Here is a 57671-nt window from a genome sequence, read left to right as displayed (position 1 = left end):
GCCTTAGTTTAGGCGAGCATGGAGTCCTTGTAAATCATAGACTTCCAGGTCCTTCAGATAACGCAACCCTTCAACAGCAGCACGCGCGCCCGACATCGTCGTGTAGTACGTGACCTTCTGCGCCTGCGCGCTCATGCGGATCGAACGCGAATCGGCGATGGCGGCACGCGTTTCATCGACCGTCGTGAAGACGAGTGCGATCTCGCCGTTCTTGATCATGTCGACGATGTGCGGACGGCCGTCCTTCACCTTGTTCACGACCTTCACCGGAACGCCGGCTGCTTCGATCGCCGCCGCCGTGCCCTTCGTCGCCACGAGCGGGTAACCCAACTCATGCAGCATACGCGCGACTTCGACAGCCTTCGGCTTGTCGGCGTCCATCACCGTCAGCAGCACCGTGCCCGATTCCGGCAGACGCGAACCCGCTGCCAGCTGCGACTTGAAGAGCGCCTCGCCGAACGTCTGGCCCACACCCATCACTTCGCCCGTCGAACGCATTTCAGGTCCGAGCACCGGGTCGACAGCCGGGAACTTGACGAACGGGAACACCGCTTCCTTCACGCTGAAATACGGCGGAATCACTTCCTTCGTCACGCCCTGCTGTGCGAGCTTCTGGCCGACCATCGCGCGCGCCGCGATTTTCGCGAGCGGCAGGCTGGTTGCCTTCGACACGTACGGCACCGTACGCGATGCGCGCGGGTTCACTTCGAGCACGTAGATGATGTCCTGCTTCGATCCGTCGGCTTGCGGCACCTGCTGGATCGCAAACTGCACGTTCATCAGGCCGACCACATTCAGCGCCTTCGCCATCGCGCCCGTCTGACGCTTGAGTTCAGCAACGGTTTCCTGCGACAGCGAGTACGGCGGCAGCGAGCAGGCCGAGTCGCCCGAGTGGACGCCTGCCTGTTCGATGTGCTCCATCACGCCGCCGATGAACACCGTGTCGCCGTCCGAGATGCAATCCACATCGCATTCGATCGCATCGTTCAGGAAGCGGTCGAGTAGCACCGGCGAATCGTTCGACACCTTCACGGCCTCGCGCATATAGCGCTCGAGGTCGCGCGGCTCGTGGACGATTTCCATTGCGCGGCCGCCCAGCACGTACGACGGACGCACGACGAGCGGATAGCCGATTTCGTCAGCGAGCTTCAGCGCTTCGTCTTCGGCGCGTGCGGTGCGGTTCGGCGGCTGGCGCAGACCGAGGTCTTGCAGCAGCTTCTGGAAACGCTCGCGGTCTTCCGCCGCGTCGATCATGTCCGGCGACGTGCCGACGATAGGCACACCGTTCGCTTCGAGATCGAGCGCGAGCTTCAGCGGCGTCTGGCCGCCGTACTGGACGATCACGCCGAGCGGCTTTTCCTTGTCGACGATTTCGAGCACGTCTTCGAGCGTCAGCGGCTCGAAGTACAGACGGTCCGACGTGTCGTAGTCGGTCGAAACGGTTTCAGGGTTGCAGTTGACCATGATCGTTTCGTAGCCGTCTTCGCGCATCGCGAGCGCGGCGTGCACGCAGCAGTAGTCGAACTCGATGCCCTGGCCGATCCGGTTCGGGCCGCCGCCCAGCACCATGATCTTCTTGTTGGTCGTCGGGTTGGCTTCGCACTCTTCCTCGTAGGTCGAGTACATGTAAGCCGTCTTGGTCGCGAATTCGGCGGCGCAGGTATCGACGCGCTTGTACACCGGGCGCACGTTCAGTTCGATACGGCGCTTGCGCACGTCCGGCCCCGTCACGCCGAGCAGCTTGCCCAAACGACGATCCGAGAAACCGCTCTGCTTCAGATACTTGATTTCTTCCTTCGTCAGACTCGCGAGCGTGCGGCCTTCCAGCGCCTTTTCCTTGCGGATGATCTCTTCGATCTGCGCGAGGAACCACGGGTCGATTGCCGTTTCTTCGAAGATTTCCTGCTGCGTCAGACCCAGACGGAATGCATCGCCGACGTACCAGATACGGTCCGGGCCGGCTTCGCCGATCTCGCGGATCACTTCGTCGCGGCTCGTGGTTTTTTCATCCAGACCGTCGACGCCGACTTCCAGACCGCGCAGCGCCTTCTGGAACGATTCCTGGAACGTACGGCCGATTGCCATCACTTCACCGACCGACTTCATCTGCGTGGTCAGACGCGGATCGGCTTCGCGGAACTTCTCGAATGCGAAACGCGGAATCTTCGTGACGACGTAGTCGATGGTCGGTTCGAACGAAGCCGGCGTCTGACCGCCCGTGATTTCGTTCTTCAGTTCGTCCAGCGTGTAGCCGACGGCGAGCTTCGCCGCGACCTTGGCGATCGGGAAGCCGGTTGCCTTCGAAGCCAGTGCCGACGAGCGCGACACACGCGGGTTCATTTCGATCACGATCATCCGGCCGTCGACGGGATTGATCGAGAACTGGACGTTCGAGCCGCCCGTGTCCACACCGATCTCGCGCAGCACGGCCAGCGATGCGTTACGCAGGATCTGATATTCCTTGTCCGTGAGCGTCTGTGCAGGCGCGACGGTGATCGAGTCGCCCGTGTGAATGCCCATCGGGTCGAGGTTTTCGATCGAGCACACGATGATGCAGTTGTCCTTTTTATCGCGGACCACTTCCATCTCGTACTCTTTCCAGCCGAGCAGCGATTCTTCGATCAGCAGTTCGCGCGTCGGCGACAGATCGAGACCGCGCTTGCAGATCTCTTCGAATTCTTCGCGGTTATACGCAATGCCGCCGCCCGAACCGCCGAGCGTGAACGACGGACGGATCACGATCGGGTAGCCGCTGCCGCCCGTGAAGGCCGCGATTTCCGCGTGCACGGCCATCGCTTCTTCCATCGAATGCGCAATGCCCGACTTCGCCGAGCCAAGGCCGATCTTCGTCATCGCGTCCTTGAACTTCTGACGGTCTTCGGCTTTGTCGATCGCTTCCGGCGATGCGCCGATCAGTTCGACCTTGTACTTTTCCAGCACGCCGTGGTGATGCAGATCGAGTGCGCAGTTCAGCGCGGTCTGGCCGCCCATGGTCGGCAGGATCGCGTCCGGGCGCTCCTTCGCGATGATGCGTTCGACCACTTCCCACGTGATCGGCTCGATGTAGGTGACGTCGGCCGTGTTCGGGTCGGTCATGATCGTCGCGGGATTGCTGTTGACGAGAATGACCTTGTAGCCTTCCTCACGCAGCGCCTTGCACGCCTGCGCGCCCGAGTAATCGAACTCGCACGCCTGGCCGATGATGATCGGACCCGCGCCGATAATGAGAATGCTCTTGATGTCTGTCCGCTTGGGCATAACGCTCTCGCTAATGTATTCCTGAGTTCTTACTGTTGGCGCGCTGGCGGTGTGCCGTTCAACCCGTCCGTTTGGACCGTGATCGAACGGCGTCGCGGGGCGCGCCTTTTCCGTCGCTGCTTTACGAGCGTCTGCTTATGCCGCTGCCGACTTGTTGCCCTTCGCCGTATCCATCAACGCGGTGAAACGGTCGAACAGATAAGCGATGTCGTGCGGACCGGGCGACGCTTCCGGGTGACCCTGGAAGCAGAATGCCGGCTTGTCCGTCAGCGCGAAGCCCTGCAGCGTGCCGTCGAACAGCGACACGTGCGTGACCTTCGCGTTCGCGGGCAGCGTGTCAGCGTCGACTGCGAAGCCGTGGTTCTGCGACGTGATGACGACGCGGCCGTCGTCGAGGTCCTTCACCGGATGGTTCGCACCGTGGTGGCCCGTTTTCATCTTCATCGTCTTCGCGCCGACGGCGAGACCCATGATCTGATGGCCGAGACAGATGCCGAACGTCGGAATGCCGCGCTCGATGAATTCACGCGTCGCCGCGATCGCGTAATCGCACGGTTCCGGGTCGCCCGGGCCGTTCGACAGGAACACGCCATCCGGGTTGAGCGCGAGCGCGTCAGCGGCCGTGGCTTGCGCCGGCAGCACCGTCACCTGACAGCCGCGCTCGGCCAGCATGCGCAGAATGTTGTACTTCACGCCGAAGTCGAATGCGACCACGCGGTAGCGCGGCGTGTTCTGCATGCCGTAACCGCTGCCCAGACGCCATTCGGTCTGCTTCCATTCGTACGGCTTTTGCGTCGACACGACCTTCGCGAGGTCCATGCCCGCGAGACCGGGGAACGAACGCGCCAGCTCGATTGCCTTCGCTTCGTCATCCGAGCCTGCGAGAATCGCGCCGTTTTGCGCGCCCTTGTCGCGCAGTACGCGCGTGAGCATACGGGTGTCGATACCGGCGATCGCGACGACGCCTTCCGCCTTCAGGTAATCCGGGAGCGTGCGCTCCATGCGGAAGTTGGACGCGAGAACAGGCAGATCACGGATGATCAGGCCGGCGGCATGGACTTTCGTGGCTTCGACATCTTCGGCATTCACGCCGACGTTGCCGATATGCGGATACGTCAGGGTGACGATCTGGCGCGCGTAGCTGGGGTCGGTCAGGATTTCCTGATAGCCGGTGATAGCCGTATTGAAGACGACTTCACCGATCGTATGACCGGGCGCGCCGATCGAGTAACCACGAAAGACCGTGCCGTCGGCGAGCGCGAGCAGAGCGGGAGAAAATGACGGCAACACGGGAGACTCCTTGGGGAACACCCTGTTGCCGACCTGTCTATCCGTGCGGGCCGCGTCAGGCGCATCAATGATGCGCGCGCAGGCTCGCTCGCGTTGTCGCTGTTAGCGGGAAGTCGCATCTGGCGCCGCGGATCTGGCAGTTGGCCCATCGTGTAGGCGAACTGGCGGGTTGCGGGCCGGGCGACGGTAGCCGGGAGATTTCACGCATGAAAAACAACCGGGACTACAACGAAACGCGGCGGATGAACGGTGTGGGAGAGGTAGGCGCTAGGGTGCGGGTTGATAAGCTCAAACCTTGAAATTATAGCCTGAAATGGCCCCTCTCTCCAAATGCGAGATGGGCGTACATGAGGCGAACGGGGCGCGATCGGACGCTCCGGGTGCGCGCAGCCTGCCTCGCGACGAGCCTCCACGACCATTTCACCCAATTTCAGGATGCGCCCGGCGGCTTACGGCTGATGCTCGGCGTGAGCGTGCGCCGGACTTTTGGACAGTACTCGGCTCGGTAGGACGTACCACACGGCGCTCGCGACTTGCAGCGCGACGAGAATGCTCCACGCAGCCAGATGCGCGGCCGGCGGATAGTGTCCGTCGACGGGCGTCCAGAGTGAGAGCACGGCACCCACGCCAATCTGGAAGCCGAAGATCAGCAGAAAAATGATCAGCGTCAGCGTGGTATTTGCCCGGCCGATCAGATGCGGCGGAAAATGGCGCGCGAGCACCGCGTAGCTCAGGATGCCGACGCCGCCAAAAATCCCGTAAGCCGCCCACAGCAGTCCCGCGGGCAGCGGCGCCCGCAACATGATCAGCAGTTGCGTGATGACGAACAGCACCATGCCGACGCCGCAAAACGCATACAACGACAACCCGCGCCGCTCCATGCTGCGTGCCGCCGCGCCGAAACCGACGCAGCCGGCCATCATCGCGAACCCTAGCACCGAGACGAGCGCCGCTGCTTCGTGCGACTGGAAGCCTGATACGTCGCGCAGCCACGCGCCGACCCATAGCGACTGCATCGCGTAAAACACGCCTTGCGTCACCACCGAGAACGACGCGATTTTCCAGAACGCCGCGCTGCGCAGGATGTGCCACGTCCCCTTGAACTGGCTGACGAGGCTGGCCTGATGGTGTGTCTCTTTCTTTTCTGGAGCAAACGCCCACAGCATCGCGGCAACGAACAAAGTGAGCACCACGAGCCCGAGGCAGATCGTGCGCCAGCTGGCGAAGGTCAGCATCCAGGTCAACGGCGAACCGACCACGACGCCACCCAGCCCGCCGACAGCCATCACGAGTCCGTTGATCAGCGGCAGGCGCGCCGCCGGAAAATGCTGCGCGAGCGCCTTGAACGCGCCGCCCAGGCACACCGATACGCCGACGCCGATCAGCAGCCGCCCCGCCATCATCGCGCCGACGCCATGCGCCGTGCCGAACACGCCAATGCCAAGAGCCGCGAATAGCAGCATGCCCGCCGTCACGCGGCGCGCGCCGTAGTGATCGAGCAGCACGCCGGCAGGCAGTTGCGCTCCCGCGAAGCCGAGAAAGTAGAGGCTTGTCAGCAGACCGAGATCGGCGGCCGTCAGCCCCAGTTCATGCGTGATCAGCGGCGCGAAACCGAGATTCACGCCACGAAACACGTACGAGACGAAGTAACCGGCGGAGAACAGCAGGAAGACACGAAGCGGCGTCGGGAACATGAGACGGTGGGAAAACGGCCGGGCGGGCCTGAGGGTGAACGATAGCCCAATCGCGTCCATTGCGGTGCAAGACCGCGCACGCGATGCGGGAACCGTCAGCAGAATGAAAAACGCCGTCACCTCAGGTGACGGCGTCAATGAAAACGAGGAGAGATCGGAGCGCACTTCACGCGCTGCCCCCGCAGCGCATGTTCGGTCATCCTCGAGAAGGCCGCTGTTGTTTACTTGCCCTTCTTCGCGTTGGCCGAGACTTTATGGCGGCTACCAGAATCGGCCTTCGACGCCTTGCTGGCCGCATCCGTCGAAACCTTCGTCACCTTGCCCTTCGTGGCGGCGGGTTTGCTGACGGGATCCGACACCTTCACCACGCCAGTGTGGCCGCGGCCTCGTTTCTTATCGTAGCGCGATTCGGAACGCGTGTCTGCGACCTGCGCGCTCGCCTTCTCGACGCCACCGCCGACGGGCACCGTCGCGAGTTTTTGCGGGCCCGGCTCGCTCGGCATCGCCTTGCCGACGGGCACGTGCAGCACGACCACCTGACCCGGCATCACCATGTCGCGCTTCGTGCGGTTCCAGGCCTTCAACTGCCCAATCGACACGTCGTAGCGGTCCGCGATCATTGCCATCGACTGCTTGCGGCGAACGCGGATCAGCATCTTGCGTGTGTCGGGCACGTCCGGCTCCATCGCGAGCACGGCGCTTTCGGCGACGTCGGCGCTGATATCTTCGTCGTCATCATCGGCGCGCGGCACGACGATCGTCGAGCCCGGCTTCAGACGCATGCCGGCCGGAATCTTGTTGACGGCCATCAGCGTGTCGGGATCGACACCGATCTTTTCGGCGATCGCCGCCGGGCGCGAGCGTTCTGTGACCGTGTAGGTCGTCCATGACGACAGCGAACCGGAGTACGACTTCAGATTGCGTTCGAACGCACTGGCGTTGTCGAACGGCAGCAGGATCTGCGGCTGCGTCGCGCCGAGAATCACCGGCTTCTTGAACGACGGGTTGAGCGAGCGGAACTCGTCAGGCGTCATGTTCGCGAGCTTCGCCGCCGTGTCGACGTCGATATCATGCGACGTGGTGACCGTCACGAAATACGGGTGGTTCGGAATGGACGGCAGCGTGAGCCCGAAGACCTGCGGATTCATCACGATGTTCTTGACGGCCTGGAGCTTCGGCACGTAATTGCGCGTTTCCATCGGCATGCGCAGACTCTGATAGTCCGTCGGCAGCCCGGCCGCCTCGTTGCGCGCGATCGCACGCTGCACGTTGCCCTCGCCCCAGTTGTATGCGGCGAGCGCCAGATACCAGTCGCCGAACATATCGTGCAGACGCGACAGATAGTCGAGCGCGGCACTGGTGGATGCGAGCACGTCGCGGCGCTCGTCCTGCCACATGTTCTGCTTGAGGTTGTACGTGCGGCCTGTGCCCGGCACGAACTGCCACATGCCCGCCGCCTTCGCGACAGACAAAGCCTGCGGGTTATACGCGGACTCGATGAACGGCAGCAGCGCCAGTTCCGTCGGCATATGACGCGCTTCGAGTTCCTCGACGATGTGGTAGAGGTACTTCTGCGACCGTTCGGTCATGCGCTGGACGTAGTCCGGGCGCTGGGCATACCAGTTCGCCTGCATGTCGACGAGGTCGCTCTGCAGGTCGGGCATCTGAAAACCACGGCGGATACGGCCCCAGAGATCGCTGTCTGCGCTGGTCAACTGGTCGACCGAACCCTGGTCAACGTTGATGGTTTCTTTAGCGGTGGCAGTCTTGCGAAGGGCGTCGGCTACGGCTTGCTGGCTAGCAGGATTGGAAGCGTTGGAAAGGCTATTCGTTGCTGGTCCCTGGCTCGCGCAAGCGGCGAGCGTCAGGACCAACAACGCGCAAAAGATGAATCTCATGAACGTCTCGGCTTCCAAAGGGGCTGGAATTTGCAGCCGATAGTACGAAAGTGCGCCCCTTACGTCAATCAGAAAAATGTGAAAAACGTAGCCAAATCTGAGGCTTGGCGTTTGTTTCTACGATTGGGATGAGCATACCCCCATGTTTCGCCTGGTCAGCGGAACCTGTTCTTCCATTCACGCATCAACGCGAAAGCGGTCAAGCGATCCGGCACTGATTCGTGCAACTGCTCGGCGAGCGTTGCCTGAACGGCCGGTTCGCCTGCGCGCAGGAACGGGTTGACGGCGCGCTCGTGAGCGATCGTGGTGGGCAGCGTGGGCACATGCCGCGCGCGCAGATCGGACGCTTCGTCGCGCCACGCCTGCAGTTCCCGGTTACCCGGTTCGCACGCGAGCGCGAAGCGGATATTCGACAGCGTGTACTCGTGCGCGCAATGCACTTCCGTTTCGCCCGGCAGCGCGGCGAGCGCATCGAGCGACCTCAGCATCTGCGCGGGCGTGCCTTCGAACAGCCGGCCGCAGCCGCAAGCGAACAGCGTGTCGCCACAGAAGACGTGTGGAGTGCCGCGCGGATCGGCCGCCTGGAAATACGCAATATGACCACTCGTATGACCGGGCACGTCGAGGATCGTGAAATCGAGCGCGGGTGCCGCGATGTGAACCTCATCGCCTTGCCTGAGGCGGTGCGTGAGGTGCGCAATCGCTTCTCCGGCGGGCCCGTAGACGGGCACAACCTGGCCATCCAGCAGATCGGCCACTCCGCCGACGTGGTCGGCGTGATGGTGCGTGAGTAAAATAGCGCTCAGCCGCCATCCCCGTTTTGACAGATAAGCCTTTACCGGGGCGGCGTCGCCCGGATCGACGACGACGGCATGCTGGCCGTCGGACACGACCCAGATGTAATTGTCATCAAATGCCGGGACAGGTACGTACTCGAGCGAATTCATAGGCGACGCATTCTTCAACATGTCTGACCGATCGATTATAGACTGGCCTGCCTGGACTACCTCCCCGCCCGGACGCTATGTGCTGGAGTGGGAGCAGGCGCAGCTCGACCGCGTCGTGTCCGACGTATTCGGCTATCACGCGCTGCAACTGGGCCTGCCGCAACTCGACGCGCTGCGCGAAAACCGCATGCCCTGCCGTGGCCTCGTGCTAGACGCCGAGAGCGGCGCGAGCGCGCCGTACACATTTCCACGCGGCGTCGCGGGCGGCATGCCCGAACGTCACGCGCCAGCGGGACGCAGCGCCGTCTGGTGCGACCTGCTCGACCTGCCGTTCGAAGCGCAAAGCGTCGACCTGATCGTGATGCCGCACACGCTGGAGTTCACGCGCGATCCGCACCGCTTGCTGCGCGAAGCCGAGCGAGTGCTGATGCCCGAAGGGCAGCTGATCATCCTCGGCTTCAATTCGTTGTCGCTGTGGGGCGCCCGGCAATCTTTCGGCAAGGTGGCAAACCGTCCGTTCGTGCCCGCGGCACACGACCTGATCGCGTTCACGCGCCTGAAGGACTGGATCAAGCTGCTCGGATTCGACCTTGAACGCGGGCGCTTCGGCTGCTATCGTCCGCCCCTCGTCGGCGAAAAATGGCTGTCGCGCTATCAGTTCATGGAAGCCGCCGGCGACCGCTGGTGGCCGATTTTCGGTGCCGTCTACATGGTCACGGCGATCAAGCGCGTGCGGGGCATGCGTCTCGTCGGTCCGCTGAAAGTCAAAAAGCCCGTGCTGGCCGCCGGCCTCGCGCCCGCCGCCACGCCCAACACCCGCAACAAGACAAAATGAGTTCTGATCTGATCGAAATCTTCACCGACGGCGCCTGCAAGGGCAATCCCGGCCCCGGCGGCTGGGGCGCGCTGCTGCGCTACGGTACGCAGGAAAAGGAATTGTTCGGCGGCGAAGCGAACACGACCAACAACCGCATGGAACTGATGGCCGTGATCGCCGCACTCGAGGCATTGAAGCGCCCGTGCAGGGCGGTCGTGCACACCGACTCGCAATACGTGCAGAAAGGCATCAGCGAGTGGATTCACGGCTGGAAGAAAAAAGGCTGGGTGACGGCCGCCAAGGCGCCCGTCAAGAACGCGGATCTCTGGAAGCGGCTCGACGCGCTCACGCAGCAACATGAGCTCGAGTGGCGCTGGGTCAAGGGCCATGCGGGCCATCCGGAGAACGAACGCGCGGATGCGCTTGCCAATCGCGGCGTCGCATCGCTGGCCGAGCTTTGAGTTTTATAACTTCGCCTCACCGCCCCATTCTTTTCACGCACCAACACAGACAGGCAATACCGACATGCGTCAAATCATCCTCGATACGGAAACGACAGGACTGAACGCGAGAACGGGCGACCGCATCATCGAAATCGGCTGTGTCGAGCTGGTGAACCGCCGGCTGACGGGTAACAACCTGCACTTCTACGTCAATCCGGAACGCGATAGCGATCCGGGCGCACTCGCCGTCCACGGTTTGACGACGGAATTCCTGAGCGACAAGCCGAAGTTCGCTGAGATCGCCAACGAATTGCGCGACTTCGTGCAGGACGCGGAACTGATCATCCACAACGCGCCCTTCGATATCGGCTTTCTCAATGCCGAGTTCTCGTTGCTCGGCCTGCCGCCTTTCTCCGAACACTGCGGCGAAGTGATCGATACGCTCGTGCGCGCGAAGTCGATGTTCCCCGGCAAACGCAATTCACTCGACGCGCTGTGCGATCGCTTTGGCATTAGCAACGCCCACCGCACGCTGCACGGCGCACTGCTCGACTCGGAACTGCTCGCCGAGGTCTACCTCGCGATGACACGTGGCCAGGAAAGCCTCGTGATCGACATGATCGGCGATGCAGATGAGGGCGATGCCGGCGGCGGGAAGCGCGTGAAACTCGATACGCTCGAACTCGTGGTGCTGACGGCTGCGCCGGACGAACTCGCCGCGCACGAAGCACTGCTCGACGGACTGGACAAATCGGTGAAGGGAACGAGCGTGTGGCGCACGCAACCGGCTGTGGAAAATGCATCCGCAACAGCCGATGTGCAAATTGCTTAAAAAAGTACTTGCCGAAGTCCGAAAGGACTGACATAATCTGCCTCTCTTCGGGTGGTTAGCTCAGCGGTAGAGCACTGCCTTCACACGGCAGGGGTCACTGGTTCGATCCCAGTACTACCCACCAGATTCATGGGTACGTTGAACCCGAAGAACAAAGGCCCTCTGGCGAAAGCCGAGGGCCTTTTTCATTTTCTGCCTCTTTCCTGCGGTCCGTCAGCACGGGCCAAAGCAAAAGCACGACGCCCTACGCACTCGCACCGATACCGCGCGCAATCCCCGACGCGCACGGGAAAGATCGGGCGTCTCTCCATTACTGAGCGCGACGCGCCAGCGGATCAGCGTCATCATCGGCGCGATTTCAAACGCGAGGATCAGCACGAGTGCCGCCATCTTCAGGTGAAAGAGCGGCTCGTGCAGATAGTACTCAGCGCCCTTCTCGAAACCACCGAAAACGCGCACGAGCCCCGTAACGATCAGGACAACGGCCGTGACGCCCCAGGCATTGTCCGCGATGAATACGCGCTGCAACCCTTCCGGCCCGGTCAGGCGCCGCAGCCCACGCGTGCGCCCAATGATCGCGGCAAGCGCGAAGCCGTAACCGAGCAGATGAATAGCGGCGAGCAGCCAGCGGATCAGCATGGACACCTCCACGATCGATGCAAAGCGGCTAGCACTTCACAACAACGTCGGAAATGCCTGAGCGCACACACGGCGCCCAGCGGAAAAACTCACGCCTGGCGCAGATTCGCGTCGAGTGCGCGCGCGGCGACACGGTCGCCCTCTGTGGTGAGCGCCGTCCTGAACACCGTTTGACGGTTGTGGCCGGCGGCAGCGGGCGAATCCCACATCAGCTCAACTTTTGGACGACGCAGAAGACCGCCGACACCCGCACGCTCGAGCGTCGCGTGCCCATTCGAAATGGGCGGCACGGTCGCGGCCTGCGCGCCCGACAGATCGACAGCGTGCGCCGCGCGCGCCAACCCGGCCGTGCGCTGTGTCCCGTCGTGCCAGCGCACCGACAGTTCTCGCGCGTCGTACTGCCCCAGCTTGCGGCTCTCGGCCCACACGATGGCCGTGCGTGTGACGGCATCGATCGAAATGGCATAGCGGCCAATCGCGAAGCGGCGTGCGGCGATATTCGTGCGCCAAAGCGCCCGCGGCCGGCAAATCCACAGAACCACGGCGTACAACGTCGGCGCGGCAATCAGCCAGCCATTGGTCGCTGCGACCGCGTTGAATGCGCGCCGCCAGCCGGCCGCCCAGACGAACGCACCGACCGACCACACGGCGAACAGCAGACCAAGGAACGCGAACAGCCGCAGCGCCTGACGCAGCCATTGCGGCAGCGGATGGAACGGCCGCTCGGCGCGCGCCTTTGCGCCCGGCAGGAAAATCAGCAGAAACAGGAAGACGAGATTGATGCAAGCCCAAGGCGACGAGGCCATGGCCTGCAAGGCGGTGAGCGGGTCCATCTCGCCCATCGAGAAGAGCCAGCGCGCGAGTATCACGAGACCGATGGCGCGCAGCGCGAACATCGTGCCGGCGCCGGGCGCCGCGCTCGCACGCGTCTGTTTCGTTCTCGCCAAAGCAATCTCCTCATATCGACCGGCAGCGCCGGATTTGCGGCACGGCCATTATAGGGATATTACCGATTCGTCTCACGGTTGCAGGAGCGCGAACGCCTGTTTTTCGTGCGATTCGGCGCGCGTCCTGCACCGGCGTGCAGCGCAAATGCAACAACGCCCCGCATGTTCGACACATGCGGGGCGTTGCTAAGGCATCAGAAGCGACGCGCGAGAACCAGAACGCGCCCTTCTAAACCTGAATCAGCCTGCGTTGACTTCGCGCAGCACCGAGCGGCGCTTTGCGTGCAGCAGTTCTTCGTACGTCTTGACGTAGTTCTGCGCCATCACCTTCGACGAGAAACGGTCTTCGAAAGCCTTGCGCACCTTCGCGCGCGGCAACTGGTCGAGACGCTTGAGGGCAGCGACCGCGCTGATTTCGTCTTCGACGACGAAGCCCGACACGCCGTTTTCGATCACTTCCGGCACCGAGCCGCGCTTGAACGCGATCACGGGCGTGCCGCAAGCCATCGCCTCGATCATGACCAGACCGAAGGGCTCCGGCCAGTCGATCGGGAACACCAGCGCATGCGCGTTGCCGAGGAACTCACGCTTTTCGGCCTCACCGATTTCGCCGATATACTCGACGTGCGGCAGCGCCATCAGCGGCTTGATGACTTCTTCGTAGTAAGCGCGATCGGCCTTGTCGATCTTCGCCGCAACCTTGAGTTTCATGCCTGCCTGGCCGGCGATACGGATCGCGCGGTCGAGACCCTTCTCCGGCGAGACGCGGCCGAGGAATGCGAGGTAGCCCGGCTCGACGTTCGGGATCGGCGTGAGCACGTTTTCCGGCAGACCGTGATACACGGTGGACAGCCAGTGTGCCTGCGGCAGCGGCTGGCGCTGGTTGTCCGAGATCGACACGACGGGCACGTCATTGAACGCATTGAAAATGGGCTGCAGTTCGGGCAGATCGAGACGGCCGTGCATGGTCGTCAGGAATGGCACCGGCTGACGCGCGAACAACGAGAACGGGTAGTAGTCGATGTGGAAATGCAGCACGTCGAACTCGTCCGCGCGGCGGCGCACTTCTTCGAGCAGCAGCATGTGCGGCGCCATCACGTCGCGGATCGTCGGGTCGAGGCGCAGCGCCTGCGGCCAGAAAGCTTCGAGCTTCGCGGAGGTTTGCGAATCGCCACTCGCAAAAAGCGTCACGTCATGTCCCAGCTCGACCAGTGCTTCCGTCAGGTTCGACACGACACGTTCCGTGCCGCCATAGAGCTTGGGAGGAACCGCCTCGTGCAAGGGAGCGATTTGAGCGATTCGCATATGGAGAACTCCTCGTAAAAAATCAGGCAAAAAGACTGCAGTTTGGAAAAAGCGACTTCGCTTGCTCGCCAGGGCGCCCGGTTCGGCATGCAGCCCTACGCTGCACCAGACACGAGCCTGATTCTTTCGAGAAATTCCTGCGATGGATCGCTTGGTAAGACGCCAGCTTGGTCAGTGTCAAAGTCTGTGCTCAAAGCCGTAAACGCGGCTATCGAACGAACGTTGACAAACTGTCAGATATTTCCTGAACCGACCGAGCATGCATTATCGATGCCTACCTGGTGGACCGGCTCCAACATTTCAAAGTCTTTACGTTGTTACAAACGCGAAACACTCTGCAAACCCTTGTTTTCTCAAGGCGTTTTACATTGGATGCCCTGCATCGGCGCTGGCGCCGCAAGCCGATCGACGACGTCTTCGATGAAGCGTCTACCACTGCAAGCCCCGAAAGAGGCCGCAGCTTTGCCGGCTCGTATGCAATCTGTAATTATATCTTGAAAATGCACGCCGCTGGCGTGAACCACTTGGCCGCATGCGGGTCAAGCGTGGGAAACCTTACCGGTACGTTGTCGCGAAAATAATCGCGCCCCCTTTGGCCGTACCGCCATGCGAAATGGCTTTTGCATGTTTACAATGCGAGGCCTACGCTGGTGTTACGGGCCGTTCCCAGGCACAACCGTTGCACGACCTGAACCCGATTCAGACCCGTCACAAACCGACCGATCAAACGAACAATTGGAACATCTGACAATCGCCCAGCGAAATGCCCATAACGCAAAGCTCGCGAGCTATGCGAACCGGCCGCTCGCGTTCCTCTTCCGCTTTATTCGCCGCCACCCGGTCGCGCATCTGATCGTGCTGGGCAGCGTATTTGCGGCCGTGGGCTGTGCACTCGCCTCGCAGTACGCGATCAAGCACCTGATCGACGTGCTCGGCGAAGGCCGTCATCATCCGGGGCCGCTGTGGGGCGCATTCGCGATCCTCGTCGGCCTGATCGCAGCCGACAATCTTTTGTGGCGCGTCGGCGGCTGGGTTGCCGCGCATACGTTCGTGGCCGTCACGGGCGATCTGCGCAAGGACCTCTTCCAGTACCTGACGGGCCATTCGCCGACCTACTACGCCGAGAAGCAGCCGGGCACGCTGGCCAGCCGGATCACGGCGACGTCGAACGCCGTCTACACGGCTGAGAACACCACCGCGTGGAACGTGTTGCCGCCCTGCATCGCCGTGGCGGGCGCGATCGTGATGATCGTCACCGTCAATCCGCTGATGGCGCTTGGCCTGCTGACCTGCTCGGCGATTCTCTCCGTCGTGCTGTTCAAGCTCGCAGGACGCGGCTCGGCGCGGCACCACACCTTTGCGACCAAGGCGGCCGCCGTCGACGGCGAACTCGTCGACGTGATCGGCAACATGGGGCTCGTACGCGCGTTCGGCATGACCTTTCGCGAGCAGAAGCGTTTCAGTGCGACGGTGAAGTCGGAAATGGTCGCGCGCCAGCAGAGCCTGCTGTATCTGGAAAAGCTGCGCCTGCTGCACGCGGTCATCACCGCTCTGCTGTCGGCTGGGCTCCTCGGCTGGGCGCTGTGGCTGTGGGATCAGGGCAAGGCAACCTCGGGCGATATCGTGCTGGTCAGCTCGCTCGGCTTCACGATCCTGCACGGCACGCGTGACCTCGCCGTCGCGCTGGTCGATGTGACGCAGCACGTCGCGCGCCTGGCGGAAGCCGTGAAGACGCTGCTCGAGCCGCACGGCATGCCCGATCACAACGACGCCGTCGAACTCGTGCCGCAAGGCGGCCGCGTGACCTTCGACAAGGTAACGTTCGCGTATCCGAAGCGCCGTCCGATTCTCGATCACTTCGATCTCGACATTCCTGCAGGCCAGCGCGTCGGCCTGATCGGCAAGTCGGGCGCCGGCAAGTCGACGGTGCTCGCGCTGCTGCAACGTTTCTATGAAACACAGGGCGGACAGATCCTCATCGACGGTCAGGAGATTTCGGCGATCTCGCAGGACAGCCTGCGCCATTCGATCGCACTGGTGCCGCAGGATATTTCGCTGTTCCATCGCTCGGTCTACGAAAACATCGCGTACGGCCGTCCCGAAGCGACGCGCGATGAAGTGCTCGCCGCCGCGCGCGAAGCGCGCTGTTCGGACTTCATCGAGGCGATGCCGGAAGGCTTCGATACGATCGTTGGCGACCGCGGCGTGAAGCTGTCGGGCGGCCAGCGGCAGCGTATCGCGATCGCGCGCGCGATCCTCAAGAATGCGCCGATCCTGCTGCTCGACGAAGCGACCTCCGCGCTCGACAGCGCGTCCGAAGAAGCGATCCAGAAGGCGCTCGACCGTCTGATGGTCGGCCGTACGGTGATCGCTATCGCACACCGTCTGTCGACGCTGCACAATTTCGACCGCATCATCGTGATGAGCGCGGGCAAGGTGATCGACGACGGCAGTCCCGAAGAACTGCGCAATCGTCCGGGTCTCTATCGCGATCTGCTGTCGAAGCAGTTCGGCAAGCATTCGACGCTGCATGTCGGCGGCAAGAAGTTCGACGAGCAGCATGTCGCGTGATGCGCGTCTGAACTGACCCGACGGATAAAGAAAAAGCCGCTTTCAAGCGGCTTTTTCTATTTGTGCACGATAGAAAGCGTCAGCTCCCGGCGGCTTCGCTCTCCACCTGGGCCCGCGCGTGCGGCAACTGCTGCAAATCGCTCATGAAGTTGTCGCGCCACACGGACACGTTGTTCTCGCGCAGTTGCACCATCATGTCGTTATAGCGCGCCTTGCGTTCGGCGAGCGGCATCGACAGCGCCGTGCCGAGCGCATCGGCCATGCCGTCGATATCGACGGGATTGACAATCAGCGCGCCGGTCAACTCCTGCGCCGCGCCCGCGAAGCGCGACAACACCAGCACGCCCGGATCTTCCGGGTCCTGCGCCGACACGTATTCCTTCGCGACCAGGTTCATGCCGTCGCGCAGCGGCGTCACATAGCCGACATGCGCGGTACGAAACAGCGCAGCGAGCACAGGCCGCTCGTATTGCCGGTGGATATAACGGATCGGTGTCCAGTCCAGTTCGGCGAAGCGGCCGTTGATGCGCCCCGATTCGCCTTCGAGCTGCAGACGGATTTCCTGATACGCGTGCAGATCGGAACGCGTCGGCGGCGCGATCTGGAGGAACGACACCTTGTCGCGATACGCGGGCGAATGTTCGAGCAGGCGCTCGAACGCGCGGAAGCGCTCGACCAGTCCCTTCGAGTAATCGAGCCGGTCGACGCTCATGATCAGCTTGCGCGCATGCAGCGTCGCTTCGATCGTGCGCACGGGCTTGTCGCCCTCACCTGCTTTCGCAAGCTCGGCAATCTCGTCGGGATAGACACCGATCGGATACGCAGCCGCGCGCAGCGTACGACCGAACGCGCTGACGACAGTCGGACCTTGCGCCGATGCATCGACCTTTCCGTCCGCCTCGTTGACGATGTAATCGCAGAACGCACGCAGATCGGACTTGGTCTGGAAGCCGAGCAGATCGAACGAACACAGCGCCTCGACGAGCGCGCGATGCGGCGGCACGGCGAGCAGCACCTGTGCAGCCGGAAACGGAATGTGCAGGAAGAAGCCGATCCGGTTCTTCACGCCCGCCGCGCGTAGCGCCTGTGCGAACGGAATCAGATGGTAGTCGTGCACCCAGATGACATCGTCTTCGCGCAACAATGGCACGAGCTGTTGCGCGAGCCACGTATTGACACGGCAATAGCCTTCGAAATCATGCCGGTCGAACTGCAGCAGATCGGGACGATAGTGGAACGCGGGCCACAGCGTCGCGTTCGAAAAGCCGCGGTAGTACTGGTCGTAATCGCGCCGCACGAGGCCGATGGTCGCGAACGTGACGGGGCCGCGCTCTTCGAGCTTGATCTGTGGCTGGCCCGAGCCGAGCACGTCGCCGCTCCAGCCGAACCACATGCCACCCGTTTCCTTCAACGCGTCGTACACGCCGACAGCGAGGCCGCCCGCCGCGGGGCCGCCTTCCGAAATCGGCGCGACGCGGTTCGATACGATGATCAGTCGGCTCATGACGCGAGGCTTCCTTGCTGAATGCGAGCAGGACGCGGATAAACAGACGTCATCATGCGTTGCGCGCCGCTGCGACGATTTCCGACAGCCATGCGAGCAGCGCGCTCACCGAGCCGATGCGCGAGCGCGCGATCGTGTCGCCGCCGCCGACCTTGATCGACAAACCGCCTTTCTCGTTGACGACGGCAAAACCTTTTTCGTCCGTCAGATCGTCGCCGGCAAAGATGGGCGTGCGGCCCGTGAACGGCGGTTCATCGAGAAACGCGCGCAGCGCACGGCCCTTATCGACGTCTTTCGGCTTGATTTCGTAGACCATTTTGCCGGGCTGCAGCACGTAGGCGCCCGGGTAATCGGCGACCAGTTTGCTCGTCGCTTCGCGCGCCACCGGCTCGCGGTCGGGCGCATTGCGATAGTGCAGCGCGAGCGCCGCGCCCTTGATTTCCAGCAGCATGCCGGGATTCGCGTTGACGACCTCGGCAAGCACCTGCTCCATACGCAGCAGCCGCTCGTCGTTAAAACCGATGCGCTGCGTATCGCCGTTCGAATCGCGCCGCTCGGCGCCATGCAGGCCGGCAATGGGCATATCGGGCATGCCCAGAAACTGGTCGATGCTGTCGATGCCGCGCCCCGACACGATCGCCACGGCGCCGTTCGTCAGACGCCGCAGTTCAGCGAGCAAGGCGATTGCCTCGGGCTGAACCAGCACGCCGTCGGGCGTCGGTGCCAGATCGACGAGCGTGCCGTCGAAATCGAAGAAAAATGCGGTCTCCGTCGGAGACAGAAAAGCGGGAAGTGCTTGCATCGGTGTACGTTGCCTCTCAGCCGCTTGCAGCCGGAAAAGTGTGCGCATCTTACCGCGCATCGGTCGTTTTTTCGAGAAAGTAAGTTTTCGTGCCGCACGGACGGGCGTTCTGGCGCGTGTGCGAAGGAATGGACTACAAACTCCGCACGATCCGCCTACAACGCCTCTCGGCGCGCTGCGGCATAGTGACTCGCTATCCGCCTCATAGGGCGACGGTACAACGACGCGCCTTAAATTGCGATAGAGTCGCAACGGCGTCCGCCATCGAATCACACCTTGCGTCACCGCGGTCATGCTGTTGCGGCGAGCAAGTCGCGTTCCGGTTTGCGTCCCTCTTTTTAATCGAGTCATCGAAACAGCCTTTGTTCCCGAAAGCACTGGTCTCTCACTTACGATCGCCTGCCCTGCGCGCTTCCACGCGCCGGCGTCTCGCTGCATTGACTGCTGCGTTATGCGCGGCGTTCGTCGGCGCGGGATGTTCGCATCGCGGAGAGCCGTGGCAATTGACGGACGTGAGCGGTCATCTGCCTGATCTCGATTTCACGCTGACGGGCGATGACGGCCAGGCGGTTGCGGCGGACTCACTGAAGGGACGCACGTCGCTTGTTTACTTCGGCTATACGCATTGCCCGGACGTCTGCCCGGAAACGATGGGACGGCTGATGCAGGTGATCGGCAAGCTCGGACCGGACGCGCAGAAGATGCGCATCCTGTTCGTCACCGTCGATCCCGCGCGCGACACGCCCAGCGCCTTGCACGACTATGTGGACGCATTCGATGCGCAGCATGCCCGCGGACTCACCGGCACCGATGCGCAGATCGAGGACATGGCACGGCATTACCGCGTCGCGTATCAGATGGAAAAGCGCGACCCGAACGGCAACTACGAGGTGACGCACAGCTCGGCCGTCTACATCTTCGACGCGCGCAATCGCGCGCGTCTGCTCGCCACGGACCACGACTCGCCCGACGTCATCGCCGCCGACGTGCGCCGTATCATCAAAGACCAATCCTGATTTCACACGGGTTCGATATGACACAACAAATCAAAACGCTCTCACGGATTCACACGCTGGTTTGCGCAGCCGCTTTCGCATTCGTTGCCACGGGCAGCATCGGCGCGCATGCCGCCGATAGCAAGCAGGCCATCGGCGTGCAGAACGCATGGGTGCGCTGGCTGCCGAACAACCTGCCGGCCGCCGCGTATGTGACGCTGACCAACTCGAGCGACAAGCCGATCGATCTCGTCGACATATCGAGCGCCGACTACGGCATGGCGATGCTGCATCAGACAGTGTCGAATGGCTCGACGCAAAAGATGGTGATGGTCGACAAGCTGACGGTGCCGGCGCACGGCCAGGCATCGATTGCGCCGGGCGGCTATCACGTGATGCTTGAAGAGGCAAAGCGCAAGATCGCGCCAGGTGACACGGTGCATCTGAAGCTGCAGTTCTCCGACGGCGAAACGGTCGATGCGCCGTTTGCCGTGAAGCCGCCTTCGCAGACGAAGTAACGCAACGCGATGAGCCTGCTTCGCTGCCCGCGATGAACCTGCTCCCGTGTCCGCGATGAACCTGCTCTACTGGCTCGAGCCCTGGGAGCCATCGCCGACCGTCGTGATCGCGATGCTCATCGCCGCGCTGCTGTTCGTGCGCGGCGTGCGCAAGGCGAAGGTGTCGGTCGCGCGGCAGATTTCGTTCTGGTTCGGGCTAAGCGCTCTCTACATCGCACTGCACACGCGGCTCGATTATTTCTTCGAGCATGAGTTCTTCATGCATCGCGCGCAGCATCTGGTGCTGCATCACCTCGGACCGTTCTTCATTGCGCTGTCGTATCCGGGCGCGGCGCTGCGCGCGGGCATTCCCTTCGCGTGGCGGCAATGCTTCGTGCGACCCGCGCTGCACACACGCTGGATACGCGCGACGCTCGACGTGCTCTTTCACCCCGTCGTCGCGGTCGTTCTGTTCGTTGGGCTGATCTATTTCTGGCTGCTCTCGCCGATTCACTTCATCGCGATGCTCGACTGGCGTCTGTATCGCGTGATGAACTGGAGCATGGTGATCGACGGGCTGCTGTTCTGGTGGCTAGTGCTCGATTCGCGGCCCGCGCCGCCCGCACGGTTGTCGCCGGGCAAACGCGTGCTGGTGGTCATTGCGGCGATCCCGCCGCAGATCGTACTCGGCGCTTTCATCTTCTTTTCGCCGCGCGAGCTGTATCCCGTTTATTCGATCTGCGGACGCGCGTTCACGTGGCTCAGCCCGATGCGCGATCAGCAGATTGGCGGGCTGTTGCTATGGATTCCGGGTTCGATGATGAGCGTGATCGGCGCGGTGCTCGCGCTGCGTCACTGGATGCGACTGTCGGCACGGGCGCGCCTGCGCGATGAGCGGGAAGCTCGCGTACAGACGTCTGCTGGAACGCAACTCGTCGCGCACGCTGATCGTTGATCGGTTTCTGAAGCGCGGGAAGCGTCAGGCAGCACGCATCCAGATGTGCGGGATGCCATCCTCTTCGTGCACGTCCGAAACCGGCTCGAAGCCGAATGCACCATAGAAGGCCTGCAAATGCGCCTGCGCATGCAAACGTATCGGCGTATCCGGCCATTGCGCGCGGATATGGGCGAGTGTCTTCTCGAGCATGGCGTTGCCCAGACCCTGACCACGGAAATCGGCTGTCGTCAGCACACGGCCGATGCGGATGTCCGCATCCTCCGCATCGGGCAACAGCACGCGCAGATAGCCCGCCAGCTTCGCTCGCGCGTCAGACGATCGGGGAGCGCCATACGCAAACAGATGCCATGCGTCGAGATCGAGTCCATCGATATCGCCATACAGACAGTTCTGCTCGATCACGAACACGGCCGCACGCGCGGCGAGCATGTCGTAGACCTCGATGCTGGTCAGATCGTCGAAAGCCTTCCAGCGCCAGTCGATAGAAGAAGTCTCTTTGCTTTGCATACGTGCCGCCCGGTCATGAACGTTGCGCTGGCGCAAACCATGCGCGGAAAAAAGAAAAGCCCCGACTTAGCGGGGCTTTTCTTTGCTTCTGGAGGCGCGAACCGGAGTCGAACCGGTCTAAACGGCTTTGCAGGCCGCTGCATAACCGCTTTGCTATCGCGCCACAAGCGGACTGCTGAACCGTAACTCTGTTGCGTTTGCAACGGCTCGCAGATTTTGTGCGATGACCTGAACAACATCACTTCAGGATCACCTTTGCTCAACGCTTCTTACGAAGCATCAAACAAAAAGGGAAGCTTGGCTTCCCCCTGTGTTTGGAGCGGGAGACGAGTCTCGAACTCGCGACCTCAACCTTGGCAAGGTTGCGCTCTACCAACTGAGCTACTCCCGCATAAACCTGCGCTTTACTACTTCACAACGTCCTGCTTGCTACTTACAAAACGCTGCTTCAAGAATCTGGAGCGGGAGACGAGTCTCGAACTCGCGACCTCAACCTTGGCAAGGTTGCGCTCTACCAACTGAGCTACTCCCGCGTTTTGCTTCTACTGCTCTCCAGTGTTTCGCGCTGTTTGTTAGTGCGTGCAGTGGAGAAGCGAGATTATGTCGAAGCCTATGAATCGTGTCAACTCTTTTTGTACGAGAGATTGAAAATTTTAGTCATGCCTTTCTCTCAACGTATTTTCTTCACGCCATGCCGCCCCGTTCACGAATCTGCGGCCACGCGAGCTTCATGTAGTACAGCATCGACCAGATCGTGAGGAACGCAGCGAGATAGATGAGCCACAGGCCCCACACGCGCGTATCGATGGAGACCACGCCGAGCGAAAGCTGGCCGTAGAACAGCAGCATCGGAATCGCCGTCATCTGGCACGCCGTCTTGAACTTGCCGAGCGAATTCACCGCGACGCTCTTCGATGCGCCGATCTGCGCCATCCATTCGCGCAGCGCCGAGATCGCAATCTCGCGACCGACGATCACCAGCGCGATCGCCGAGTCGAGGCGCGACAGTTGCACGAGCACCAGCAGCGCGGCCGTCACCATCAGCTTGTCGGCGACGGGATCGAGGAACGCGCCGAACGCGGACGTCTGATTCCATTTACGCGCGAGAAAGCCGTCGAACCAGTCGGTCAGCGCGGCGAGAATGAAAATCGTCGCGGCGGCGAGGTTGCGGTGCGCCGGGCTCATCATCATGTCCGGCAGATAGAACACGCCCACGACGAGCGGAATCAACACGATCCGCAGCCACGTCAGGAAAATCGGAAAGTTAAACGGCATGGGGCAGGCGCTACGTTCTGAGATAAGAGATGCAATTGTGCCGGTTCACCGGGCGAGCCACAAGCAACGGCCCGGCGGGCCGCCGCTCGCCGGTCTCGCGCCTCAATGCAACTGACGATAAATCTGCTCAGCGAGCGCCCGCGAAATGCCTTCGACGCTGGCAAGGTCGTCGATACTCGCCGCCACCACGCCACGCAACCCGCCAAAGCGCGCAAGCAGCCGCTGACGCCGCTTCGCGCCGACGCCTTCCAGTTCCTCGAGGCGCGACGTCTGCCGCGTCTTGGCGCGTTTCGCGCGCATGCCAGTAATCGCGAAGCGGTGCGCCTCGTCGCGGATCTGCGCGACGAGCATCAGCGCGGCGCTTTCCTTGCCCAGTTCCAGCGACGGCCGGCCGTCCGCGAACACGAGCGTCTCCAGCCCGACCTTGCGCCCTTCGCCTTTCGCCACGCCGACCAGCATGCCGAGGTCGAGCCCGAGTTCGTTGAAGACCTGACGCGCGATCTCGACCTGCCCCTTGCCGCCGTCGATCAGCACGATGTTCGGCAGCAGACCGCCTGCGGCCGCGGGTTCCGCGCCGTCTGCGATAACGGCGGGATCGGCGGCAGCTTCAGGTTGAAGTTCGGCTGCTTCGTCGTTTGCGTTCGCCGCGGCCTGCGCGACCATCTTTTCGTAGCGGCGCGTGAGCACCTGACGCATGGCCGCGTAATCGTCGCCTGGCGTGATGCCCGTGATGTTGTAACGGCGGTACTCCGACGACTGCATCTTGTGATGGTGATAGACGACGCACGACGCCTGCGTCGCCTCGCCCATCGTATGGCTGATGTCGAAGCACTCGATGCGCAGATGCGCGAGGTCTTCGAATTCGAGCGACAGCGTGTCCGCCAGCGCGCGCGTGCGCGACTGCTGCGAGCCTTGTTCCGACAGCAGCCGCGCGAGCGCGATCTTCGCGTTCTGCTCGGCCATCGCGAGCCACGCGCGCTTCTGGCCTTGCGGTTGGCGCAGCAGCGTGACCTTGTGGCCAGCCTGTTCGATCAGCAGATCGACGAGCTCGCGGCTCGCGGGCGCATGACTGACCACGAGCACGGGCGGCACGCGATTGCCAAGATAATGCTGTGCGATAAACGCTTCGAGCACTTCGGATTCGATGCCCGTCGTGCGGCGCGGCTTGCCTTGCGTCTCATTCGGTTCTTCACCGCCTTCTTCCGCTGCGGCCTCCTCGACGCTCACGACTTCATCGGACTCTTCGCCCAGCTCCGCTTCGACATCGATTACCGTTGCCGACTCGGCCGACACGATCGCATCGGCATCGTCGAGACCGCCCTCTTCCGCCGTCAACGCGCTTTCGACATGCGTCGGGAAATAAGCCTTGTCGCCCAGATGCCGGCCGCCGCGCACCATCGCGAGGTTCACGCACACGCGTCCGCCCAGCGCGACGACTGCCAGAATATCGACGTCGCTGTCGCCGCCCACCTCGATGGCCTGCTGGTGCAGCACCGTAGACAGCGAACTCATCTGATTGCGCACGGCCGCTGCCTGCTCGAACTTCAGTTCGCTGGCGAACGCGTGCATCTTCTGCTCAAGTTCCTTCATCACTTCCGACTGGCGTCCGAGCAGAAAGCGTGACGCATTGGATACATCGCGCGCGTAATCGTCTTCGGTGATCGCGCCGACGCAAGGCGCCGTACAGCGTCCGATCTGATGCAACAGACACGGCCGCGTGCGGTTGTTGAACACGGAATCTTCGCAGGTGCGCAACTGGAAGACGCGCTGCAAAATCTGAATGCTCTCGCGCACGGCCCATGCGCTTGGGAACGGTCCGAAGTACTGGTTCTTCTTGTCGACCGAACCGCGGTAGTACGCCATGCGCGGGAACTGATGCCCGGTCAGCTTCAGATACGGATATGACTTGTCGTCGCGAAACAGGATGTTGTAACGCGGCGCCAAAGCCTTGATCAGATTGTTCTCGAGCAGCAGCGCTTCAGCTTCGGAGCGCGTGACCGTCGTCTCGATCTTCGCGATGCGCGACACCATCATCGCGATGCGCGGCGACAGCAAGGTCTTCGTGAAGTAACTCGACACGCGCTTCTTCAGGTCGCGCGCCTTGCCCACGTACAGCACCGCGCCCTGCGCATCGTAGTAACGGTAGACGCCCGGCATGTGCGGCAGCTGGCGCAGCACCTTCTTCGGGTCGAAGTCTTCGGCGACGGCTTCGGGCGCGCCGGCTTCGGATACACCTGATTTCGCGGCGGAACCGGCTGCGTGAGAGGAATCGGATCGGGTCATGCAGAATCGGATTGGGCGCCACGGACAAACGGCGCGTGATGTGGGCGATGTGCTTTAGAATCGCCAGTTTAGAACATTCCGACCTCGCCCGAACCCAGGCGCCGCCATCATGTCCACCGCTTCCACTCAAGCGCCGCAGCCGTCGACAATCGCGTGCGACATTTTTTGCGCGGTGATCGACAACTTCGGCGATATAGGCGTCTGCTGGCGGCTCGCGCGGCAACTCGCGAGCGAGCATGACTGGCAGGTGCGACTGTTCGTCGACGATCTGCATGCGTTTCATAAACTCAACGCTTCCGTCGATGTAAAAAGCCCGCGTCAATCCGTGGACGGCATCGTCATCGAGCACTGGCACGAGCCCGCGCATGCGGGCGATACGCTGCAGGTGGCCGATGTCGTGATCGAAGCGTTCGCGTGCGAATTGCCGCATGTGTACATCGAGGCAATGGCGCGGCGCGAGCGCGCGCCCGTCTGGTTCAATCTGGAGTATCTGAGCGGCGAAGACTGGGTCGCGGATTTTCACTTGCGGCCGTCGCCGCATCCGCGTCACGCGCTCAACAAGACGTTTTTCTTTCCGGGGCTCGGCAAGGGCACGGGCGGCGTGCTGAAAGAGCGTGATCTCGACGCGCGCCGCGCGGCGTTCGAATCATCGGCCGAAGCGCGCGCGACGTGGTGGCAGGCAAAGACGGGCAGCGCGCCGCCGTCGAAAGACGCCACCGTGGTCTCGCTGTTCGCCTACGAAAACCCCGCCGTCGACAGCCTGCTCACGCAATGGCGCGACGCCGACAGCGAAGTCGTGCTGCTGGTGCCAGAAGGCCGCATTTCGGGCGCCGTCGCGCGATTCTTCGGTCTGCCGTCGTTTGCGGCGGGTACGCACGCAGCCCGCGGCAGCCTGCGCGCGCACGCGCTGGCCTTCACCGACCAGCCCGGCTACGACGAGCTGCTATGGGCCAGCGATTTCAACTTCGTGCGCGGCGAAGACTCGTTCGTGCGCGCGCAGTGGGCCGCGCGGCCATTCGTCTGGCACATCTATCCGCAAGCCGACGACGCTCATCTGCCGAAACTCGACGCCGCCCTCGCCCACTACGCACACACGCTTCCCGCCGCCGCCCGCGACGCGCTCGCCCGCTTCTGGCACGCATGGAACGGCAACGGCACGCCCGACTGGGCCGAACTGCAACGCTATCGCCCGCTGCTCGACGCACGCGCATCCGATTGGGCGCGTGAACTGGCGTCGATCGGCGATCTCGCCGGAAATCTCGCCGTATTCGCAAAAAGTCAGTTAAAATAAGCGGTTATCCAACGGCCGACGACGCAAGCGCGGCACGACGGCGAGGCCCAAAAGCCAAGTCAGTCCGTGTCACACGCGTACGCGCCCGCTTCGGGTAAAAAGAAGCAGACGGACGAAGCACGGAACCACGCGTCACGGCAATCGCTGGCGTCGTTCCGGCAGGCACCGGCCCCGCTCACCGCGCAATCCAGGTTTGATCCATCCTCCAGGACGGATGCCGGACGCGCGTCGGGCGCCGAACCCGCTTGCGCCGTATGCCGTTGAGCACAAAGTTGAAGCACCTAATTTCGTACAGGACAGTTTTATGAAGATCGCTCAAGAACTCCGCACCGGCAACGTGGTGATGATCGGCACCGACGCGATGGTCGTGCAGAAGGCCGAATACAACAAGTCGGGCCGTAACGCCGCTGTGGTCAAGATGAAGTTCAAGAACCTGCTGACGGGCGCAGGCATGGAAACCGTGTACAAGGCGGACGACAAGTTCGACGTCGTCGTACTGGATCGCAAGGAAGTGACGTACTCGTACTTCGCTGACCCGATGTACGTGTTCATGGACGCCGACTACAACCAGTTCGAAGTCGAAGCCGAAATGATGGGCGACGCGCTGAACTACCTCGAAGACGGCATGGCTTGCGAAGTCGTGTTCTACAACGAGAAGGCGATCTCCGTCGAACTGCCGACTACGCTGGTTCGCGAAATCATCTACACGGAACCGGCTGTCAAGGGCGATACGTCGTCGGGCAAGGTGCTGAAGACGGCCAAGCTGAACACCGGTTTCGAACTGCAAGTGCCGCTCTTCTGCAACATCGGCGACAAGATCGAAATCGACACGCGTACCAACGAATACCGCAGCCGCGCATAAAGTTGAATCGCGCCGCGATGCATTCGTCTTAAACCCTGAGTCAAGCCAGGGTTTTTGAATTAAAAGCGCCCTTCGGGGCGCTTTTTCTTTTTTTCGCGACCGTGTATGGTGGTGGAAAACTTTACCGGCCAGTCATGCAATTTTGCCAGGTCAGCGCGTCGGTCCTGCTTTTTCAGTCCGCACTCACAAAGGTTTACCAAGACCGTTCGAGGTGGCACAACTTCTGCTTGCCGGATGATTCAGGCCTATAAGGCTTCGTTCATTCGGAAAACACGGGAGGTGTGCCATGAACAACGATATCGCTGAAGGCAAGTGGAAACAGATCATCGGCAAGGCGAAAGCCGCGTGGGGCGAACTCACCGACGACGAACTGACCAAGGCGGAAGGCCGTGCCGACAAACTGGCTGGGCTGATCCAGGAGCGCTATGGCAAGACCCGCGACGAAGCGGAACTCGAAGTGCGCCGTTTCTTCGACCGCAACCGGGACTTCTGACGGAGTCGCGCCTGAACGGGTCACTCAAGCCATCGCGCCTGACCGGGAGCATCGGCCGCTCAAGCCCACTCATCAAGCGCCCATGCGTGCAGTGCCGCCCCTGGCGAGCCGCGCGCGTCGGGCATCCGTCCATCTGAACAGTTGCGCACGTTATGCCACATGCCCTGATTGTCGAAGACGATCCCAATAGCCTGTCAGGCCTGTCCGCGATTCTCGCCGCCGACGGTTTCTCCGTCGATACCGCGATCACGCTTTCCGAAGCGCGCGCAGCCCTGACACGCTTCATCCCTGACGTCGTGCTGGTCGACCTGAACCTGCCGGACGGCAGCGGGCTCGACCTGCTCCAGCATCTGCCCGCGCAGCCGCCTGGCGGCGCATTGCCCGTGATCGTGATGACGGGCAACGCGACGGTCGAAAGCGCGATTGAAGGCCTGCGTCACGGGATCTGGGACTACCTGCTGAAACCCGTCAACATCCCGCGGTTGCGCAGCCTGCTCGCACGCATTCCGCGTCCTTATGAACTGACCGAGGAAGTGCAGACCCTGCGCGCCCGGCTGCGCCGGATGGGTCGCTTCGGGCCGATGATCGGCCGCAGTGGCGCGATCCAGCACATCTACGATTCGATCGAGCACATCGCGCCGACGGAAGCGGCCGTGCTGATCTCCGGCGAAGCGGGCACTGGCAAGGAAGTCGCCGCGCGCACGCTGCATGAGATGAGCCGGCGCCGCAAAGGGCCGTTCGTCACGCTCGACTGCCGCTCGGCGCAAGCCGTCGCGGGCGGGCGGTCGCTGGAAAGCCTGTTGTTCGGCCACGAGCGCGGCGCGTTCGGCGGTGCGGAGCAGCGCGAGCCTGGTCTGTTCGAACAGGCGAGCGGCGGCACCCTCTTCATCGACGAAATCACGATGCTGCCGCGCGCCCAGCAGGAAGCGCTGTTGAACGCGCTCGATTCGCAGACGTTCATGCGTGTCGGCGGCACGAATCAGGTGGCGACGGACTTCCGGCTGATCGCGTCGACCCGCAAGGCGCCACGCTCTGCCGTCGCCGAGGGTTCGCTGCATCAGGATCTCGGCCTGCGGCTCGAAGCGGCCGCGCTGTCGCTGCCGCCGCTGCGCGAACGCGGCGACGACCCTGCCCTCTTCGCACAGGCACTCGTCGATGAACTGAACGACGAAGCCAACGCGCGCGGCGTCGCCGATGCGACCAAGCTGATCGGGCCGAATTTCGTCCGCGAATGTCTGGCGTACGAATGGCCGGGCAACGTGCGCGAGTTGCAGGATCGCGTGCGGCGCGCGTATCACGCGTCCGGCGATGTACTGGAAACGTTGCGCGCCGACGAAGCCAACGGCTCGGGCGGCCGCGATCTGAACGGTGGCCGCGTGCAGGTGACGGTCGGTACGCCGCTCGCCGACGTCGAGGAAATGCTGATTCGCGCGACGCTCGATGCCGTCGGCGGGACGCGGCACCGTGCGGCGTCGTTGCTCGGCATCAGTCCGAAGACGCTGTATAACAAGCTGCAGCGCATGCGTCTGAACTGAAATTTGACGCGATAAAAAAAGACGGGTTCTGTACGAACCCGTCTTTTTTATTTGCCGCGACTATCGGGCGCCTGGCTTGGGAATGCTTCGCGCAACAGCGTCTTCGCCTGCTGATACTGCGGCTCGGCCATCAGGTCATCCCATGACAGCGCGCCGCCGCGCGGCCGCATCTGTTCGAGACGCTGCTTCGACGCTTCAGACTGCGTGAAGCGCAACGCTTCGAGCACCTTGCCCGCCTCTTCTGGCTGATTGCAGATCAGCACCATATCGACGCCCGCTTCAAGCGCGGCTGTCGACGCCTCTGTCAGCGTGCCGCCCTGACGCGCCGCTTCCATCGACAGATCGTCGCTAAAAATGGCGCCCTTGAAGCCGAGCCTCGTGCGCAGGATGTCCTGAATCCACACGCGCGAAAAACCGGCCGGCTTGCTGTCGATCTTCGGATAAATCACGTGCCCCGGCAGCACCGACGCCAGCGACAGTCCGAGCCAGTCGTACGGCGCGACGTCTTCGCTGAGAATCTCGTCGAGCGTGCGTTCGTCGACGGGAACGGCGACGTGTGAGTCGGCCGTCGCGAATCCATGCCCCGGGAAATGCTTCGCGCAGTTCGCCATGCCCGCGAGCGCGAGACCGTGGTTGAGGCTCTTCGCGAGCAGCGTCACGACGCGCGGATCGCGATGGAACGCGCGATCGCCAATCACCTGTGAGTGGCCGAAGTTCAGATCGAGCACGGGCGTGAAGCTCATGTCGATGCCGCACGCGCGCAGCTCGGACGCGAGCACATAGCCGACGGCCGTCGTGACCTTGGTCGCACGCAGCACATCTTCATCCCACAGCGCGCCGAGCTTGCCCATCGCGGGGAGCACCGTGAAGCCGTCGGTGCGAAAGCGCTGCACGCGGCCGCCTTCGTGATCGACGGCGATCAGCAGATCGGGGCGGATCGCGCGTATCGCATCGGTCAGCGCGACGAGCTGTGCGCGGTTCTCGAAGTGGCGCGCGAACAGGATCACGCCGCCGGTCATCGGATGCGCGAGGCGGCGCTCGTCGTCGGCGTTCAGGGTCTTGCCGACGACGTCGAGCATCACCGGACCAGGAGTCAGTTTCATCGTGTTCGGGAAAAAGAGTGAAGAGCGCGGCGTCGTTCTGCACGCGCCGCGCCGGAAGAAGAAGAATCAGGCAGAAGGATCGGGCGTCTCGGCAATCACGAACGACACCGCGTAATCGCGCTCATCGGATAACGTCACTTGCGACGTGATGCCGCGTTCGGCAAGCCAGTCGGCGAGTTCGCCCGACGCGACGCACATCGGACGGCCACTTGGTTCGTTCAGCGTCTGCAATGCGCGCCAGGTCATCGGCCAGCGCATGCCGAGGCCGATCGCTTTCGAGAACGCTTCCTTGACCGAGAAGCGCGTAGCGAGAAATGCGAGCCCGCGCACCTGCGAACGCGCGTTGCGCGCGTGATAGATGCGTAACTCGTCAGGGCCGAGCACTTTCTCGGCGAAGCGTCCGTTGGTGCGCTCCATCACCGCCGCAACGCGGCTGACCTGAACGATGTCGGTGCCGATGCCGTAGATCGCCATACGCGTGCCGTCGCTGTCCGTTATGTGCGTTGAGTACCGCGGTTTATCAAAACGCGTGCTTCGTCAGGCACGCGCTGCAAGACGCGCGGCGACCATGATCGCCTTCATCTCGCGCACGGCGTTATCCCAACCCGCGAAGATCGCATGCGCGACGATCGCGTGGCCGATGTTCAGTTCGACGATGCCATCGATCGCCGCGATCTGCTGGACGTTCGTGTAATGCAGACCGTGGCCCGCATTCACTTTCAGACCCAGCGATACACCGAACTCCACACCGCGCACGATGCGTTCGTACTCGCGTTGCTGCTCACTCGCGTCATGCGCTTCCGCGTAGGCGCCCGTGTGCAACTCGATCACCGGCGCGCCCGCTTCATGCGCGGCGCGAATCTGCGCTTCGTCGGCGTCGATGAACAGCGACACGCGCGAGCCCGCGTCCGCGAGTTGCTTGCACGCGGCGCGCACAGCCTCGAAATGCCCGACGACATCGAGACCGCCTTCCGTCGTCAACTCCTGACGCTTTTCCGGGACGAGACACGTATCGTGTGGCTGCACTTCACAGGCGATGTCGAGCATTTCCTGCGTGACGGCGCACTCGAGGTTCATGCGCGTCTTCAGTTGCGGACGCAAGGCACGCACATCGGCATCGACAATGTGGCGGCGGTCTTCGCGCAGATGCAGCGTAATAGCGTCGGCGCCCGCTTCTTCTGCCTGAAGCGCGGCGCGGATCGGATCGGGATACGACGTGCCGCGCGCGTTGCGCAGCGTGGCGACGTGATCGATGTTCACGCCGAGGTCGATCACATTCGGAGAAGTCAGAAAGAAGCTCATAGATTCTGCAAGTCGATCAGGATCTGGCGCGTCGCGAGCGGCGTGCCGCCCAGATAGGTGTTGAGCAAAAAGCGCATCAGCGTCTTGCTTTGCGTGACGGTCTGCGCACGATGGTAATCGTCCTGCTCCATGTCGAGCAAGGTCTGTCCGCTGATCACGGGCCAGTTCGAGGGATACTCATTCGATGCTTCGCGCACGCCGCGCTCCGGATCGAATACATAACGGCCTTCAGCCACCACCGCCTTGCGCGCGACCGTGCGATTGAGCGACATCGCATAGCCGGTTTCACGCAGCAGCACGCGTTCGAATGAACGGAGCACCTGAACGGGCGCTTCGTCGTGCGCGAGGCGCGTGAGCGTCACGACGTAGTGATGGAACAGTTGTGGATGCGGATCTTCGCGCGCGAGAAACTTGACGAGCAGTTCGTTCACGTAGAAGCCGCACAACAGCGCGTCGCCCGCCAGCGGCAACATGCCGCCGACCCATTCGGCGCCCGTCAGCGTGCGCATTTCAGACTTGCCGGACCACGCGAGCGACAACGGCTGAAAGGTCTGCAACACCCCGCGCAGTGCGGAATGCGGACGCTTCGCGCCTTTCGCGACGAGCGCGATGCGGCCGTGATCGCGCGACAGCACGTCGATGATCAGGCTTGTTTCGCGATAAGGATAGCTGTGCAGCACGAACGCAGGCTGCTCGGAGATGCGGAATTCGGAGGCGGACGCACGCGGTACGCGCGACGCCGAACGACGCGCGGATGTCTTGCGCAGCGCCGCTTCCGCGTGGTCGCCGCCTTCGGCAAAGTCTTCGTCGCTGCGCGGCGCGCTGCGTTTCGTCGAGCGCGTGCTGCGCGTGGGCTTCGCACGCGGTGGCGTTGGCTCGAATGTGTCTGGCTGCTCGTCGGGAGCATGCGCCGCTTCGTCAGGATCGACGTCGGCGCGGGTTTCGTTCGGCAGCGTCATCCACGCGTCAGATTCAGGTCCGGATGCGCCGTCACTCGTAACCATAGGCGCGGAGCCCCGCTTCGTTGTCGGCCCAGCCACTCTTCACCTTGATAAAGGTTTCGAGATACACGGGGCCGTCGAACAGCTTCTCCATATCGAGGCGTGCTTCCGTGCTGATCTGCTTCAGCTTCGCGCCTTTCTGGCCGATGATCATCGCCTTGTGCATATCGCGCTCGACGAGGATCGTCGCGAAAATGCGGCGCAGGCGCCCTTCCGTCTCGAATTTGTCGATCAGCACGGTGCTCGTGTACGGCAGTTCGTCGCCCGTCCAGCGGAACACTTTTTCACGCAGGATTTCAGCAGCGAGGAAGCGCTCGCTGCGATCGGTCAGATCGTCTTCGCCGTAGATCGGCTCGCCTTCAGGCAGATACGGCTTGACGGTCGCGAGCAGGCGCTTGATGTCGTCGGTATTCTTGGCTGACAGCGGCACGATTTCCTTGAACTCGCGCAGCGCGCTCATCTGCTGCATGAACGGAAACAGCGAGTCCTTGTCGCCCACGCGGTCGAGCTTGTTTGCGATCAGCAGCGTCGGCGCGGACTTCGGGATCAGGTCGAGCACTTTCTGGTCGTCGGGGCCGAAACGGCCCGCTTCGATCACGAACAGCACGGCATCGACGGATGACAGCGTCGACGTCACTGCGCGGTTCAGCGAACGGTTCAGCGCGCTGCTGTGACGCGTCTGGAAACCAGGCGTATCGACAAAGATGTACTGCGCGTCGTCGATCGTGTTGATGCCCGTGATGCGATGGCGGGTCGTCTGCGCCTTGCGCGACGTGATGCTGACTTTCTGTCCGACAAGCGCGTTCATCAGCGTCGACTTGCCGACATTCGGGCGGCCGACGATCGCGACCATGCCGCAGCGAAAACCAGTGGAAGTGGGAGCGTTCATATTCGTACTACGGCAGGTTCGTGCGGACGCGCGTCATGTGCAGCGCATCCACGTCGGATTGCGTTCAATGACCAGCGTCGGCCACGCGCGTATGGACCGCGCCAGCGACGCCGGGTTCGAGATCGCCCGCATTCGCGCCAGGCGCGGCGTCGCGGGCACGGGGCGCGGATTTGTCCGCGCCGCGGGTGGTGGAGTCGGTTCTGTCGGCCGGCTTCTCGGTTGCTTTGTCGGCCGTTTTTTCAGGCAAGCGAAGTGTGGACTCGGACTTTTCCGCCGCTTTGTCGGCGGGTTTGTCCGAAACCTTGTCGGCGGACTTTTCAGGCGTTTTGTCTGCCGCCCGCAACGGCGTGTCCGGACCAGGGCGCTCGGCGAGCTTTACGACCGTTTCCGGTTTGTCTTGTGCGCTCTTGTCCGCGGCCGGCTTCTCGCCCGGTTTGTCCGATGCGCGCGTGGAGCGCTCGGCCTTGTCGCCGCCCGCGGCTTCCTGACTGTATTCCACGTGTGCAGCCCGGATGACAGCTAGCGGTGCGGCAGCCGCAGCCTGACCCGCCGACGGCAGATCCGGCATCGCCGGTTTCGATTCGGACGCGGCCCGCGACGCACGTTCGGCCCGCCGCGTGTCGGGTGCGCGCAGATCGAGCGCGGCCTGCACGCCCGTCACGCCCGGGACGATTTCAGGCTCCGCCTGCTTGGCTGCACGCGCGCTCTTCGAACGCTTCGGCTTGGCTACTACGGCGGGCGCAGCGGCCATCACATCGTCCAGCGCTTTCTTTGCCGCAGCCTGCTCTGCCGCGCGACGGCTCGCACCGGAACCGGACACCTTCACATCCAGCTTCGGCACCGTACATTCGACTTCGAACTGTTGATTGTGCGCCGCACCATGCGTCGCGACGACGGTATAGGTGGGCAGCGGAATCTTGTGGCCCTGCAGATATTCCTGCAGCAAGGTCTTGGCGTCCTTGCCGAGCGTGCGCGGATCGATGTGATCGAGAATCGGCACGTACAGGCGCTTGATGACCGTCTGTGCGGCATCGAAGCCGCCATCGAGGAAAATCGCGCCGAGAATGGCTTCCAGCGTATCGGCGAGAATCGACGGGCGGCGGAAGCCGCCGCTGCGCAACTCGCCTTCGCCGAGCCGCAAGCCTTCCGAAATATTCAGGGCCTGAGCAATTTCGTACAGCGACTGCTGTTTGACCAGATTCGCACGAACGCGGGACAGATCGCCCTCGTCCAGTTTCCCGAAACGTTGGAACAATAGCGCGGCCACCGCGCAGTTGAGAACGGAATCGCCGAGAAATTCCAGCCGCTCGTTATGCGTGGCACTGTGACTGCGGTGAGTTAAAGCCTGGCGCAACAATTCCGCATTGCGAAATTCGTAGCGCAAACGGCTTTCCAACGGAGATAGGGGCATGTGCAGAGTATAACGCGGGCGCATCACGGGGCGGAGAGAGTGAGCCTCGCAGCCCCGGCGCCGAAAAAGCGTGTTGTAGCGACGTTACCGCGCGTTCTTAAAGTAGCGTGATAACACGTCGCGTGTGATGCGCGACGTGTTGCGCGGGTTCAGTGCGCATCGTGATGTCGATGCGCAAGCAGCAATCAATGGAAGCCGCCAATGCGTTTCAGGTTGCTGAAGTTCATCCAGATGAAGAACGCACGACCAACGATGTTCTTGTCCGGCGCGAAGCCCCAATAGCGGCTGTCGGCGCTGTTGTCGCGGTTGTCGCCCATCATGAAGTAGTTGCCAGGCGGCACCTTGCAGGTGACACCGCGCGCGTCGTACTTGCAGTTATCGCGATAAGGGAAGTCTTCAGCGCCGACGATGAACGGCGGCACAGCCGGGTTATTGAGAATGCGGTTCTTGCGGCCGTCGAGATCTTCTTCGAACTGCTTCGCGTAACCAATACGCTCTTCATCGAAGTAATCGGGCAGCGGCGTTTCAGGCACCGGCTTGCCGTTGATCGTGAGCTTCTTGTCTTCGTATGAGACAACGTCGCCCGGCAGACCGATCACGCGCTTGATATAGTCGACCGACTCATCTTTCGGATAGCGGAACACGACCACATCGCCACGTTGCAGCGGACGCCCTTCCGTCACCTTGGTATTCGTGATGGGCAAACGGATGCCGTAATCGAACTTGTTCACAAGGATGAAGTCACCAACCAGCAGCGTCGGCACCATCGAACCCGACGGAATCTTGAACGGCTCGACAACGAACGAGCGCACGACGAACACAACGAGAATCACCGGGAAAAAGCTCGCCGTGTATTCGAGCCACCACGGTTGGCGCAGCTTTTCGTCACGCAGACGCGCGCGCGTGGCGGGCGCGTTCTCGTCGGCGAAGCGCTCACCGACGCGTGCCTGCTGATTGTCGAATTCGGCGACGGCGGCTTCCGCTGCCCGGCGCCGTTTCGGCAGGAAAACCAGTTTATCCGCGACCCATGCCACGCCCGTAATGATTACGAGCACAAAAAGAATCAGCGCAAAATTCATAGGGTTCCAGTTCTTAGTCTTATTTGTCTTCGACGCGCAGAATCGCGAGGAAAGCTTCTTGCGGGATCTCAACCGAGCCCACTTGCTTCATTCGCTTCTTACCTTCTTTCTGCTTCTCCAACAGCTTCTTCTTACGCGTAATGTCACCGCCGTAGCACTTTGCCAGAACGTTCTTACGAAGTGCTTTGATGTTCTCACGCGCAATGATGTGAGCGCCGATGGTTGCCTGAATCGCGACGTCGTACATCTGACGCGGGATGATTTCACGCATCTTCGCGGCGACTTCGCGACCGCGATACTGGCTCTGCGAACGGTGAACGATCACCGACAACGCGTCGACCTTGTCGCCGTTGATCAGCATGTCGACCTTCACGACGTCCGACGCGCGATATTCCTTGAACTCATAGTCCATCGACGCATAACCGCGCGACACCGACTTCAGGCGGTCAAAGAAGTCGAGCACGATTTCGCCCATCGGGATTTCGTACGTCAGCTGCACCTGGCGGCCGTGGTACTGCATGTTGATCTGCGAGCCACGCTTTTGCGTGCAAAGCGTGATGACCGAACCGACATAGTCTTGCGGCATGTACAGGTTCACGGTGACGATCGGCTCGCGCACTTCCTCGATCTTCGACGGATCCGGCATCTTGGCCGGGTTCTCGACCATGATGGTCGTGCCGTCGCGCTGCACGACCTCATAAACCACGGTCGGCGCGGTGGTGATCAGGTCCATGTCGAACTCGCGCTCGAGACGTTCCTGGACGATCTCCATGTGCAGCAGACCGAGGAAGCCACAGCGGAAGCCAAAGCCGAGTGCCTGAGACACTTCCGGCTCGTACATCAGCGATGCGTCGTTGAGCTTGAGTTTTTCCAGCGATTCACGCAGCGCGTCGTATTGATTCGCTTCGACGGGATAGAGGCCGGCGAACACCTGCGGCTTCACTTCCTTGAAGCCAGGCAGCGGCTCAGGTGCGGGGCTCTTCACGGTGGTGACAGTGTCGCCCACCTTCGCCGCCGTCAATTCCTTGATGCCCGCGATGATGAAGCCCACCTGCCCTGCGGACAGCGATTCGAGATTCTTCGACTTCGGCGTGAACACGCCAACGTGTTCGACGGGATATTCCGCGCCCGTCGCCATCATGCGGATCTTGTCCTTCGGACGTAGCGTGCCGTTGACGATACGCACGAGCATCACGACGCCGACGTAGTTGTCGAACCACGAGTCGATAATCAGCGCCTGCAGCGGATCGTCCGGATTGCCCTTCGGCGGCGGCACTTTCGCGATCAGCGCTTCGAGCACGTCCTGGACACCGAGGCCCGTCTTCGCGCTGCAATGCGTGGCGTCGGTCGCGTCGATCCCGATCACGTCTTCGATCTCGGAAATCGCGTTTTCGGGATTCGCGGCCGGCAGGTCGATCTTGTTGAGCACGGGCACCACTTCGACGCCCAATTCGATGGCCGTGTAGCAGTTAGCAACTGTCTGAGCCTCGACGCCCTGACTTGCGTCGACGACCAGCAGCGCGCCTTCACACGCGGACAGCGAACGGCTGACTTCGTACGAGAAGTCGACGTGGCCCGGCGTGTCGATCATGTTCAGGTTGTACACCTTGCCGTCGCGTGCGCGGTACGACAGGGCGGCGGTTTGTGCCTTGATGGTGATGCCACGCTCGCGCTCGAGATCCATCGAGTCGAGCACCTGTGCTTCCATCTCGCGGTCCGACAGGCCGCCGCAAAGCTGGATGATGCGATCGGCGAGCGTCGACTTGCCATGGTCGATGTGCGCAATGATCGAAAAGTTACGAATATGATCCATTCAGTGCCGATCAAGCGAAAAAGGCGCGCTCTGACGATAGCGGAGCACGCCTTGTAAGTAAGTGAAAAACCTATCTATTTTAGCCGAAAAGGGTGTCGCCCGGCGCGGACTTACGGGTGGCGGGCGTTATTCGTGCTATCTGGCCGCGCAGTTCGTGCCTGCTGCGTCGGCCCGCGCGCAGGTGCTGTTCAACGCGGCAAGCTTGCACGATGCGCTGTCAACACCGTCCGCACCCGCGCTTCGTCGAGGTGGTAGTGACATAGTTCGACGCCCTCGTGGATCAGCACGGGAACCCAATCGTTGTAACGCGCTTCGAGCGCGGGATCGGCGTCGATGTCGATCACTTCGACTTGCGCACCGAACTCGGCCAGCAAAGGCTCGAGCGCGGCACGCATGTCGTCGCAGAGGTGACACCACGTGCGCCCGTAGAGCGTGAGCGATGTCCCCGCGTCGGTCACGCGGCTTACTTCGCCGCGCGCGGGCGAACCGGCACGAATTGCGTGTTCTCCCCGCGACGGACCAGCAGCGCGACCATCTTCGACGGGTCGAGGTGCGCAGTCACTTCTTCAAACTGCTTCGCGCTGGTGATGTCCGTGTCGCCGACGCGCAAAATGATGTCCCCGCGCTGCAAGCCGACACGCGCCGCCGGACCGTCGACAGCATCGACCTGAACGCCGTTACGCAGCTTGAGCGACTTCATCTGATCGGCCGGAATATCGCTGACAGCCACGCCCAGTGCATTCGATGCACGCGGCTTCGGCGTCGGCGCCTTTTTCTGATCGGCCTTGGCCGTCTTCTCAGGCTGCATTTCGGCGACCGTCACGGGCACTTCGCGCGTCTGACCCTTGCGCCACAGCGTGATCGTCGCCTTCGTGCCCGGCTTAGTATCGCCAACCATGCGCGGCAGATCCGTCGCCGTGTCGACATTGTGACCGTTGAACTTCAGGATGATGTCGCCCGGCTGCACGCCGGCCTTGTCGGCGGGGCCGCCCGGCTCGACACTGCTGACGAGCGCGCCCTGCGCCTTCGGCAGACCGAGCGAATCAGCGACGTCCTTCGTCACTTCCCCGATTGCAACGGCAATCCGGCCACGCACGACCTTGCCCGATGTCTTAAGCTGATCGGCCACGCGCATCGCTTCGTCGATGGGAATCGCGAACGAAATGCCCATGAAACCGCCCGTGCGGCTATAGATCTGCGAGTTGATGCCGATCACTTCGCCCTGCATATTGATCAGCGGACCGCCCGAATTGCCCGGATTCACGGCCACGTCGGTCTGGATAAACGGCAGATAGTCACCCGTGTCGCGCCCCTTCGCGCTGACGATGCCCGCCGTCACCGTGTTTTCGAGACCAAATGGCGAACCAATGGCGACAACCCACTCGCCCACGCGAACCTTGTTCGAATCGCCGATCTGCACTGTCGGCAGGTTCGCAGCGTTGATCTTGACGACGGCCACGTCGGTGCGTTCATCGACGCCGATCAGCTTGGCCTTGAACTCGCGTTTGTCGGTCAGCGTCACGTAGATGGTGTCGGCGTCGTCGATCACGTGCGCGTTCGTCATCACGTAACCATCCGCCGACAGGATAAAGCCTGAGCCGACGCCGCTGTTCTGCTCGGTGTCATTGCCGCTGTCGGGCGACTGGTCCTGATCGCTGTTGCCGCCGCCACGCGGCGAATTGGGCGTGCCCGGCGATTGGGGCGACTGCGGCGAGTTCGGCATCGGGATGCCGAAGAAACGCCGGAAGAACTCCGACATATCGCCGTCGTCCATGCCCGGCGGCAAGCCGCGCGTGGAATTGGAGACCTTCGCCGTCGTGCGGATGTTGACGACGGCTGGCCCGACCTTGTCGACCAGATCGGTGAAATCGGGCAGATTGGCAGCAGACGCCGCCGACGCCGTATGCGGCGCGAGCGGCAGGCAAGCCACCATCACTGCGGCCGCGAAGAATTTGCGCACCGAAAGAATCGTCATGTCGTAGCGAACCGAAGGATTACCTGGAAGGCTTGTATTCTATGGCAGCCGCAAATTGCTGCAACGTGGTCTGAGGCACTTCCCCGAGCAACGTGATCCAGAAATCGCCGCGCCGCTTGACCAGCACGTGCGTTGCACCGCTGCTTCCGGCGCCTTCCTTGCGGGTACTCTTTTCGACCGGCTCGACGAAGATGGATATTGCAGCAAGACCGTCCGAGAACACCATCTGGTCGACCGGGATAGGCGGATTGGACGGATCATGCGCCGCCATCGGCCGGCGCAACTCGCGAATCTTGCGGAAACCGGCCACGGGCGACGTGATCTGCCAGCCTTGCGCCTCCATATCCACAGGTTCGACGGGCGGGCGCACCACCGTCCAGCCGGCCGTATTCTTGATACCGGAGGCGATCGGCGCCTTATCGGCCGGCACGCCGATGCGAATCTGCGAAAACGACATCTGCTCGAGAACCTGACCGCTCGGATCGAGCGTCTGCGCGCGCAGCAGGAGACCCGTCTTTGTGTCCGCCCACAGCTTGTAGGCGAAGCGGTTTGCGTCCTTCGGGTCGAGCTCGATCACCTGGCTGTCGATACCGGCGACGCGGTCCGTACCCAGCATCTTCGGCTCGTAGACCGTCAGCACCTGCTCGCCGGTCGCCGACAGCAGCGCGGGGAACGAATCCTTGTTCTGCCGCTTTTCGACAACGCACAAATGCCGCTCGGGCACGAACGTGTACAGCTCGTCGTTATGCCGGAGCATCTTGCGCGGCTTGCCGTCGAGGCTTTCGAGCGACTCGAACTCGCCGTCGTTACGCGTCGTGTAATGAGAAATGCGCGAGGACTGGACAAAGTCACCGCGCTGATAGACGAACGCGCCTTCGTAGTTCTGCTGCTGCGCGGCCTGATGGATCCTGTTCAGCAGCTCGGACGCGCTGCGCCGGGTGGCAGAGTCGTCGGTTTGCGCGAACGCGCGCGACGTGGCGGATAGCGCCACGGCTGCACAGAACAGAAACGCTGGCAGCCGCCCCCAGATAGTCGTTTTTTTCAACCGCAGACTCTGCATCAGACTAGTGGCCCTGCGTGGTCAGAGAGGCCGCGCGGAGCATCGGCATCGAACCCGATACGACGGGCTGAAGGCCGAACTGCTGATGCGCTTCCAGATATTGGTCGAGACTCGCGTCGCGGATGATGTTGCCGTCCGATGCATTGGCCTGAGCCGCCGTCGCGGCCGGCATCGACGCCATTGCCACGCGCTGCATCGAGTCCGACTGCGGTGCGACCGACGCGACCTGCGTCACGCTGGCCCCCGTACCGACGCCGGAGAGCTGCGGCATCACGATCCACGTCAGCGTCGCCGCTGCTGCCGCCACGGCAAACGCAGGAATGACGCGACGGCGCAGTGCCAGCAGACGGCGCGTAGCAGGCGCCGACGTGGGCGCCAGCACGTGCACTTCGCTTTCGAAGCGGGCGGAAAAACTGTTCAGGAACGCGCTGCTCGTGGCCGGACTAACAGCCAGATCGTCCGAACGCAGCGCGTCGCCGATCAGGTGATAGCACGACCAGTTCGCGCGGTCTTCACGATCCAGCGCGGACAGAATTGTGTTCGGATGCTCGCCGTCGAACAGTTCCCCGTCGACGAAAGCAGACAGACGCTCGGCGCGCGAGCTTGCTTGCGCATTTGTTTGCATTGGCATCGAAACCGACCCCATGATGCTCCCCATCTTTACAGACACACGTAGTGACACCACTTAACCCAGAGACTGCGCCGCCGTCCGCGAGGCCGGCTGGCTGCTGTTTCGAACAGCGTTACCAGCGCTTGCCTTCGGGTGTGTCAAGCAGCGGACGCAATTTTGCCGCAATGGCCTCACGAGCGCGGAAAATTCTTGATCTGACGGTGCCGATCGGGCAACCCATCATTTCAGCGATTTCCTCGTAACTCAGACCTTCAATTTCACGAAGAGTTATGGCGGTGCGCAGCTCTTCCGGTAAAACCGCCATTGCAGCATTGACCGTCTCAGCGATCTGTTTGCTCATCAACATCGACTCGGGCGTGTTGATATCCCTTAGTTGGTCGGCATCCGAGAAAGTTTCAGCTTCTTCAGCATCTGCTTCCGTCGAAGTGGGCGCACGCCGGCCCTGGGTCGCAAGGTAATTCTTGGCCGTGTTGACGGCAATCCGGTACAACCACGTATAGAACGCGGATTCTCCGCGGAATTGGGGCAGCGCCCGGTATGCCTTGATAAAGGCATCCTGGGCCACATCCTCGACCTCGGCGGGATCCCGCACGAGGCGCGAGATCAGGCGGATGATCTTGCGGTGGTACTTGGAGACCAGAAGCTCGAACGCAGCCTTGTCGCCATTCTGGACGCGTTCAACCAGCACCTGATCTATTTCTTTTTCGCTCACCTGATAAATCCGTTAACTTTTGCGCGTGTAGCGGGGCACCATTGTAGCGTCCCCTTCAACGCGGCACGTTACGCGCGTAACAGCCGTTACAGTCTTTACAGTCAAGGCTCCGGCCGCGCTGGCTGGCCCGCTCAGACGTGCGCGCCGTGCCTGGCGAGGACGGCAAGCCGGCGAAAATCGCCCCGTTCCAGCATGTCTGCCGCGATCAGGACCCGATGCAGCGCACCGCTGTCTTCCTCGAGCCGTAGCATCAACAGGCTGTCGCTCCATTGGCTGCATCCAGTGATACGGCCCTGAGCGCGCAATATTCCCGCCCGGCTCCAGATCGACAACCATTCCGGCCCGATTTTAAGGGCGCCCGGCTGATCGTGCGCGTGACGGACAGCCGACCAGGCCAGAATCGCGAACACCAGCATGCCAGCCACCGTGGCACTGGCTGTGCCAACGCGCGGCGCGACAGTCATCCAGACGGCCGCCACAGCAACCACGATGAAAAACGCGGCCGCCAGATGCAACGCGGCGGACCGCCGCAGCGCAATGCGCTGCGAGGGTCCGCCGTTCAGTGCGGTATCAGGAGCGGACGCCGGCATGACCGGCAGCGGAGATGCCCCCGTCAACGATCAGCCGCGCTTGAAAACCAGCGTACCGTTCGTGCCGCCGAACCCGAACGAGTTCTTCAGCGCGACATCGATCTTCATCTCCCGCGCGGTATTCGCGCAGTAGTCGAGATCGCATTCCGGATCCTGGTTGAAGATGTTGATGGTCGGCGGCGACACCTGATGATGCACGGCTAGCACCGTGAACACCGACTCCAGGCCGCCAGCGCCACCCAGCAGGTGGCCCGTCATCGACTTCGTCGAGTTCACGACGATCTTCTTCGAGTGATCGCCGAAGGCGCGCTTGATACCCGTGGTTTCTGCGAGGTCACCCAGCGGCGTCGACGTGCCGTGCGCGTTCAGATAGTTCACTTCGTCGAGGTTCACGCCAGCGTTCTTCAGCGCCGCGATCATGCAACGCCGTGCGCCATCGCCATCTTCCAGCGGAGCGGTCATGTGGTATGCGTCGCCGCTCATGCCGTAGCCGCTGACTTCCGCGTAGATCTTCGCGCCGCGCGCCTTCGCGTGCTCGTACTCTTCGAGCACCATCACGCCTGCGCCTTCGCCCAGCACGAAACCGTCGCGGTCCTTGTCCCACGGACGGCTCGCCGTTGCGGGATCGTCATTGCGCTGCGACAGCGCGCGTGCCGCCGCGAAACCGCCGATACCGAGCGGCGAAACGGTCGATTCCGCGCCACCGGCGATCATCACGTCTGCGTCGCCGTATTCAATCAGGCGCGAAGCCTCGCCGATACAGTGCAGACCCGTCGTACAGGCCGTCACCATCGACAGATTCGGGCCTTTCAGGCCAAACTTGATGGACAGATGGCCGGAGATCATGTTGATGATCGACGCCGGCACGAAGAACGGCGAAATGCGGCGCGGGCCACGATTCAGCAGTTCCGTTTGCGTGACTTCGATCATCGGCAGACCGCCGATGCCCGAACCGACGACCACGCCCACGCGCTCCGAATTCTCGTCGGTGATCTCAAGGCCGCTGTCCCGCATCGCCTGGATGCCGGCAGCCACGCCGTAATGGATGAACGTATCCATATGGCGCGCTTCCTTGGCGGGAATGTAGTCTTCGATATTGAAGCCCTTCACTTCGCCGGCGAAACGCGTGGAGAAGTTCGACGCATCGAACTTCGTGATGTTGGCGATGCCAGACTTGCCGGCGACCAGATTGGCCCAGCCGTCGGCAACATTATTGCCAACAGGCGAAATAAGCCCCAGGCCTGTAACAACAACACGACGACGGCTCACGGTAACCCCTTTTCCATAGATGACAAAACAAAAGCCACAGCAGCGCACAGGAAAGCGCCCTGTGAGCCCTGTGGCTGTTTAACCTGACGAACGCGCTGACCAGGGCGCTGACGAATACGCTGACCAGTGCACTGGCGAAAACGCCGGAACATGCACCAGTAAGCGCAATGGCGAGAGAACCGATAAATGCAGCATCGGCCGGTGCGCCTTGAACGAGGCCGTCAGGCTTGCGCGCATGCGCATTGACATTGACGCCTGCCCCACATGCGCCGACGAACGGCACGAGAGGGCTGCCGGCACAACGGAAGCCGCCGTTCTGGCAGCAGCCGAAGCAACCTGGCAGGCGCGAATGACCTTAGGCCTTGACGTTGGCGCGAGCGTAGTCGATCGCTTGCTGAACCGTCGTGATCTTCTCGGCTTCTTCATCCGGAATTTCCATACCGAATTCGTCTTCGAGAGCCATCACCAGTTCAACGGTGTCGAGCGAGTCAGCGCCGAGGTCGTTCACGAACGATGCTTCGTTCTTGATTTCCGCTTCTGCAACACCGAGTTGCTCTGCAACGATCTTCTTGACGCGCTGTTCGATATTGTCCATTAACCCCTCCAAGGGAAAAAAGTTCATAAATACAGGTGCGCGCATTTTATCAGGTTTGCATCTGTAAAAAAGCGACGCACTTGGTTGCTGTAAAGCCGGTCAATCCGCGCTTCGAAAGGTATCGCGGCGCGGATAGTAACCGAATTTGATTACGACATGTACATGCCGCCGTTCACGTGCAGCGTCGTGCCGGTGATGTAACCGGCTTGCGGCGATGCGAGGAACGTCACGGCGTGTGCGATATCTTCCGGGCTGCCAAGACGGCCGAGCGGAATCTGCGACTTCAGTGCGACCTGCTGCTCTTCAGGCAGCGTCCTCGTCATATCGGTATCGATGAAACCCGGCGCAACACAGTTCACCGTAATGTTGCGGCTGCCGATTTCACGAGCCAGTGCACGCGTCATGCCTGCCACGCCGGCCTTCGCCGCCGCGTAGTTCGCCTGCCCCGGATTGCCCGCCGAGCCGACCACCGACGTGATGTTGATGATGCGACCGCCGCGTGCCTTCATCATGGGGCGCAGCACGGCGCGCGACAGACGGAACACGGACTTGAGGTTCGTGTCGATGACAGCATCCCAGTCCTCGTCCTTCATGCGCATCGCAAGCTGGTCCTGCGTGATGCCTGCGTTGTTCACCAGCACGTTGAGCGCGCCGAATTCCTTCACGGTGCCGTCGATCAGCGCTTCGGCTGCCGCTGCGTCGTTGACGTTGAGCACAGCGCCGCGGCCATTCAGGCCTTCAGCCTTGAACGCTTCCGTGATCGCGCTGGCGCCGCTTTCGCTGGTTGCCGTGCCGATCACCATCGCGCCCTGACGCGCGAGTTCGATCGCGATTGCACGACCGATGCCGCGCGAGGCACCCGTCACGATCGCAATCTGTTTGTCGAGAGTCTTTTCCATCGTTGCTTTCCACAATGCCCTGCACACGCAGGGCCGATTGATTCTTTGCTGCCTTCAGATAGACGTTTAGCCGTTGACGACTTTCAGCACTTCGTCGAGCGATGCCGGATCGACGATCGACGCACCAATCAGATTGCCGTCGATACGCTTGGTCAAACCGGCCAGCACCTTGCCCGGACCGCATTCGATCACGTGCGTGACGCCCTGCTTCGCGATCGACTGCACGCATTCGACCCAGCGCACGGGACCGGCCGCCTGACGAACCAGCGCGTCCTTGATGCCAGCAGGCTCATTGACGACTGCCACGTCGATGTTGTTCACGACGGGAATGGACGGCACCTGCACATCGACGCTCGCCAGATATTCGCGCAACTGATCCGACGCGGGCTTGAGCAGCGACGAATGGAACGGCGCGGACACGGGCAGCGGCAACGCGCGCTTCGCGCCCTTCGCCTTCGCTACTTCGCACGCCTTTTCAACGCCGGCTTTGCTGCCGGCGATCACGACCTGCGCAGGCGCGTTGAAGTTGACGGCTTCGACGACACCCGCCGCCGACGCTTCCTTGCACACTTCGCGCACGGTATCGTCGTCGAGACCGAGAATTGCCGCCATGCCGCCTTGACCGACGGGCACCGCGTTCTGCATTGCCTGAGCACGGAAACGCACGAGCGGCACAGCGTCGCGGAATTTCAGCGCACCGGCAGCGACGAGCGCCGTGTATTCACCCAGGCTATGACCGGCCACGATTGTAGGCGCAGGGCCGCCTGCCGCCTGCCACGCGCGAAAGATCGCGTAAGCAGCCGTCAGCATCACGGGTTGGGTGTTGGTAGTCAGATTCAGGTCTTCAGCCGGACCTTCGGCGATCAGCTTGCCGAGATCCTGATTGAGCGCATCGGACGCTTCCTGGAGGGTTTCCCGCACGATCGCGTGGTCGGCGAACGCGTTGAGCATGCCCACCGACTGCGAGCCCTGCCCCGGAAAAACGAACGCAAATTTCATATCGTCCCCAATTCGATGAGTTCAAATGTGCGTGACGCGCACGCGATGCATGCGCTGCCACTTGAAGCGGCGCTCAGGCGCCGCCGCGCGCGGTCGTCAGAAACGGATGACCGACGCGCCCCATGTAAAGCCGCCGCCGACGCCTTCGATCAGCACGTTGTGACCGCGCTGGATGCGTCCGTCGCGGACGGCGACGTCGAGAGCAAGCGGAATCGACGCCGCCGACGTATTGCCGTGCTCGTGCACGGTGACGACCATCCGCTCCTGCGGCAGGCCGAGCTTGCGGCACGTGCTCTGCATGATGCGGATGTTGGCCTGGTGCGGAATCAGCCAGTCGACCTGCTCGGGCTTGAGATCCGCCTTCTGCAGCGCTTCGACAGCGACCTTTTCGAGCACATTGACGGCCAGCTTGAACACTGCCTGACCGTCCATATGCAGAAACGCGCTGCCTTGCACGATGCCGCCGTTTACATTGCCCGGCGTGCAGAGAATGTTCGAATGGCTGCCGTCCGCGTGCAACGCGCTCGACAGCACGCCCGGTTCATCCGACGCCTGCAGGATGACGGCACCCGCGCCGTCACCGAACAGCACGCAGGTGGTGCGGTCGTTGAAATCGAGAATGCGCGAGAACGTTTCGGCACCGACCACCAGCGCAGTACGATGTTGCCCGCTTCGGATGAAGCTGTCAGCCGTCGCAACGGCATAGGCAAAACCTGAGCATACGGCTTGTACGTCGAACGCCGCGCCGTTGTTCCTGATGCCCAGTTTGTTCTGCAGCAGACACGCCGTGCTCGGGAAAACGAAGTCCGGCGTCGACGTCGCGACGATGATCAGGTCGATGGATTGCGGATCGACGTCGGCAGCTTCGATCGCGCGCTGCGATGCGATCAGCGCGAGGTCGCTGGTGGTGACATCAGGTTCGGCGAAGTGACGCGCGTGGATGCCCGTGCGGGCCACGATCCATTCGTCACTCGTCTCGACGCCCTGCTGCGCGAGACGATCAGCCAGTTCCTGATTGGAAACGCGGTTGGGCGGCAGATAGCTGCCGGTGCCCAGCACGCGGGAATAGGTAGTGGATTGAGCCATTATGCCTTCGAGGATTGTGCGCTGTACGGCTCGGCCGGCTGTCCGGCAACCGGACCCGCAATCGGGCTCGCCGCCTGGTTCGCGGAACCCGCGCCGCCAGTCTCGCGCTTCGCCTGTTCGAGTGAACCCGCGTTCTCCTCCATCGCGCGGGCGAGGCGTTCCAGAACGCCATTTTTGACGGCATCATACCCGCGTTTGATTGCCCACTCAAACGCGTAAGCATCGGCCGAACCGTGGCTTTTGATCACGAGCCCGCGCAGGCCGAGGAGCGCTGCGCCGTTGTATTGCCGGTGATCGACGCGCTTCTTGAAACGCAGCAGCACAGGCAGCGCCAGCACGGCCATCACCTTGGTCAGCCACGAGCGGCCGAATTCTTCCTTGATGATGTCGGAGAGCATCTGCGCGAGCCCTTCCGACGTCTTCAGCGCAACGTTACCGACGAAGCCATCGCAGACGATCACGTCGACGGTGCCTTTGTAGATATCGTTGCCTTCCACGTTGCCGCGGAAATTGAGGGTGCTGCTACGCAGCAGTTCGCCCGCACGCTTGATGGTCTCGTTGCCCTTGATGACCTCTTCGCCGATATTCAGGAGCCCGATGCTCGGACGGTCCTTGCCTTCGACGGCAGAAACCAGAGCGTGCCCCATCTCCGCGAACTGCAGCAGATGCTGCGGCTCGCAATCGACGTTCGCGCCGAGGTCGAGCATCGTCGTGTAGCCGGTGGGATTGGGCAGGGCGAACGCGATCGCCGGGCGTTCGATGCCCGTGAGCGTTTTCAGAACATAGCGGGAAACGGCCATCAACGCGCCGGTGTTGCCAGCGGAGACGCAGGCCTGCGCCTCATCGTCCTTGACGCGATTCAACGCCACGCGCATCGACGAGTCTTTCTTCTTGCGAAGCGCGACTTCGACGGGATCGTCCATTGCAACGATCTCGGACGCGGGGACGACGGTGAGTGCCGGGTTGTCGGTCGCTTTCAGCTTTTTCAGCTGAGCACGAATCGCGCTTTCGATGCCGACGAGCATCAGGTGCGCATCGGGGTGCGAGCGAACGAAGTTGACGGCAGCGGGAACGGTCACGGACGGGCCGTGGTCGCCTCCCATGCAATCTATCGTGAGCTTTACAGTCATGGAATGCGACGAATTTCAGGCACAAAAAAGCGGCAGTTGAATGCCGCCTTTTTGATGAACCGGGAAAATGTCAAGCGAGCCGATCGCCACGCGTAACGCCAATTGGGTCGAACCCAAACGAGCGCAATGCTGGTCGATTAGTCGTTCTTCGTCTTGACGACTTTCTTGCCGCGATAGTAGCCGTTCGGGCTGATGTGGTGACGCAGATGCACTTCACCCGTGCTCGGCTCAACAGCCAGCGGCGCTGCGTTGAGGAAATCGTGCGAGCGGTGCATGCCGCGCTTCGACGGCGACTTCTTGTTTTGTTGAACTGCCATGATAACTCCTGAAAATTTTCCGAATTCTAACACAGCCCGGCACGGCAACCGCCATAGGCCACGTGGCTAAACCATCGTGCCCGGCGCGCCCTGTCGCGCTCCCATGCAACTGTTCAGTGCTTCTTGTCGTCGGAGCCGCCCGACTTCAGGCCTTCCAGCGCAGCAAAAGGATTCGGCCGCTTGGGTTCTTCACCCTCTTCGGCTTCGCCTTCAGCGTCTTCGCCTTCCAGCCCGGCCGTGCCCGAGGTCAGACTCTCGTGCACTTCGGGACAGACGTCGTGCTTGGGCACGAGCGGCAACGAAAGCAGCAATTCCTCTTCGATCAAGTCGACAAGATCGAACTGGCGTGACCCAACGATCACATCGACTTCATCCTCGTCCAGAGGAAACTCTTCAGCTTCCTCTTCCGTATTGACGATCCGGTAAGTCGCATCGACGTTGAATGCCTGCTCGTACGGCGACAGGCAACGCTGACATTCGAGCCATGCGGCGCCGTGAATCGCGAGCCTCAGATAAGGCTGCGGACCCTCGGTGCCGTCGTCCTGCAATTCCGGCTGCGTCGTCCCTTCGGCTTGCCAGGTGAACGCGGTGTCGCGGTCTGGCGCTTCCTGCGGGACTTCGTTTAACATGCGCGGCAGTTGCGAGACGCGCACGGCACCCGCGGCCTGCCGTCCACTGCGGGCAAATTCGAACAGGTCGATTGCACGCGGGTCGACGAGACCAGCAGGTTTGCCAGGATGTTCAGTCATGTGCGCTCCTGCGTCGGCAAGGATTTCAGCCGGTTAAGTCCGCTATGCCTTGTTTATATTGCCGCCGAGATGACGCGTTTTGCGTCCTTCTACGTCGATCCGGCGCGCCATTTGGCAAAGCATACCGATGAAAAGCCCAAAATCATATCTGTTTTGTCTTTTCGAGTCAAACACTTAAGGCCGGCCGCGCAGACAGCGCCCCGCCGCACTTTTTCAGCCCCAGTTTCCTCTATATATCAAGGTTCTTTCCCAGCATGCCGGATTCCTTCAAACGCCCGCCCCGCCTGATTCTGGCCTCGAGTTCGCCGTATCGGCGCGAGCTGCTCGAACGGTTGCGCATCCCGTTCGAGGTCGCTGCGCCCGCCATCGACGAAACGCCGCTCGCGGGCGAAACACCCGAATCGACTGCACTGCGGCTCGCGCAGGCAAAAGCGCGCGCCGTCGCGGACGCGCTCCCGGGAGACGAAAAGACGCTCGTGATCGGCTCGGATCAGGTCGCGACCTACGATGGCCATCAGATCGGCAAGCCCGGTACGCACGAAAAGGCGCTCGCGCAACTGCAAGGCATGCGCGGACGGGAAGTACTGTTCCATAGCGCGCTTTGCCTGTTCGACAGCGGATCGGCCAACGCGCAAGCGATTGACGTCGTCACCCGCGTGCGCTTTCGTAACTTGCCCGACGCCGCGCTCGACGCCTACCTGCGCGCCGAAACGCCCTACGATTGCGCGGGCAGCGCAAAGGCAGAAGGCCTCGGTATCGCCTTGCTGGATTCGATCGAATCTGACGACCCGACAGCGCTGATCGGCCTGCCGCTGATCGCGCTCACGCGCATGCTGCTCGCGGTCGGCTACCCCCTGCTGGAGGTAGCGCAATGAGCGGCGTTCTCTATCTGATCCCGAACACGCTGGGTGACGGCGACGCCACCGCGCTCGACGCGGTCCTGCCGGCACCCGTTCGCGCCCGCGCCGCGGCCCTGCACTATTACATAGGCGAAAACGCCAAAACGACGCGCGCGTTCCTGAAAAAAGTCGGCACTGAGCGGCCGATTCAGGAAATCGAGATTCGCGAACTGAACGTCAATACACCGGCAGGTGAAATCGACAAGCTGCTTGCGCCCGTGCTGGCGGGGACGGACGCCGGACTCGTGTCGGAAGCCGGCTGCCCGGCCGTGGCCGATCCCGGCGCCCTGCTCGTACGCCGCGCGCACGAACGCGGCGTGAAAGTCGTGCCGTTCGTCGGGCCGAGTTCGATCCTGCTCGCGCTAATGGCGTCAGGGTTGAATGGTCAGAGTTTTGCGTTTCACGGCTACCTGCCCGTCGATGCCAACGAGCGCGCAAAGCGTCTGCGCGACCTCGAACAGCAGTCGCGCAAAGGCAAGCAGACGCAGATTTTCATTGAGACGCCGTACCGGAATCGCGCGCTGCTCGATACGTTGATCGCCACCTGCGCACCGTCGACGCTGGTTTGCGTCGCCGTGGATCTGACACTCGAAAGCGAAACGATCCTGAGCCGGACAGTTGCCGACTGGAAAAAGAAGCCAGCGCCGGATCTCCACAAACGGCCCGCGATCTTCCTGATCCTGGCGGCCTGACGTAGAGAAAGCAGCGACCATTCATGGTCGCTGCTTAAGACCGCCTTATCGCAGATTCAGCTTGCCGATGGCCGCCATCGCATGCACCGCGCCACTGCCGACGGCCGCACCGAACTTGCGCGCAACGCGATCGGTGATGCTCTCCTTCACCGTGTAGTCGACGACATCAGGCGCTTTGATGATTTCCCGCGCGACGTAATCGGTATCGCCGAAACCATCGGCAAGACCCAGATCGACGCTCTTTTGCCCCGTCCAGAACAGGCCAGAGAAGATATCGGGGGAATCTTGCAGGCGCTTGCCGCGCCCCTGCTTTACGGCATCGATGAACTGCGCGTGGATTTCGTCGAGCATCGCCTGCGCATGTGCGTCCATCTTCGGCGTATCGGGCGAGAACGGATCGAAAAAGCCTTTGTTCTCGCCAGAAGTACGCATCCGACGCTGAATGCCGAGCTTATCCATCAGACCTGTAAATCCGAAGCCGTCCATCAAAACACCGATCGAACCGACGATGCTCGCCTTGTCGACGTAAATCTTGTCGGCCGCGGCGGCGGCGTAGTAACCACCGGATGCGCACATATCGCTAACGACGACATAGAGCGGAATTGATGGATATTTGGCGCGCAATCGGCGAATCTCGCGGTAAATAATCCCAGCCTGTACCGGGCTTCCACCAGGGCTGTTACACCGCAGGATCACACCTGCCGTGCCCGCATCGTCGAATGCACTGGCTAGTGCCGCGTCGATATCTTCCGCGTTCGCGTTGGTTTCTGCCGCGATTTCGCCGTCAAGTGTCACGAGCGCCGTGTGCCGTCCAGACGTCGTCGTGACCTTCTCCCCGCTGAAATCCAGCACGGCCCACGCGATCACGACCAGCACGCCGAGAAACAGGAAACGGAAAAAGATGCGCCAGCGACGCGCCGCGCGCTGCTCGTTGACCGCCGCCAACGCAATCCGTTCGAGCGCGGCGCGCTCCCAGTTCGGCTCGCCAGCGGGCGCCCGGCGCGGATCGCGGCCTGTCGCGGCCGGTTCGTTCGGATCGGGAGTCAGATTATCGGACATACTGTGTCGCCGGAAGAAACGGGTTTCGGGGAATTATCCAGAGAAATCAGGCAGATACCGGACACACATCGGCATCCGGGAGCCAGAACACCGCGCGGCCTTCCGGCGTATCGCGCTCATCCACACGTACGGGACGCAGCCTTCCGCCACGACACGGACCGCCGACGCATTTACCCGTATCCGGCGCATAAATCGCGCCATGTGTCGCGCACATCAAGTATAAGCCGGACGATTCGAAGAACTGTCCCTCGTTCCAGTCCAACTCCATCGGCACATGCGCGCAGCGGTTCAGATAGCCGTAGGCGACGCCGTCATAGCGAACGAAGAACACGACGGCGTCGCCGCCCGCGTACGTCGCATCGCGACGCACACCCGCGCCACCGTCGACCAGCTCTTCCGATGCGCATACGCGCACTGCTTCATGCGCCGCGTCCGTCATGCGTGCTCCCGCAGCCAGCCCGACAGCGAAGCGATGCTGTCCGCGACGAATTTCGGCTCCAGCGCCGTCAGCGAATCCGCCGGATGCGCCCCGTAAGTGACGCCGATGCCCGACACACCGGCGTTGATCGCCATCTGCAGATCGTGTGTGGTATCGCCAACCATCACCGTGCGCGCCGGATCCTGCCCCAGTTCACGCGTCAATTCCTGCAGCATAGCCGGATGAGGTTTCGAGAACGTTTCATCGGCGCAGCGCGTGCCGTCGAACAGGCTCGTGAGCCGCACCTGATCCAGCGCCCGGTTCAGGCCGACGCGACTCTTCCCCGTTGCGATGGCGAGCAGATAGCCCTGATCGCGCAAGTCGGCGAGCATTTCGCGCACGCCCGAGAACAGCTCGGTCGTCTGATCCTTCACCAGGTAATGAAAGCGATAACGCTCGGCAAGGCGCGGATAGTCGGCCGGATCGAGCGTCGGCGCGGCGATCTGGAGCGCGTCGCGCAAACCGAGGCCGATCACGAAGCTCGCGGCTTCATCAGCCGGCACGGGCAGCCCGAGGTCGCGGCAAGCCGCCTGGATGCTGCGCGTAATGTGGACCGTCGAGTCCATCAACGTGCCGTCCCAATCGAAGACGATCAGATCAAATTGCTGTCGAGCCATGCGTCCCTGTCTCAGTTTGTGGTTGTGTGTGCTGATCCGCCGCGCCGCCGAGAGCGGCGAGTTGCGCGACGAAGCGCCGGCACTCCGCGGGCAACGGTGCTTCGAGTTGCAGCGTTTCACCCGTCGCCGGGTGTGTGAGTTTCAGCCGGTACGCGTGCAGAAACATACGCTTGATTCCCGGATTCGCGTTGGCGCGCGCCAGCGACTTGTTCAGCGCGAAATCGCCGTATTTCGCGTCACCGACGATCGGCAGCCCCAAATGCGCCAGATGAACACGAATCTGATGGGTCCGACCGGTTTTCAGTTCCGCTTCGAGCAGCGCATAACCGGGCCAGCGATCGACGAGATTGAAAATAGTGTGCGATGGCAGGCCGTCGGGCTGCACGCGAACACGGCGCTCGCCGTCCGCCAACAGATATTTGTGGAGCGGCTCCTTCACCGCGCGCCGGCGGCCCCAGTCGCTCGCCCATTCGCCGTGCACGCATGCGTAATAGCGCTTGTCCATCCGGTTTTCGCGAATCTGCTCGTGCAGGTTCACCAGCGCGGCGCGCTTTTTGGCGAGCATCAGCACGCCCGAGGTCTCTCGGTCCAGCCGGTGCACGAGTTCCAGAAACTTCGCCTGCGGACGCGCGGCCCGCATCTGCTCGATCACACCGAATGCGACCCCACTTCCGCCATGCACGGCCACGCCCGCCGGTTTGTCGATGACCAGCATATGATCGTCTTCGAACAGGATGTCGAAATGCGCGGACGGCGCCGGCACGTTCACCGGCTCATCGGATTTCGCGACGCGGATGGGCGGCACGCGCACCAGATCGCCATAGGCCAGACGGTACTGCGCGTCGACGCGCCCCTTGTTCACGCGCACCTCACCGCTGCGCAGAATCCGGTAAATGTGACTTTTCGGCACGCCCTTACAGACGCGCAACAGGAAGTTGTCAATCCGCTGACCAGCAGCGCTGTCGTCGATTTCGATCATCGACACCTGATCGCTCGCGACGGCGCTGGCAACCGATTTCTGGGATGTTTTGCCTAACTCTTTCATTCTGAATATAATTTGCCCAGCAGTCTGCGGCGGCCGACTATATAGGATCGGCGCATTAAACCGAATCGCGGGTGGATTGCACAGGCGCAAGCTATAAAACGTCATTTTACTTGCGCTGGGGGCTGGTTGCTCGCCCTGAAAATGAGATGCAACAAGTTGCACGCACGGTGCACGACACGGCAGGGACGGCGCCCACAGGCACGTTCGGTCACAGTCGGCACCGTCGGTAACGGAATTTTGGTTAAAAAGAATTTGACTGGCGAGCTTCGGCAAGGGCGGCTTTCAGACCCTTTAGCGCGAAGCGGCCGGTGGCGAAAATACGGCGTGCGCCCGAGGCGTCCTGCGGAAAGTGCAGGATAAGGCGACGTCAAAATGATGCGAGACACCCCGAGCGGGACAGGCGCGCGTTGTGAGCGAGCTTTCCCGCTGCGGCAAGACCGCGGCCTTCGAACCCGTCCGGACGCGCGCCCAGCTGGCGCGGCAGCGCACGTGGACGAAGGCTGATGCATGTCGGCTGCCAGGACCCGCGGCGTGTCGGGCCATTATTTGAAGCCGTGTTCGCATGTGCCCTGCGGCAGCGCGTCCATTTTCTTTCGGACGGCGCCCATTCAAGGCAATTCTCCCGCCATCTTTCCCGCTCCAGCGTGCTTGTGAAAACACAATAAGGCGCGGCATGCCGCTGTCCTTGCCGCCGGCTGGCCGGGTTCGTTCCCGTGCGCCGTCGGTCCGGACAGGCAAAGCCGCTCTGGAGCCGTTCAATGAAACGCATGTTGTTCAATGCGACGCAGCAGGAAGAACTGCGCGTCGCCATCGTCGATGGGCAAAAACTCATCGACATCGACATCGAAACTGCCGGGCGCGAACAGCGTAAAGGCAATATCTACAAGGGAATCGTGACGCGCATCGAGCCGTCGCTCGAAGCCTGTTTCGTCAACTACGGCGAAGATCGCCATGGTTTTCTCCCGTTCAAGGAAGTCGCGCGTCAGTACTTCCGCGAAGGCATCGACATGCGCTCGGCGCGCATCCAGGACGCCCTCAAGGAAGGCCAGGAACTGATCGTTCAGGTCGAGAAGGAAGAACGCGGCAACAAGGGCGCTGCCCTCACCACGTTCATCTCGCTCGCCGGCCGCTACCTCGTGCTGATGCCGAACAATCCGCGCGGCGGCGGCGTGTCGCGCCGGATCGAAGGCGACGACCGCCAGGAACTGCGCGAAACGATGTCCCAGCTGCAATTGCCCGAAGGCATGAGCATCATCGCGCGCACGGCGGGTATCGGCCGCAGCGCGGAAGAGCTGCAGTGGGACCTGAACTACCTGATGCAGCTGTGGCGCGCGATCGAAGCCGCGTCGCAAAGCGGCTCGCAAGGTCAGCCGATGCTGATCTATCTCGAATCGAGCCTCGTCATTCGCGCGATTCGCGACTACTTCCAGCCGGACATCGGCGAAATTCTCATCGACACCACGGAAATCCATGACCAGGCACGCGCCTTCATGGACATCGTGATGCCGGACAATGTCAATAAGGTGAAGCGGTATCACGACGACGTGCCGCTTTTCTCGCGTTTCCAGATCGAGCACCAGATCGAAACCGCGTACTCGCGCACCGTGCCGCTGCCATCGGGCGGCGCGATCGTGATCGACCACACGGAAGCGCTGGTTGCGATCGACGTGAACTCGGCACGCGCCACCAAGGGCGCCGACATCGAGGAAACGGCCACGCGCACGAACCTCGAAGCCGCCGACGAAGTGGCGCGCCAGCTGCGTCTGCGCGACCTGGGCGGCCTGATCGTGATCGACTTCATCGACATGGAGTCGGCCAAGAGCCAGCGTGAAGTCGAGCAGCGTCTGAAAGACGCGCTCAAGCACGACCGCGCGCGCGTCCAGATGGGCAAGATTTCGCGCTTCGGCCTGATGGAACTGTCGCGCCAGCGTCTGCGTCCGGCGCTGTCGGAAGGCAGCCACGTGACCTGCCCGCGCTGTAACGGCACGGGTCATATTCGCGATACCGAATCGTCCGCGCTGCAAGTGCTGCGGATCATTCAGGAAGAAGCGATGAAGGAAAACACGGCAGCGATTCACTGCCAGGTGCCTGTCGAAGTCACCGCTTTCCTGCTCAACGAAAAGCGCTCGGAAATCAACAAGATCGAGTCGCGCTTCAAGGTCAACGTCGTGCTGGTGCCGAACAAGCACCTCGACACGCCGCACTACAAGCTCGAGCGCCTGCGTCACGACGACGCGCGCCTCGACGACCCGCGCGCCTCGTGGAAGATGGCCGAAGAAGCCGCTCGCGAACTGGAATCGGAAACGGGTTACAGCAAGCGCACTGAAGAAGTGAAGCCGAAGCAGGAAGCCGCTGTGAAGGGCATTACGCCCGAGAAGCCGGCGCCGAGCGCACCGGTTCGCACGCCTGCGCCCTCTGCTGCGACGGTCGAAGTCAAACCTGCTACGGGCGGCTTCATCGGCTGGCTGAAGGGTCTGTTCGGCATGCAGCCGGCGGCGCCCGCACCCGCGCCCGCTCCTGCCGAGAAGACGGCGAAGCCGGCACGCGGCGAACGCACCGAGCGCGGTGAGCGCACGGGCGAACGCGGCGGCGATCGCAACCGCAACCGTCGCGGCGGCGCAGGTGGCC

The 57671-nt window shown here is 62.2% G+C and carries 53 protein-coding genes and 4 tRNA genes; 15 read left to right on the top strand and 42 right to left on the bottom strand.

All coding sequences use genetic code 11. The features are described from left to right. Positions 1-3 precede the first annotated feature (3 nt). The 5 genes from carB to gloB all read right to left on the bottom strand — a co-directional run bounded on the left by carB (position 4) and on the right by gloB (position 9087). Positions 4-3258, bottom strand: a complete 3255-nt coding sequence (carB, locus tag G3O01_RS32205) for a carbamoyl-phosphate synthase large subunit (RefSeq protein WP_205811025.1) — start codon at positions 3256-3258, stop codon at positions 4-6. A gap of 135 nt (positions 3259-3393) precedes the next feature. Beyond that, entirely contained in the window at positions 3394-4548 is a 1155-nt protein-coding gene (gene carA / locus G3O01_RS32200; RefSeq protein ID WP_205811024.1) for a glutamine-hydrolyzing carbamoyl-phosphate synthase small subunit, read from the bottom strand. 449 nt (positions 4549-4997) lie between these two features. Continuing rightward, on the bottom strand, positions 4998-6242 hold the full coding sequence (locus G3O01_RS32195; RefSeq protein ID WP_205811023.1) for an MFS transporter: 1245 nt from the start codon (positions 6240-6242) through the stop codon (positions 4998-5000). A 221-nt stretch (positions 6243-6463) separates the two neighbouring features. After that, a complete protein-coding gene (locus G3O01_RS32190; RefSeq protein ID WP_205811022.1) occupies positions 6464-8140 on the bottom strand; it encodes a transglycosylase SLT domain-containing protein in 1677 nt (558 codons plus the stop codon). Positions 8141-8295: 155 nt separating this feature from the next. After that, on the bottom strand, positions 8296-9087 hold the full coding sequence (gene gloB / locus G3O01_RS32185; RefSeq protein WP_205811021.1) for a hydroxyacylglutathione hydrolase: 792 nt from the start codon (positions 9085-9087) through the stop codon (positions 8296-8298). A gap of 19 nt (positions 9088-9106) precedes the next feature. Between gloB and G3O01_RS32180 the strand changes: the two genes are divergently transcribed. The 4 genes from G3O01_RS32180 to G3O01_RS32165 all read left to right on the top strand — a co-directional run bounded on the left by G3O01_RS32180 (position 9107) and on the right by G3O01_RS32165 (position 11303). Continuing rightward, positions 9107-9922 (top strand): class I SAM-dependent methyltransferase, encoded by an 816-nt coding sequence (locus G3O01_RS32180; RefSeq protein WP_205811020.1) that lies wholly within the window; start codon positions 9107-9109, stop codon positions 9920-9922. Further along, positions 9919-10365 carry a ribonuclease HI gene (gene rnhA / locus G3O01_RS32175; protein WP_205811019.1) on the top strand — a complete coding sequence of 149 codons (447 nt, stop codon included), beginning with the start codon at positions 9919-9921 and terminating at the stop codon, positions 10363-10365. Before G3O01_RS32180 ends, rnhA begins: the two co-directional genes overlap by 4 nt. Positions 10366-10429: 64 nt before the next feature. Beyond that, positions 10430-11179 carry a DNA polymerase III subunit epsilon gene (gene dnaQ / locus G3O01_RS32170; RefSeq protein ID WP_205811018.1) on the top strand — a complete coding sequence of 250 codons (750 nt, stop codon included), beginning with the start codon at positions 10430-10432 and terminating at the stop codon, positions 11177-11179. A gap of 49 nt (positions 11180-11228) precedes the next feature. Next, positions 11229-11303: transfer RNA gene (locus G3O01_RS32165), tRNA-Val, on the top strand. An 89-nt stretch (positions 11304-11392) separates the two neighbouring features. Here the strand turns inward: G3O01_RS32165 and G3O01_RS32160 are convergent. From G3O01_RS32160 to G3O01_RS32150, 3 genes are all read right to left on the bottom strand, one after another. Beyond that, positions 11393-11818 (bottom strand): DUF2214 family protein, encoded by a 426-nt coding sequence (locus G3O01_RS32160; protein WP_205811017.1) that lies wholly within the window; start codon positions 11816-11818, stop codon positions 11393-11395. A gap of 89 nt (positions 11819-11907) precedes the next feature. Further along, positions 11908-12765: a hypothetical protein gene (locus G3O01_RS32155; RefSeq protein ID WP_205811016.1), complete on the bottom strand. Its 858-nt coding sequence runs from the start codon at positions 12763-12765 to the stop codon at positions 11908-11910. A 240-nt stretch (positions 12766-13005) separates the two neighbouring features. After that, positions 13006-14070 carry a glycosyltransferase family 4 protein gene (locus tag G3O01_RS32150; RefSeq protein WP_205811015.1) on the bottom strand — a complete coding sequence of 355 codons (1065 nt, stop codon included), beginning with the start codon at positions 14068-14070 and terminating at the stop codon, positions 13006-13008. A 735-nt stretch (positions 14071-14805) separates the two neighbouring features. Here G3O01_RS32150 and G3O01_RS32145 point away from each other — a divergent pair. Next, positions 14806-16641, top strand: a complete 1836-nt coding sequence (locus G3O01_RS32145) for an ABC transporter ATP-binding protein (protein ID WP_205811014.1) — start codon at positions 14806-14808, stop codon at positions 16639-16641. Positions 16642-16720: 79 nt separating this feature from the next. Here the strand turns inward: G3O01_RS32145 and otsA are convergent, their stop codons facing one another. Together otsA and otsB are read right to left on the bottom strand one after the other, a co-directional pair. Next, positions 16721-18145, bottom strand: a complete 1425-nt coding sequence (otsA, locus tag G3O01_RS32140; protein ID WP_205811013.1) for an alpha,alpha-trehalose-phosphate synthase (UDP-forming) — start codon at positions 18143-18145, stop codon at positions 16721-16723. Positions 18146-18197: 52 nt separating this feature from the next. Continuing rightward, a complete protein-coding gene (gene otsB, locus G3O01_RS32135) occupies positions 18198-18947 on the bottom strand; it encodes a trehalose-phosphatase (protein ID WP_205811012.1) in 750 nt (249 codons plus the stop codon). Positions 18948-19384: 437 nt separating this feature from the next. Between otsB and G3O01_RS32130 the strand changes: the two genes are divergently transcribed. Genes G3O01_RS32130 through G3O01_RS32120 form a run of 3 tightly spaced genes read left to right on the top strand, consistent with a single transcriptional unit; the run spans position 19385 to position 21394 of the window. Further along, a complete protein-coding gene (locus G3O01_RS32130) occupies positions 19385-19963 on the top strand; it encodes an SCO family protein (RefSeq protein WP_241024432.1) in 579 nt (192 codons plus the stop codon). Positions 19964-19980: 17 nt separating this feature from the next. Then, positions 19981-20460: a copper chaperone PCu(A)C gene (locus G3O01_RS32125; protein ID WP_205811010.1), complete on the top strand. Its 480-nt coding sequence runs from the start codon at positions 19981-19983 to the stop codon at positions 20458-20460. A gap of 55 nt (positions 20461-20515) precedes the next feature. Next, positions 20516-21394, top strand: a complete 879-nt coding sequence (locus tag G3O01_RS32120; protein ID WP_205811086.1) for a cytochrome c oxidase assembly protein — start codon at positions 20516-20518, stop codon at positions 21392-21394. A 24-nt stretch (positions 21395-21418) separates the two neighbouring features. Here G3O01_RS32120 and G3O01_RS32115 read toward each other — a convergent pair whose 3' ends face one another. From G3O01_RS32115 to uvrC, 6 genes are all read right to left on the bottom strand, one after another. Further along, positions 21419-21904, bottom strand: coding sequence for a GNAT family N-acetyltransferase (locus G3O01_RS32115; protein ID WP_205811009.1), 486 nt, complete (start codon positions 21902-21904; stop codon positions 21419-21421). Positions 21905-21993: 89 nt separating this feature from the next. Next, positions 21994-22067: transfer RNA gene (locus G3O01_RS32110), tRNA-Cys, on the bottom strand. A gap of 152 nt (positions 22068-22219) precedes the next feature. Further along, positions 22220-22295 (bottom strand) — tRNA-Gly (locus tag G3O01_RS32105). Between the two features lie 66 nt (positions 22296-22361). Then, positions 22362-22437 (bottom strand) — tRNA-Gly (locus G3O01_RS32100). A gap of 151 nt (positions 22438-22588) precedes the next feature. Then, positions 22589-23179, bottom strand: coding sequence for a CDP-diacylglycerol--glycerol-3-phosphate 3-phosphatidyltransferase (pgsA, locus tag G3O01_RS32095; protein ID WP_205811008.1), 591 nt, complete (start codon positions 23177-23179; stop codon positions 22589-22591). Positions 23180-23281: 102 nt separating this feature from the next. Beyond that, positions 23282-25462: an excinuclease ABC subunit UvrC gene (uvrC, locus tag G3O01_RS32090; RefSeq protein ID WP_205811007.1), complete on the bottom strand. Its 2181-nt coding sequence runs from the start codon at positions 25460-25462 to the stop codon at positions 23282-23284. Between the two features lie 109 nt (positions 25463-25571). On the opposite strand from uvrC, the gene earP reads away from it, so the two are divergent. From earP to G3O01_RS32070, 4 genes are all read left to right on the top strand, one after another. Further along, positions 25572-26753: an elongation factor P maturation arginine rhamnosyltransferase EarP gene (earP, locus tag G3O01_RS32085; protein ID WP_205811006.1), complete on the top strand. Its 1182-nt coding sequence runs from the start codon at positions 25572-25574 to the stop codon at positions 26751-26753. Between the two features lie 304 nt (positions 26754-27057). Continuing rightward, positions 27058-27615, top strand: a complete 558-nt coding sequence (efp, locus tag G3O01_RS32080) for an elongation factor P (protein WP_205811005.1) — start codon at positions 27058-27060, stop codon at positions 27613-27615. A gap of 286 nt (positions 27616-27901) precedes the next feature. Next, positions 27902-28108 (top strand): CsbD family protein, encoded by a 207-nt coding sequence (locus tag G3O01_RS32075; protein ID WP_205811004.1) that lies wholly within the window; start codon positions 27902-27904, stop codon positions 28106-28108. A gap of 152 nt (positions 28109-28260) precedes the next feature. Next, positions 28261-29643 carry a sigma-54 dependent transcriptional regulator gene (locus G3O01_RS32070; protein WP_205811003.1) on the top strand — a complete coding sequence of 461 codons (1383 nt, stop codon included), beginning with the start codon at positions 28261-28263 and terminating at the stop codon, positions 29641-29643. Positions 29644-29690: 47 nt separating this feature from the next. On the opposite strand, the gene nagZ is transcribed toward G3O01_RS32070, so the two are convergent. The 22 genes from nagZ to G3O01_RS31960 all read right to left on the bottom strand — a co-directional run bounded on the left by nagZ (position 29691) and on the right by G3O01_RS31960 (position 50253). Further along, positions 29691-30746: a beta-N-acetylhexosaminidase gene (gene nagZ, locus G3O01_RS32065; protein ID WP_205811002.1), complete on the bottom strand. Its 1056-nt coding sequence runs from the start codon at positions 30744-30746 to the stop codon at positions 29691-29693. 66 nt (positions 30747-30812) lie between these two features. Further along, positions 30813-31220 (bottom strand): holo-ACP synthase, encoded by a 408-nt coding sequence (gene acpS / locus G3O01_RS32060; protein ID WP_205811001.1) that lies wholly within the window; start codon positions 31218-31220, stop codon positions 30813-30815. Between the two features lie 63 nt (positions 31221-31283). After that, positions 31284-32048: a pyridoxine 5'-phosphate synthase gene (pdxJ, locus tag G3O01_RS32055; protein ID WP_205811000.1), complete on the bottom strand. Its 765-nt coding sequence runs from the start codon at positions 32046-32048 to the stop codon at positions 31284-31286. Then, on the bottom strand, positions 32045-33007 hold the full coding sequence (recO, locus tag G3O01_RS32050; RefSeq protein WP_241024431.1) for a DNA repair protein RecO: 963 nt from the start codon (positions 33005-33007) through the stop codon (positions 32045-32047). Before recO ends, pdxJ begins: the two co-directional genes overlap by 4 nt. Before the next feature lie 31 nt (positions 33008-33038). Continuing rightward, positions 33039-33938: a GTPase Era gene (gene era / locus G3O01_RS32045; protein WP_205810998.1), complete on the bottom strand. Its 900-nt coding sequence runs from the start codon at positions 33936-33938 to the stop codon at positions 33039-33041. Between the two features lie 64 nt (positions 33939-34002). Then, the gene (rnc, locus tag G3O01_RS32040) at positions 34003-35349 is read right to left on the bottom strand and encodes a ribonuclease III (RefSeq protein ID WP_205810997.1); all 1347 of its coding nucleotides are present in this window, start codon (positions 35347-35349) and stop codon (positions 34003-34005) included. Positions 35350-35534: 185 nt separating this feature from the next. Then, positions 35535-36428, bottom strand: a complete 894-nt coding sequence (gene lepB, locus G3O01_RS32035) for a signal peptidase I (protein WP_205810996.1) — start codon at positions 36426-36428, stop codon at positions 35535-35537. Between the two features lie 19 nt (positions 36429-36447). Next, a complete protein-coding gene (gene lepA, locus G3O01_RS32030; protein WP_205810995.1) occupies positions 36448-38241 on the bottom strand; it encodes a translation elongation factor 4 in 1794 nt (597 codons plus the stop codon). A 188-nt stretch (positions 38242-38429) separates the two neighbouring features. After that, complete coding sequence (locus tag G3O01_RS32025; protein WP_205810994.1) at positions 38430-38699, bottom strand: glutaredoxin family protein; 270 nt, start codon at positions 38697-38699, stop codon at positions 38430-38432. Positions 38700-38704: 5 nt separating this feature from the next. Then, positions 38705-40216 carry a DegQ family serine endoprotease gene (locus tag G3O01_RS32020; RefSeq protein ID WP_205810993.1) on the bottom strand — a complete coding sequence of 504 codons (1512 nt, stop codon included), beginning with the start codon at positions 40214-40216 and terminating at the stop codon, positions 38705-38707. 19 nt (positions 40217-40235) lie between these two features. Continuing rightward, entirely contained in the window at positions 40236-41276 is a 1041-nt protein-coding gene (locus tag G3O01_RS32015) for a MucB/RseB C-terminal domain-containing protein (protein ID WP_205810992.1), read from the bottom strand. Between the two features lie 4 nt (positions 41277-41280). Further along, positions 41281-41922 (bottom strand): sigma-E factor negative regulatory protein, encoded by a 642-nt coding sequence (locus tag G3O01_RS32010; protein WP_205810991.1) that lies wholly within the window; start codon positions 41920-41922, stop codon positions 41281-41283. 97 nt (positions 41923-42019) lie between these two features. Further along, a complete protein-coding gene (gene rpoE, locus G3O01_RS32005) occupies positions 42020-42619 on the bottom strand; it encodes an RNA polymerase sigma factor RpoE (RefSeq protein ID WP_012400242.1) in 600 nt (199 codons plus the stop codon). 131 nt (positions 42620-42750) lie between these two features. After that, on the bottom strand, positions 42751-43209 hold the full coding sequence (locus G3O01_RS32000; RefSeq protein WP_241024430.1) for a protein YgfX: 459 nt from the start codon (positions 43207-43209) through the stop codon (positions 42751-42753). Between the two features lie 30 nt (positions 43210-43239). Continuing rightward, positions 43240-44478 (bottom strand): beta-ketoacyl-ACP synthase II, encoded by a 1239-nt coding sequence (gene fabF / locus G3O01_RS31995; protein ID WP_205810990.1) that lies wholly within the window; start codon positions 44476-44478, stop codon positions 43240-43242. Positions 44479-44833: 355 nt separating this feature from the next. Next, positions 44834-45073 carry an acyl carrier protein gene (gene acpP, locus G3O01_RS31990; protein ID WP_004197638.1) on the bottom strand — a complete coding sequence of 80 codons (240 nt, stop codon included), beginning with the start codon at positions 45071-45073 and terminating at the stop codon, positions 44834-44836. Between the two features lie 149 nt (positions 45074-45222). Beyond that, positions 45223-45972, bottom strand: a complete 750-nt coding sequence (gene fabG, locus G3O01_RS31985; protein ID WP_205810989.1) for a 3-oxoacyl-ACP reductase FabG — start codon at positions 45970-45972, stop codon at positions 45223-45225. A gap of 66 nt (positions 45973-46038) precedes the next feature. After that, complete coding sequence (gene fabD / locus G3O01_RS31980; protein ID WP_205810988.1) at positions 46039-46971, bottom strand: ACP S-malonyltransferase; 933 nt, start codon at positions 46969-46971, stop codon at positions 46039-46041. Between the two features lie 96 nt (positions 46972-47067). After that, positions 47068-48057 (bottom strand): beta-ketoacyl-ACP synthase III, encoded by a 990-nt coding sequence (locus tag G3O01_RS31975; RefSeq protein WP_205810987.1) that lies wholly within the window; start codon positions 48055-48057, stop codon positions 47068-47070. After that, a complete protein-coding gene (gene plsX / locus G3O01_RS31970) occupies positions 48057-49187 on the bottom strand; it encodes a phosphate acyltransferase PlsX (RefSeq protein WP_205810986.1) in 1131 nt (376 codons plus the stop codon). The genes G3O01_RS31975 and plsX overlap by 1 nt, the downstream gene beginning before the upstream one ends. 137 nt (positions 49188-49324) lie before the next feature. Then, positions 49325-49504 (bottom strand): 50S ribosomal protein L32, encoded by a 180-nt coding sequence (gene rpmF, locus G3O01_RS31965; RefSeq protein ID WP_012400235.1) that lies wholly within the window; start codon positions 49502-49504, stop codon positions 49325-49327. Between the two features lie 113 nt (positions 49505-49617). After that, complete coding sequence (locus G3O01_RS31960) at positions 49618-50253, bottom strand: DUF177 domain-containing protein (RefSeq protein WP_205810985.1); 636 nt, start codon at positions 50251-50253, stop codon at positions 49618-49620. Positions 50254-50507: 254 nt separating this feature from the next. Between G3O01_RS31960 and G3O01_RS31955 the strand changes: the two genes are divergently transcribed. Both G3O01_RS31955 and G3O01_RS31950 read left to right on the top strand, forming a co-directional pair. Next, a complete protein-coding gene (locus G3O01_RS31955; RefSeq protein WP_205810984.1) occupies positions 50508-51128 on the top strand; it encodes a Maf-like protein in 621 nt (206 codons plus the stop codon). Continuing rightward, positions 51125-51844 (top strand): SAM-dependent methyltransferase, encoded by a 720-nt coding sequence (locus G3O01_RS31950; protein ID WP_205810983.1) that lies wholly within the window; start codon positions 51125-51127, stop codon positions 51842-51844. The genes G3O01_RS31955 and G3O01_RS31950 overlap by 4 nt, the downstream gene beginning before the upstream one ends. A 45-nt stretch (positions 51845-51889) precedes the next feature. On the opposite strand, the gene G3O01_RS31945 is transcribed toward G3O01_RS31950, so the two are convergent. Genes G3O01_RS31945 through G3O01_RS31930 form a run of 4 tightly spaced genes read right to left on the bottom strand, consistent with a single transcriptional unit; the run spans position 51890 to position 55043 of the window. After that, positions 51890-52903 carry a S49 family peptidase gene (locus G3O01_RS31945; protein WP_205810982.1) on the bottom strand — a complete coding sequence of 338 codons (1014 nt, stop codon included), beginning with the start codon at positions 52901-52903 and terminating at the stop codon, positions 51890-51892. Between the two features lie 46 nt (positions 52904-52949). Continuing rightward, a complete protein-coding gene (locus G3O01_RS31940; RefSeq protein WP_205810981.1) occupies positions 52950-53342 on the bottom strand; it encodes a Rieske 2Fe-2S domain-containing protein in 393 nt (130 codons plus the stop codon). Continuing rightward, a complete protein-coding gene (locus tag G3O01_RS31935; protein ID WP_205810980.1) occupies positions 53339-53998 on the bottom strand; it encodes an HAD-IIIA family hydrolase in 660 nt (219 codons plus the stop codon). The genes G3O01_RS31940 and G3O01_RS31935 overlap by 4 nt, the downstream gene beginning before the upstream one ends. Further along, positions 53979-55043 (bottom strand): RluA family pseudouridine synthase, encoded by a 1065-nt coding sequence (locus G3O01_RS31930; protein WP_205811084.1) that lies wholly within the window; start codon positions 55041-55043, stop codon positions 53979-53981. Before G3O01_RS31930 ends, G3O01_RS31935 begins: the two co-directional genes overlap by 20 nt. Before the next feature lie 758 nt (positions 55044-55801). Here G3O01_RS31930 and G3O01_RS31925 point away from each other — a divergent pair. Beyond that, positions 55802-57671 (top strand): Rne/Rng family ribonuclease (locus tag G3O01_RS31925; protein WP_205810979.1); only part of this gene is annotated, 1870 nt, incomplete at its 3' end.

This window comes from Burkholderia sp. Ac-20365 (assembly GCF_017104715.1).
In the GTDB taxonomy this organism is placed as follows: Bacteria; Pseudomonadota; Gammaproteobacteria; order Burkholderiales; family Burkholderiaceae; genus Paraburkholderia.
Note: the sequence above shows the minus strand (reverse complement) of the source record. Positions and strands in the feature narration are given on the sequence as shown.

Coding starts and splice junctions, on each gene's coding strand:
- carB (WP_205811025.1), bottom strand. CDS start 3,258: ATGCCCAAGCGGACAGACATCAAGAGCATTCTCATTATCGGCGCGGGT.
- G3O01_RS32195 (WP_205811023.1), bottom strand. CDS start 6,242: ATGTTCCCGACGCCGCTTCGTGTCTTCCTGCTGTTCTCCGCCGGTTAC.
- G3O01_RS32190 (WP_205811022.1), bottom strand. CDS start 8,140: ATGAGATTCATCTTTTGCGCGTTGTTGGTCCTGACGCTCGCCGCTTGC.
- gloB (WP_205811021.1), bottom strand. CDS start 9,087: ATGAATTCGCTCGAGTACGTACCTGTCCCGGCATTTGATGACAATTAC.
- G3O01_RS32180 (WP_205811020.1), top strand. CDS start 9,107: ATGTCTGACCGATCGATTATAGACTGGCCTGCCTGGACTACCTCCCCG.
- rnhA (WP_205811019.1), top strand. CDS start 9,919: ATGAGTTCTGATCTGATCGAAATCTTCACCGACGGCGCCTGCAAGGGC.
- dnaQ (WP_205811018.1), top strand. CDS start 10,430: ATGCGTCAAATCATCCTCGATACGGAAACGACAGGACTGAACGCGAGA.
- G3O01_RS32160 (WP_205811017.1), bottom strand. CDS start 11,818: ATGCTGATCCGCTGGCTGCTCGCCGCTATTCATCTGCTCGGTTACGGC.
- G3O01_RS32150 (WP_205811015.1), bottom strand. CDS start 14,070: ATGCGAATCGCTCAAATCGCTCCCTTGCACGAGGCGGTTCCTCCCAAG.
- otsA (WP_205811013.1), bottom strand. CDS start 18,145: ATGAGCCGACTGATCATCGTATCGAACCGCGTCGCGCCGATTTCGGAA.
- otsB (WP_205811012.1), bottom strand. CDS start 18,947: ATGCAAGCACTTCCCGCTTTTCTGTCTCCGACGGAGACCGCATTTTTC.
- G3O01_RS32125 (WP_205811010.1), top strand. CDS start 19,981: ATGACACAACAAATCAAAACGCTCTCACGGATTCACACGCTGGTTTGC.
- G3O01_RS32120 (WP_205811086.1), top strand. CDS start 20,516: ATGAACCTGCTCTACTGGCTCGAGCCCTGGGAGCCATCGCCGACCGTC.
- G3O01_RS32115 (WP_205811009.1), bottom strand. CDS start 21,904: ATGCAAAGCAAAGAGACTTCTTCTATCGACTGGCGCTGGAAGGCTTTC.
- pgsA (WP_205811008.1), bottom strand. CDS start 23,179: ATGCCGTTTAACTTTCCGATTTTCCTGACGTGGCTGCGGATCGTGTTG.
- uvrC (WP_205811007.1), bottom strand. CDS start 25,462: ATGACCCGATCCGATTCCTCTCACGCAGCCGGTTCCGCCGCGAAATCA.
- earP (WP_205811006.1), top strand. CDS start 25,572: ATGTCCACCGCTTCCACTCAAGCGCCGCAGCCGTCGACAATCGCGTGC.
- efp (WP_205811005.1), top strand. CDS start 27,058: ATGAAGATCGCTCAAGAACTCCGCACCGGCAACGTGGTGATGATCGGC.
- G3O01_RS32075 (WP_205811004.1), top strand. CDS start 27,902: ATGAACAACGATATCGCTGAAGGCAAGTGGAAACAGATCATCGGCAAG.
- G3O01_RS32070 (WP_205811003.1), top strand. CDS start 28,261: ATGCCACATGCCCTGATTGTCGAAGACGATCCCAATAGCCTGTCAGGC.
- nagZ (WP_205811002.1), bottom strand. CDS start 30,746: ATGAAACTGACTCCTGGTCCGGTGATGCTCGACGTCGTCGGCAAGACC.
- acpS (WP_205811001.1), bottom strand. CDS start 31,220: ATGGCGATCTACGGCATCGGCACCGACATCGTTCAGGTCAGCCGCGTT.
- pdxJ (WP_205811000.1), bottom strand. CDS start 32,048: ATGAGCTTCTTTCTGACTTCTCCGAATGTGATCGACCTCGGCGTGAAC.
- recO (WP_241024431.1), bottom strand. CDS start 33,007: ATGACGCTGCCGAACGAAACCCGCGCCGACGTCGATCCTGACGAAGCG.
- era (WP_205810998.1), bottom strand. CDS start 33,938: ATGAACGCTCCCACTTCCACTGGTTTTCGCTGCGGCATGGTCGCGATC.
- rnc (WP_205810997.1), bottom strand. CDS start 35,349: ATGCCCCTATCTCCGTTGGAAAGCCGTTTGCGCTACGAATTTCGCAAT.
- lepB (WP_205810996.1), bottom strand. CDS start 36,428: ATGAATTTTGCGCTGATTCTTTTTGTGCTCGTAATCATTACGGGCGTG.
- lepA (WP_205810995.1), bottom strand. CDS start 38,241: ATGGATCATATTCGTAACTTTTCGATCATTGCGCACATCGACCATGGC.
- G3O01_RS32020 (WP_205810993.1), bottom strand. CDS start 40,216: ATGACGATTCTTTCGGTGCGCAAATTCTTCGCGGCCGCAGTGATGGTG.
- G3O01_RS32015 (WP_205810992.1), bottom strand. CDS start 41,276: ATGCAGAGTCTGCGGTTGAAAAAAACGACTATCTGGGGGCGGCTGCCA.
- G3O01_RS32010 (WP_205810991.1), bottom strand. CDS start 41,922: ATGGGGTCGGTTTCGATGCCAATGCAAACAAATGCGCAAGCAAGCTCG.
- G3O01_RS32000 (WP_241024430.1), bottom strand. CDS start 43,209: ATGCCGGCGTCCGCTCCTGATACCGCACTGAACGGCGGACCCTCGCAG.
- acpP (WP_004197638.1), bottom strand. CDS start 45,073: ATGGACAATATCGAACAGCGCGTCAAGAAGATCGTTGCAGAGCAACTC.
- fabG (WP_205810989.1), bottom strand. CDS start 45,972: ATGGAAAAGACTCTCGACAAACAGATTGCGATCGTGACGGGTGCCTCG.
- fabD (WP_205810988.1), bottom strand. CDS start 46,971: ATGAAATTTGCGTTCGTTTTTCCGGGGCAGGGCTCGCAGTCGGTGGGC.
- G3O01_RS31975 (WP_205810987.1), bottom strand. CDS start 48,057: ATGGCTCAATCCACTACCTATTCCCGCGTGCTGGGCACCGGCAGCTAT.
- plsX (WP_205810986.1), bottom strand. CDS start 49,187: ATGACTGTAAAGCTCACGATAGATTGCATGGGAGGCGACCACGGCCCG.
- rpmF (WP_012400235.1), bottom strand. CDS start 49,504: ATGGCAGTTCAACAAAACAAGAAGTCGCCGTCGAAGCGCGGCATGCAC.
- G3O01_RS31960 (WP_205810985.1), bottom strand. CDS start 50,253: ATGACTGAACATCCTGGCAAACCTGCTGGTCTCGTCGACCCGCGTGCA.
- G3O01_RS31955 (WP_205810984.1), top strand. CDS start 50,508: ATGCCGGATTCCTTCAAACGCCCGCCCCGCCTGATTCTGGCCTCGAGT.
- G3O01_RS31950 (WP_205810983.1), top strand. CDS start 51,125: ATGAGCGGCGTTCTCTATCTGATCCCGAACACGCTGGGTGACGGCGAC.
- G3O01_RS31945 (WP_205810982.1), bottom strand. CDS start 52,903: ATGTCCGATAATCTGACTCCCGATCCGAACGAACCGGCCGCGACAGGC.
- G3O01_RS31940 (WP_205810981.1), bottom strand. CDS start 53,342: ATGACGGACGCGGCGCATGAAGCAGTGCGCGTATGCGCATCGGAAGAG.
- G3O01_RS31935 (WP_205810980.1), bottom strand. CDS start 53,998: ATGGCTCGACAGCAATTTGATCTGATCGTCTTCGATTGGGACGGCACG.
- G3O01_RS31930 (WP_205811084.1), bottom strand. CDS start 55,043: ATGAAAGAGTTAGGCAAAACATCCCAGAAATCGGTTGCCAGCGCCGTC.